We start from the raw sequence: 55217 nt of genomic DNA, 5'->3' as shown, positions 1-55217 counted from the left end.
CCGGGCCGTGCCGCCCTGCGGGCCGTCTTCTCGGGCTGTGCCCCTGCGGGGCGTCGCCCCCTCTGCGGTGCCCGCGCCGTGGGTCCCGCCCCGGGGCGTGCCGTCCAGCGGCGCTGCCTCCTGGGCTGTGCCCCGTCCGGGGGTTCCGCCCTGGGGGGCGGCGTCCTGCGGGGCTGCCCCGGCGGCTGCGCCCCGGGCGGGCGGTGCGTCGTCCTGGGCGGTTTCGCCTGTGGCTGTGCCGCCCGGGGGCGTGGACTCCTGACCTGTGCCCCGCCCGGGGGCTCCGTCCGGCGGGGTGCTGTGCCGGGCGGTCCCGCCCAGAGGGGTGCCACCCGGGTGCGTCGCTTCCTGGGCCGTGTCCCGTCCGGGGGTTCCGCCCTGGAGTGCGGGGTCCTGCCGGGCTCCGCCCCGGGTGGGCGGTGCGTCGTCCTGGGCCGTGCCCCGGGCGGGGGTTCCGGCCTGGGGGGTGGTGTTGGGAGTGGTCCCGCCCTGGGGTGCGTTGTCGTGGGCGGTGCCCCGGCCGGGGGTTCCGTCCAACGGGGTTCGTTCCTGGGCGGGTTCGCCCGGGGGTGCTGCTTCCGGGGCCGTGTCCCGGCCGGGGGTTCCGTTCGGCGGGGTGCCCTCCCGGTCGGTTCCGGCCCGGGGCGCGGCGTGCAGGGGCGCTGCCCCGGGGGCCGTGCCCCGGGTGGGCGTTGCGCCCTGCTGTGCGCTTCCGCCCGGGGGTGTCGTCTCCTGGGCGGTGCCCCGGGCGGGGGTTCCGGTCTGGGGGGTGGTGTTGGGGGTGGTCCCGCTCTGGGGTGCGTCGTCCTGGGCGGTGTCCTGCCCGGGGGTGTCCTGCCGGGGGGCCTCCCCGCGCAGGGGCGTGCCCTGTCCGGCCGTGTCCTGTTCGGGGGGCGCCTCCCGGGCCGGGTCCTCATGGGGTGGGGCCGTCTGTCGGGCCGGGGCGGCCGCGGGTGCGGCGGGTCGGTCCGTGGTCTCCCGGGGGGCTTCCTCGGGGGTGGGTGCGGTCGGAGGGCGGGTCGGGGAGGACCAGTTGAGGTAGGCGCCGCAGTTGTGGCAGAAGTCGTCCGTCGGGGCGTTGGAGGCTCCGCACGCGGGACACGAGCGCATGGCCGTCAGCTCCCTTCGCCCGAGGGCGGGCCGGGCAGGACCTCGACCCGGCAGACCACGTGCACGGGGCACAGGGCGTGGACGAGTGCGCGGACCCGGTCGGCGTCCACCCCGTCCGCGGCGTCCGCGCCGCCGCGCGGCCACACCCGTACCAGGACCTCCCCGGCCGCCACGGGGGTCGGCTCGGTGCCGGGTGTGCGGGACCAGACGGCCCCGCCGTCCCCGCTGACGTCGGCGGACACGCCCAGGACGAGGCGCAGGGCCTCGACCAGGCCGCGTCGGGTGCCGCGCCACCGGTGCAGTTCCACCGCGCGGGCCACGGCCTCGCGCCGCAGCGCGGCCGGCCAGTCGGGGTCGTCCGCGCCGCCGACCCAGGAGGCCAGCCAGGCCAGGAAGTCGGTGGGTGCCAGCCGGGGGTCGAAGTAGGCGGGCAGGTTGTCGAGGGTGGTGAACACCGGGGCCAGGACCGTGTCCAGGCCCGCCGTGAACCGCTGGGCGAAGTCGTCGTCGGCGTACAGCGCGGGCAGTTGCCCGCCGATGGGGTGCCGGCTGGGCAGGCCGGGCACGGCGGCCCGGCTCATCCGTGCACCTCCTGCTCGGTGACGACCACCTGGTGCTGGTAGGAGAAGACGAGCGTGCCCGCGCCGATGTCGATGCGGTCGAGGGGGGCGCCGCGCCGTCCCGTGATCGGGTCGGCGGCGAACAGCCGGATCTCCTCCACCAGTACGTCCCCGACGGCGCGTTGCAGTACGCCGAACACCTCGCCGTACTGCACGGGCCGGCCGAACGGCCAGCCGGTGCCGTCGGGTCCGCCGTTCAGCGGGTTGAGGTGCCGGAACAGGGCGGCGAGCGCCGCGTCGCGCACCCGGTCGGCGTCGGCGGCGGGCGCCGACAGCCGGGCGACGACGGTGACGCCCTGGTAGACGGGGGGTTCCACGACGAGGCCGGTGCCGATCAGGCGGCGTTCGTCGAGGGTGGTGGTGATCGCGGCGAGGACCTGGTCGGAGGGGATCAGCTGTTCGAAGCGGAGCCGGTCGCCCTCGTCGGCGACCGCGTCGGGCACCACGAGGACGCGTACGGAGCCCGCGCCGCCCGCGCCGCCCCCGCCGTCCGTGGCGGGCAGGCAGCGCACGCGGCGCACCGAGGGCGCCGCCCGGCGGGCGATGATCTCGTAGTCCTCGGCGGTGACCGCGCGTTCCTGCATGCGCAGGGCCTCGGGGGCGCGCAGTTTGGCGTTGTCGATGGTCTCTCCGGCGACGCCGCCGCGTGCCGCCTCCCGGTTGACGACCCGGGCTATGTAGGGGACGGAGCTGCGCAGTACGGAGATCGCGCCGCGCGAGACGTTGCCCGCCGGGCCGCCGCCCGTGCGGTAGCGGGCCACCCGGATCTGTGAGCCCTTGGGCGGTACGGCGCCGCAGGGGCGCAGGCTGCCGTCGGCCTCGCGCAGCACGGGCGGGAAGGAGAACTCGCCGGTGGTGGCGTCCACGCGGACGTGCCGGTCCTCGGGCCCGGAGCGGCCGAAGTGCTCGACGAGGTCCCAGCGCTGCCAGCCCTCGGGGGAGGACACCTCCACCACCGGGGGTTCTCCGTCGAGGAGTACGGGCGGGCGGCCGAGGCGGAAGCTCTGTCCGGCCACGCCCTCCGACGCGCCGAGGGGTACGTCGGCGACGCGTTCGGCGTGTTCCACGGTCATGGTGCCGCCGACGGTGAAGACGGCGGCCTCGCGCACGGTCGGGGACTCGGAGTAGAAGGGCTGGCCGGGCTCGGCCTCGGTGACCCGGCAGCGCAGCCAGCCCGCGCGGGTTCCGCTGATCACCGACGCGGTGTGGCCGGCGGGGACGTAGACGATGATCTCGCCGGGCCGGTTGAGGCCGCCGGTGCTGTCGGAGTCGGTGGCGCAGCGCTGCCAGCGGCTGCCGTCCCAGGCCTCCCACACCAGCGGGGGCTGGCGCGGGTCGACGCCGACGCCTTCGACGCGGCTGTCGAGGCGTACGGCGACGACGCAGCGCGGCACCGCCGTCGGCAGGCCGAAGAGCAGGGCGTCGCCGGGTTCGGGGGTGGCCTGGAAGCACGGGACGTCGCGGCCCTCGGCGAGCGCGCCGGTCCGGTCGGCGGGCTCGCCGGTGCGGGGCGCGGTGACCAGTTTCGTCAGTTCGCTGGGCAGGATCCGCAGGTCGTCGGTGGTGGCGAAGACCACGGCCTCCTCGGTGTCGCCGGCCGCGGTGGTCACCTCGGTCGTCACCTCGGTGCCCGCGGGCAGGGTGACGGTCTCGGCCTGGGGTGCCGACAGCCAGAAGTCGACGTCGGCGGTGGCGGCCGAGGGCGGGTACAGCTGGATGCCCAGCAGGTCCAGGAACGCCAGGTAGTTCTTGTCCGGGACCCGGTTGAGCCGGTACAGCAGCTGGTCCACGAGGTACGCGAACGTCTCGATGAGGGTGACGCCGGGGTCGGAGACGTTGTGGTCGGTCCACTCCGGGGCGCGCTGCTGCACGTACCGCTTCGCCTCGTCGACGAGCTGCTGGAACCGTCGGTCGTCCAGGTTGGGGGAGGGGAGGGCCATCAGTCCGCGACCATTTCCTCGGCCCCCTCCTCGGAGGGGATCGTGTAGAAGGGGAAGACCAGGTTGCGCCGGTCGTTGGTGGTGCGCACCGTGTAGTGCACATCGATGTAGAGGGTGCCCGCCTCGACGGAGTCGAAGGCGACGACGACGTCGTCGACGGTGATGCGGGGCTCCCAGCGTTCGAGGGCCTCGCGGACCTGCTGGGCGACGCGGCCGGCGGTGTCGCCGTCGCCGGGGGCGAAGACGTACTCGTGGATGCCGCAGCCGAATTCGGGCCGCATGGGCCGTTCGCCGGGTGCGGTGCCCAGGACGAGGCGGATGGCCTCCTCCAGTTCGCGTTCGCGTTCGACCATGGCGATCCCGCCGGTCGGTCCGACGCGCAGGGGGAACGCCCAGCCGCGTCCGATGAACCGTTCGCTCATCACATGCCTCCGATCAGGACGTCGAGGGCGCCGGTGAGGACCATCGCGCCGCACGACGTCTGGTCGCGGGCGCGGGCGGCGGGCAGGCCGCCGATGAGGACCGTGCCGGAGGCGAGGGCCGCCGGGTTCGGCATGACCACGTTGGCCGGGCCGAGGGCGGCGTGCGGCGGGACCACGCAGACGTGCAGGCTGCCCACGACGGCGGCGGGCCGGCCGCCGATCAGCACCGTGGCCACCTGCGCGGCGGCGCCGGGCGGTGGCGTGGCGAGCCGGCCACCGTGGTTGGTGGGGTCGCCGGTACGGGCTGCGGCTGGCATCGGAGGCTCCTCGGGGCGGTCGTCGTGGGGCACGGGGTGTGCAGGGTGTACGGGGCGTGCAGGGCGTTCAGGGATCGTCAGTTGATGCGGATGAGGCGGGCCTTGAGGACGGCGAGCAGGCCGCCGTTGACCGTGACGTCCGAGGTTCCGGACACCTTCACCGACCGGCCGCCGATGCTGACGCCGGCGGTGCCGTCGATGTCCACCTGGCGGCCGGACACCTTCACGGTGCCCTGCCGGGCGTCCAGGGTGATGCCGTTCTTGTCCATGAGGACAGAGGTCGCCGGGCGGCCCCGGCCGGCGTACACCGTGAGCTCGATCCGGTCCCGGCGGTCGTCCATGCGTACTTCGAGCCGCTCGTCCCCGGTCACCAGCCGCAGCCCGGAGGGGCCCGGCGCCGCCGCGTCGAGCAGTTCCACGCGGTGGCCCGAACGCGACACGATCGAGCGGCGGTTGACCTTGCCGCTGGTCTTGTCGATCAGCGGCACGTCGTGCGGCGAGGGCTGGTCGACGCCGTTGTAGAGGCCGCCGATGACGTACGGGCTGTCGAGGAGGCCCTGCTCGAAGCCGACGAGGACCTCGTCGTTGACCTCGGGGCTGACCACTCCGCCGCCGCCCTTGCCGCCCCACTGGACGGTGCGGACCCAGTCGGAGACGTAGGTGTCGTCCAGCCAGGGGAACTTCAGCCGGACCGCGCCGCGCTGGGAGCCGTTCGGCTCGCGCACGTCCGTCACCACGCCGATCGCCAGCCCGGGGATGCGCGGGCCCCGCCCCGGCGCGTTGGCGCCCGTCACCAGGCCGGTCAGGGAGCGGTCGGGGCTGGCGCTGACCCACACGGTCGTGCGGAAGCCGCCGTGCGGCTCCAGGACGTGCTGGACGGCCGTGGCCGTGTACCGGCCGGAGAACGCCTGCCCGACGTTGCCGAGCGCGACGGGCTTGCCGGCCCGCAGCAGCGGGTTGCCCTCGGCCACCGCCTCCAGCTCGCCGAAGCCGGAGCTGATCTGGGCCGCCGCCGCCTTCGCGACCGCCGCCGTCTCGGCCTGCGTGCGGTAGGGGGTGTCGGTGACGGACACCGACGCCGTCCCGAAGCGGGCGGCGGTCTGCGGGCCGAGGCCCGGCACCACCGTGTCGCTGACCACGGACGGCTGCTCGGCGACGAGCGGCCGCTTCGTGGTCACGTCCCAGCCGCGCACCTGCACCTTCGAGGCGCCGTCGGCGGCCGACAGGGCGGCCCGCAGGGCGAGCAGGTTGCGCCCGTACTCCAGGACCATCGGGTCGCGCACCGCCGACGTCGACGGGGCCGGCGCCCCGGACGCCTTCACGGGCTTGGTGAACTGCAGCAGCCCCTTGTCGTCGACGCGCACCTGCGCGCCGCTCTCCCCGGCGAGGAACTGCAGGAAGTCCCAGTCGGAGACGTTCGCCTGGGACAGCTGCTTGTACGTGACCGGTGCGGCCTCGACCTTCCCGACGGCCAGGCCGGCCCCGGCGGCCACCTTGTGGACGATCGCGGCGGCCGTCATGTTCCGGTAGGCGACGACCTTGCGGCCGCGCTGGAGGCGGTGCGCCCTGGAGTAGGCGCGGACGACGGTGAACGAGCCGGTGCGGTCCCGGTCGATCTCCAGGGCCGTGACCTCGCCGTTGAACAGCCGCTCCCGGGCCTGCCCCTTCACGGTCGCCACCGACACCCGCAGCGGGGTGCCGATGGTGATGCCGGTGGCGCGCAGGAACTCGTGGTCGGGGTCGCGGTAGGTGAGCACCGCGGTGTCGGGCAGGCCGACGTTCTCGTCGACGACGCAGGAGACCAGTTGCGCCGCCCAGATCTGCGGCAGCTCGCCGGGGGCCTCCACGATGGGGTCGGCCGCGAACGACCGGCCCCCGGACTCGGACCCGCTCACCGCTGTTCCTCCTCGCCGTGCTGGTCCCGCGTGCCCGGCACCACGATCTCGGTGCCGGGGACGAGCGCCATGGGGTCGTCTATGCCGTTGGCCTCCGCGATGACCCGCCAGGCCGTCGCGTCGCCGTATTCGCGCCAGGCGAGCATGGCCAGGCTGTCGCCCGCCACCACGGTGTGGGTGCTGCGGGCGGTGCGGGAGCCGGAGGTCGGGTTCTGGCCGGGCGGGTCGACGCTCGCTTCCTCGATGGACAGCGAGCAGGTGGCCCGCAGCGGCTTGCCGTCCACGTCGAAGAGCGTGTACGACACCGACAGGTTCGACAGGACCCCGTCGAACGACGTCGTCCGCGAGCTGCCCCACTCGAAGCGCACCCAGGGGCTCGCCGGCTTCTTGCGGCCGAGGCTGGCCGGGGTCGGCACGCACGCCTTCATCAGCTTCTCCACCGCCTGCTCGACCGAGTTGTCGTGCTTGGCGGTGGCGTCCAGGAACACGTCCAGGCTCAGGGTGCGCGGTCCGCTGCCGACGAACTCGGGCAGCGCCGACTGGCCCGCCATCCTGGACGGGGAGCGCCGCCACTCGGTGGTCTTGCCCAGTTGCAGGGTCGAGGGGTTGAACTGCAGGTCGAGCCGGGCGATCGTCCCGCCGGGCTTGGCCCCGACGGAGGCCGGCGGCTCCTTGAGGGTGAGCTGGGCCCGGGCGCGGCTGGCGCGTGCCGATGAGGCCATGCCGTGGACTTCCTTCCGGGGCGGGGTGGGGCGGTGCGGTGCGGGTCTATGCGGTGCGGGGCGTACGGGGACGAGTGGGCGGGGCGGGCGGTCAGGAGGGCAGCAGGCCCTGGTGGGCGATCTCCAACGTCTCCACGGCCGCCGCCGAGTTGGCCGGGTCGAAGGACGGCCCCTGCCAGCGCACCGGGACGATCCCGAACACCTGCCAGCTGATGATCCGGCTCAGGTCGGGCCGCAGCGCCACGATCTCGCCGTCCTTCGGCTCGACCCGGCGCAGCGTCTCGTCCAGCCAGCGGCCGATCTTCGCCGTGTCGGCGGTGACGGGCCGGGTGAGGGTGATGTTCGACCAGGTCACCCGGCCGGGCAGCTGCCAGGTGAAGCCGTTGTTGCCGCCCTCGGCGTAGCTCTCCATCTCGACCTCGGCGCCCATGCCCGAGCACGTGTGGAAGGCGCCCAGGTCGTTGCCGCCGATCGCCAGCCGGAAGAACACGCTGGTCGCGAAGATGTTGTCCGTCATCGGTCCGTCGTCGTCCGTTTCTCGTGCGTACGTGGTCTCAGCGGCGGCCGTCGAAGGGCCGGCCCGCGCGTTCCCGGCCGCGCCGCAACTCGGTGCGCAGGAGGCGCGCGACCGGGTCGAGCAGACGCCGTGCCAGGTCGTCCAGGTCGAGGTCGCCGCCGCCGTGGGGCGCGGTGTCGCGTGCGCCGTCGGGCCGGCGGGCCGCTGCGGCGGCGGGACCGGTCCCCCGGCCCGTGTCGCGCTGTACGGGGGCGGGCGGGCCGCCGGGCGTCGGCGGTGCGGGGACGGCGGGGGCGGGGCCGGGGGCGGTCGGGCCGGGGGTGGGGCCGGCCGTCCTGGGCCGTACGACGGGTACGGGTCCGGCGCCGGGCGCGGCGGGCGCCGGCTGGACCACGAGCGGTGGCGTGTACGGGCCGGTCACGGGCAGCGGAGCCGCCGCGGCGGCGGGGGCCGCGGCCGAAGCGGGCGCCGGGCGCACGGCGCGCGCGGGGCGCGGGGCGGGCGTACGGGGGGCCGGGGCCGCGGCACGCTGGACCGGCTGCGGGGCGGTGGCGGTGCCGGCGGCTGTGGCTGTGGCTGTGGTGGACGGGGCGGAGGGGGTGGCCCAGCGCGCCGGGACCACGGGCCGACCGGTCGGGCGGGGGGCGGCGGCGGGCGCGCTGCCCATGCCCGTCACGTCACGGGTGCCGAGGGTCAGGGGCCGTGCCGCCAGCAGCTGGAGGGACGGCGGCGCGTCCGGCGCGGCCGTCCCGCCGCCGGCGGTGACGGCGCGGGCGGCGACGAGCGGGACCGGGCCGGAGCGCGGCGGGGCGGTGGCGGTGGCAGTGGCCCGCTGGACCGGCGGGGTGCCGCCGCCCAGCAGGGGTGCGCGCAGGGACGGTGCCTGCGGCCGCGCGGCGGCGGCCCGGGGCACGTCGGCGCTCGCCGGCAGCGAGGGCAGCGGCGCCCCCAGCCCCGAACGCACCCGCGGCGCCGACCGCTGCGGCCCGGCAGGCTCCGCCTGTCGCTGGACGGTGGGCATGGCGGGGCCGGGGGTGGTGGCCTGCACGGGGCTCGACGGCGTGGCCGTCGCCGGGAGTTCGTTGAGGGGGGCGCCGAGGGGTGCGCGGGTGCGCAGGGGCTTCTCGGCCGCCGCGTCGTCGGCCCCGGGCTCTGGGCGGCGCTGCGGTGCCGGGCCGCTCGCCGCGGTTTCCGCCTGCCGTTGCAGGGTGGGCATGGCGGGGCCGGGGGTGGTGGCCGGTGCGGGGCTCGACGGCGTTGCCGTGGCCGGGAGTTCGGCGAGCGGGGCGCCGAGGGGCGCGCGGGTGCGCATCGGCTTGTCGGCCGTCGGGCGGGTGGCCGCGGGCTCTGCCTGGCGCTGCACGGTGGGCATGGCCGGGGTCGCCGGGGCGGGGACGGAGGGCTCCGCCTGCCGTTGGACGGTGGGCATGGCGGGGCCGGGGGTGGTGGCCTGTACGGGGCTCGACGGCGCCGCCGTGGGCGGGAGTTCGGTGAGCGGGGCGCCGAGGGATGCGCGGGTGCGCATCGGCTTCTCCGGAGCCGGGCCGGTGGCCTCGGGCTCCGCCTGGCGCTGCACGCTCGGCATGACCGGGGCGGTCGGCGCCGCGCCCGTGACCGGCGGTTGCGCTTGCCGCTGCACGGTCGGCATGGCCGGGGTCGCCGGCACCGCGCCGGTGACCGGCGGGTTCGTCTGCCGCTGGACCGTGGGCATGGCCGGGGCCGGGCCGGTGGCCGCGGGTTCCGCCTGGCGCTGCACGGACGGCGCGGCCGGGTCCGAGGCCGTGGGCCGGGAGCCGAGCGGGGCGCGGGTGGGCATCGGCTTCTCCGGAGCCGGGCCGCTCGCCGCGGGCACGGTCGGGGCAGCAGTCGGTGCCGGGCCGGTGACCGCAGGGTCCGCCTGCCGCTGCACGGTGGGCATGGCCGGGCCCGGGGAATCGGAAGCCGGTGCGGGGCTCGACGGCGTGGCCGTGGGCGGGAGTTCGGTGTGCGGGGCGCCGAGAGGCGCACGGGCGGGGATCGGCTTCTCGGCCTTGCGCTGCACGGTGGGTGCGGAAGGGGTTGCCGGGGCGCCCGCCTCGGGCTCCGCCTGCCGCTGGACGGTGGGCATCGCCGGGGTTGCCGGGGCCGCAGGCTCGGCCTGGCGCTGGACGGTGGGCATGGCCGGGCCCGGAGCGGTGGCCGGTGTGGGGCTCGACAGTGTGGCCGGGGACGGCAGCTCCGTGACCGGGGTGCCGAGCGGGGCACGGGTCTGCGCCCGCTGCACCGGCGTGTCCGGGCCGGCCGCGGGAACGGCGGGGGGACGGACGGCGGCCACGCGGCGCCGGGGTGCGGCAGGGACCCGGGCGGCGGTCAGCGTGCGCCCGACCGGGCTCGGCCGGACCGCGACAGGAGCCCCATCGGCCTTACGGGCGGGCCGGGCGGGCACACCGTTACCGGCGGACGTTCCGGGGACCACCGCGATGCGGCGGACCACCGGGAACTGCGCGGGCGCCGCCGTACGGCCGGGCTCTGCAGCCCGCTGCACGGCGGGCGTGGACGTCGGGCCCCGCGTACCGGCCGCAGTCGAGGTTCCGCCCGACGTCGCCGGCGCCGGAGACCGGCCCGCGTCGCCGCGGGGCACGGCGCGCTGGACGAGCGGGCCCGGGGTGGCGGTGCCCGTGCCGGGCTTCGCGGCCGACGTGGACCCGGAAGCGGACCCGGACCGGCTCGGCGCGGTGGTGCCGGGGCGGGTGCGGCGCTGGACCTGCGGGGTTCCGCCTGCGGGCCCCGCCTGCTCGGGCCCGGCGGGCCCGTCGGGTTCGGCGGGCAGGGCCCGCAGCAGCAGCGGGCCGCCCCCGCTGTGGGTGGTGGGACGGGCGGTGGCGGGGCGGGCGACCCCGCGGACGAGTCCGGCCGGGGCGGACGGCAGCAGGCCGTGGGCGAGTCCCGTGTCGAACGACGGGTTGCGCCACGCGGCCAGGCCGGAACGGAAGGCGAGGCCGTCGCTGACGCCCGTGACCGACCGCGAGACGGTCAGCAGGGGCGGCGCGGTCATGCGCCAGCCGCCGTCCCAGTCGCCCGGCACGGCGGTCCCGGCGGTCCCGGGCGTACCGGCCTGCCCGGTCGGCGCGGCCTGTGCGGCGTCCCGCGCGGCGCCGCCGCCCCGGGCCTCGGCCGCCCCGGCGGCAGCGGCATCCGGCACGGCGGTGCGCCGACGCAGCCTGTCCCGCCATGCCATCTGCTCAACCGCCTTCGTTCACACGGGTGTTGATACGAGCTATCTCGGTGACCCAGTCCTGGCGCTCGCCGTGGGTCAGGTCGAGGATCTCGTCGCGCCGCCAGTGGAAGTGGTAGGCGATGTACGCGATCTCCTCCCGGAGCCGGGGGAGCGCGTACGTCACGATTCCCCCAGGCGCCCACCGGAGAGGTCGACCTCGAAGCCGCCGTCGCAGTGCGGGCAGGTGACCGCCGCGCGGGTGTGGCCCTCGCTGTTGACGCGCCGGTAGAAGTCCTGGAGGAACGCGACGTCGGTCGCGTACATCCGCTCGACGACCCCGGCGTGCACGTCGGTGATGGTGCCGAGCCGGGTGATCACCTGGCTCAGCAGCACCACGCTCAGGTACGCCGGGTTCTCCTTGACCCGCAGGTCGATCTGCGGGCGGAGCTCGTCGCGCGCGGTGGCCAGGCGCATCGAGCCGTGCCGGTGCACCGTGCCCGCCTCGTCCACGTAGCCGCGCGGGAGCTCGAACTCGAACTCCGTGCGCAGCCCGTGGTCCTCACGGGGGGCCGGAGCGGCGGCGGCCGGGGGCGCCGCCGCCTGCTCCGGGGCCTGGGCGGGCGCCGTGACCTGGAGGATCTCCTCCAGGCTGCCCGCAGTCACCGTGCGACGCCTCATTCGACGATGATCTCCTCGAACACGATGGTGACGGACTCGGTGGCCGCGGCCGACTCGCCGGCCTTGAGGGAGGGGCCCTCCCACTTGGAGGCCCAGCCCTGCATCAGCTGGATGCGGCGGATGGTCGCGCCCGTGGAGTCCTTGATCTCGATCGTGAGGTTCTGCCGAGCGGTGTCGACGGCGCCGTTGTTCAGCGTCTCCTTGATCCACTTGGTGAACTCGCTGCTCTTGTCGAGTCCCCGGGTGATCGTGACCTCGCCCGCCTGGCGCGCGCCGGGCTGCTTGCGGATGATCTGCTTGCCCTCCGCGCTGACCTGGCGGACCTCGACGACCTCTTCCTCGACGGTCAGGCCGCTGATCTCCTGGATCGATTCGACCAGGTATCCGCCGAGCTGCACGCCGAAGATATGGGTGGAAAGAGCATCGCCCTCTGCCATGACTGTCCTTCACCTTTCCTTGCTGCCGGTGCTGCCGGTACCGCTGCTGGTACTGCTCGTGCCGCTGACCGGCAGGGTCACTCGTCGACGAGGCTGGTGCTGTCGGAGAACTGGGCCAGCCGGAACACGACGAACTCGGCGGGCTTGACGGGCGACACGCCGATCTCGCAGACCACGCGGCCCTGGTCGATCGACTCCTGCGGGTTGTTGTCCCGGTCGCACTTGACGTAGAACGCCTCCGCCGCCGTGCGGCCGAACAGCGCGCCGCGGCGCCACTCCTCGGTCAGGAACGCGGTGACGTTGCGCCGGATGCTGGACCAGAGCCGGTCGTCGTTCGGCTCGAAGACCACCCACTGGGTGCCCAGGAGGATGGACTCCTCCAGGTAGTTGAAGAGGCGGCGCACGTTCAGGTAGCGCCAGGCCGGGTCGGAGGAGAGGGTGCGCGCGCCCCAGATCCGGATGCCGCGGCCGGGGAAGGCCCGTACGCAGTTCACGCCGATCGGGTTGAGCAGGTCCTGCTCGCCCTTGCTCAGGCGCAGCTCCAGGTCCACCGCGCCGCGGATGACCTCGTTGGCGGGGGCCTTGTGCACGCCGCGCTCGGCGTCGCTGCGCGCCCACACGCCGGCGACGTGGCCGCTCGGCGGGACGGTCGTGTTGCGGCCCGAGGCGGGGTCGAAGACCTTGACCCACGGGTAGTAGAGGGTGGCGTAGCGGGAGTCGTAGCCCGCCTCGTCGTTGCGCCAGGTGCGGACCTGCTGCGCGGACAGCGCGGGCGGGGTGTCGAGTACGGCCACCCGGTCGCCCATCTGCTCGCAGTGGGAGATCACCGCGAGCTGTACGGTGCGTACGCCCTCGGCGTCGATGTCGCCGCGCTGGTAGGCGCTCATCAGGTCCGGGACCGCGACCATGGTGATCTCGTCGATGGTCTCCAGGCCGGCGAAGCCGGTACGGGCGCCCGCGTCGCCGACGTACTCGGCCGGGTCGAGCCGGGACACGGTGCCCTGCCCGGTCGCGGAGGCCGTGGCGGCCGCGGCGCCCGGGGCGTCGGGCAGGGCCACGGTCTGGCCGGCGGGCCGGGTCTGGGTGGCGGAGCGCTGCTCGGTGACCTCGATCAGCTTCGAAGCGCGCGCCTGGGTGACGAGGTAGCCCTTGACGTTCTTGCGGGCGGAGACCTCGTAGGACTCGGCGATCTGCTCGCCCTGGCGGACCAGGAGCTTGAAGCGGTCCTCCGGCGGGTTGTCCCCGTCGGCGTCGGCGATCTCCACGGACACGCCGGTGATGCCGGGGCGGGCTGTGATCAGGAAGCCGCCGAGCTCGACGGGCTCCGCGGCGCGGGGCCGGGAGTCCGCTCCCGCGGCGGCCGGCGCGGAGGCGTCCGGGGCCGGGCCGCCGATGCGGACGACGTACGCGGCGCCGCCGCCGTTGGCGAAGTAGCCGTAGACGGCGTGGGCCAGGTAGGTGCCCTCGGTGAAGCCGCCGAAGTGCTGGGAGTACTGGTCCCAGTTGGTGACCAGCGTCGGTTCGTGGAAGGGCCCGCTCTGGGCGAACCCGACGAACGCGGCGACGGCGGTGCCGACCCCTTCGATCGGGCGAGCACCGGACTGCACCTCCTCCACGTACACGCCCGGGGTGAGGTACGTCGGCATGCTCGCTCCTTCGTCACGTCTTGCAATCAGGTCTGGTCACAGCCTCCCGCGCGAGCGCCGCCGCGGGCAGGGGCGTTCGGTCCTGGTCAGGGGCAAGTGCGCTGCCCTCCCGGTCGCCCCCGCCGGGCCGTGCAGGCAGCCCGGCCGCCCGTCCGGCCCGCCGGTCCGCCCGTCCGGCCCGTCCGTCCGGTCCGCCCTGCCGGTCACACGTCCGTGACCTGGCCCAGGTACGGTCCGAACTCGCCTTCCAGGACCAGGCGTCCGAGCTTGCGGTACTCCTGGGCGACGGCGGTCATCACCTGGCGCATGGTCAGCGGCTCGCCGGACGCCGCCGCGAAGTAGGCGGCCGTCACCGCGCAGGCCCGGATGGAGCCCCCGGCCAGGTCGAACCGGTCGGCGCAGAAGCCGAGGTCGACGTCGTCGGCCCGGGGCAGCCGGTCGCCCAGGCAGCGCTCCCACAGGGCGCGGCGCTGGGTGGCGTCGGGCACGGGGAAGTCCGCGATCACGTCGAGGCGGCGGGTGAACGCCTCGTCGAGGTTGGCCCGCAGATTGGTCGTCAGGATCGCGATGCCGTCGAAGGACTCCATCCGCTGGAGCAGGTAGGCCGACTCCATGTTGGCGTGCTTGTCGTGGGAGTCCTTCACGTCCGAGCGCTTCCCGAAGATCGCGTCGGCCTCGTCGAAGAGCAGTACGGCGTTGACGGCCGAGGCCTCGGTGAAGATCCGTTCCAGGTTCTTCTCGGTCTCGCCGACGTACTTGTCCACGACCGTGGACAGGTCCACCACGTACAGGTCCATGCCCAGGTCGGCGGCGACCACTTCGGCGGACATGGTCTTGCCGGTGCCGGAGGAGCCGGCGAACAGGGCGATCACCCCGCGTCCGCGCCCGCCGCCGGGCCGCATGCCCCACTGCCCGAGCACCTGGTCGCGGTGGCGGGCGCGCACCGCGAGGTCGCGCAGCCGCCGGTGGGTGGGGGCGGGCAGCACCAGGTCGTCCCAGCCGACGGCCGGCTCCACCCGGCGGGCGAGGCGGGCCAGGCCCGCGCCGTTCTGTGCCCGTACGGCGGCCCGCAGGTCGTCGGGGGAGACGGGTCGGTCGTCGAGGGCGGCGGTGCGCGACGCGGTGTCGGCGGCGCGCCGCAGCTGTCCGGCGTCGAGGCGGTGCGCGGACACGGACCGGGCGAGCGCTTCCGCCCCGCCCGCAGCCCCGGCCGTCGCGCCCTCGCCGCCGGCTTCGTTCGTACGGCCGTGTGCGGCGGCGGCCCGTTCCAGGGCGTGCCGCCAGCGGACGGCCTGCCGTTCGGGGGAGGGCGCAGCCACCGTCAGGGAGACGGGGGTGGCGGCCGCCCAGGCGGGCTCCCAGCCGCCGGTGCCGTGCGTGAACAGGGGGATGCCGCGCAGCACCGTGCACAGGGTGCGCAGTACGTGGGCCCGCTCGTCGGGCTTGTCGGGCAGTGCCTCCAGCGGTCCGATCAGTACTCCGGCGCCCAGCAGCCGGGCTTCGCGGGCGGCGGCGCGGGCGAGTGCGGGCAGTGCGGCGGCGCGGTGGGTCAGCGCCGTCGGGTCCAGGACCAGGGGGCGCAGACCGCGGGCGCGCAGTGCGGCGGCCGCCAGGCCCTCGGGGTCGCCGCCGCGGGTGCGCAGGTGGACGTGGCCGGTGCCGCTGCCGGCCGCGGCGGTGGCCCGGTGCAGCTCGCCCGGGTCGACGGCCGGGTCGTCGGCGGCCTCGCCGAGCACCTCGGCCAGCTGCGGATCGGGCGCGGTGGCGCCGAGCAGGTGGGCGGTGACCCGGTCGGGTACGGCCAGGACCCGGGACAGCGGCGGCCGTTCGGGCTCGGTGACCTGCAGCAGGCCGCCCGCGACGAGCGGCGCGCCGGGGGAGAGCCGGGAGCGGGCGGCGGCGGACCCGCGGCGGCCGCACAGTTCGAGGGCGAGTCCCACCGTGGGCCGGCGGCGCGTCAGGTCGTCGTTGAGGTAGCCGTAGAGCCGCTCGAACCGGGCGTCCAGGTCCGGGGCCAGAGCGATCAGCAGCAGGTCCAGGTCGAGGGGGTCGAGCCCGAAGCGGGTGGCGAGGACGCCGAGGGGCGAGCCGGGCGGCGGCGCTCCGTCCGGGGTGAGGACGGGCAGGCGGGGGCCGTGCTCCTCGCCCGCGGCCAGGATCCGGTCGACCGCCTCGGGCGTGAGGTACTGGCCCCGGTAGGGGTCGTCCGGGTCGGGGTCGACGGCGCGCCGCAGCTGCACGGCCAGCCGGACCCGCTCCTCGACGAGCCGGAGCCGGCTCCACAGGTACGGGACCTCGTTCCCACGGCCCGTCTCCCGGTCCGAAGCCTGCTCCGAAGCCTGCTCCGGGGCCTGCTCCGGGGCCGGGGCCGGGGACGGGGGCTGGAGGGTGTGCGTCACGGCTGGCGTTCTCCTCGTCGGCGGCGGGCGGGAGCCTTGGGCCGTTCCCGGGAGCCGCCGAAGCCCTCCGGTCCCGGCGTGCCCAGTTCGACGTAGCGCAGCCGGCGCGGGCTGCCGTCGCCGTCCGGTCCGGCCTGCGGTACGGAGTTCACGACGAGGCCCTGGGTGACCGGCGGCGCCGCGACCTTGCTGATGCCGGCCAGCGGTGCCTTCACGCGCAGCCCGAGGGACGGTTTCAGTTCGCCGCCCAGCGCCGACCACACGTCGGAGGCGGCCGGCGCGTCCATGCCGGTGCCGCCCGCGTCCACGTCCACGAGCAGGCCGAGGTCGGCGAGCGTGCCGGTGAGCAGGCGCGGGGGGAGCGTGTCGGTGGCCACGAGGCAGGACAGCACCTGGGACAGCAGCCGGTGCTCGTCCTGCGGCCGGCTCGCCCAGGCGGTGACCAGGTACGTCAGCTCGAACCAGCGCGGCGGGGTGCGGCGCGCGACGACGAACCCGTCCTCGTCGTACACCTCGCCCCCGCCGCTGCCGCGCCGGGTCGGGTCCTCCCGGATGTCGTACAGGAACACGCAGACGGTGGGCGCGCTGCGGCGGGCGGCCCAGTCGCGGGTCGGCGCGTCGAAGACGACCTCGACGCCCGACGCCTCCAGACCGGATTCCGCGAGCAGCCGCCGCAGCCCTTCGTCGACCTCGTGGATCACCGGCGGCTCACCTCGTCGGGCGGCTGCACCGTGCCGTTGACCACGAGGAAGTCGGTCTGCACGGGGGAGAAGCCGGGGCCGCTCGCGGTGATGATGCGCGGACCGGTCTGGTCCTTGGCGAGGATCAGCAGCTGGCCGATGAAGGTGCCGTCGGCCTGGGGGACGGTCGGTGCCGCAGCGGCCGTGATCCCGGGCTTCCACGCGAACCGCACCGGAGCGCCGGGCGGGAAGTCCTCGCCGCGGACCGAGGTGACGAAGCCGGGCCGGCCGATCGGCGGGACGGCCACGATGCGCGGCTGGAGGATGCGCAGCTGCTGCTGGGCGGTGTTGTCGCCGGGGTCGGCGTCGGTGCCGGTGGTGGTGAGGGTCGCGGTGACCTGCCCGGTGAGCGCCTTGTCGGGGCTGAGGACGACCCGCAGGACGGTGCGGGCGCCCGGTGCCAGGTCGGGCAGGGCGCACGTCCCGCCGCGGTCGCAGCCCGGCGGGGGCCCGTCGTGGGGGACTCCCTCGGGCAGGGCGATGCGCAGCCGCAGGCCGGTGGCCAGGGCGTCGCGGCCGTTGGCGACGGTGAAGGTGACGACGACGCGGCCGCCGACGTAGCCGGGGTTCGGCTGCGCGGTGATGCTCACGCCGGGGCCGGCCTTGGGCGCCGGCGGCTGCGGTGCGGGCGCGGGCGTCGTGGGCGGGGTCGTCGGCGGGGTCGTGGGCGGGGCCGGCGTCGGGGTGGGCGGTGTCGGCGTCGGCTTCGGCGGTACGGGGGCCTCGCGCACCGGCACCACGGTCCGGCCGGCGTTGTCGCTGGGGCGGGGGTCGAGGACGGTGCCGGTGACCGACCACTCCACGGGCTGGTCGCCGGGGGTGACACCGGTGAGGGTGACCGTCACCGGGACCGTGGTGCCCGGCGGCACGATGCCCAGGGTGCAGGTCAGCGCGGCGGCGTCGCAGGCGGCGCCGGGCGTGCCGGGGGCGGTGAGCCCGGTGACGCTCACGCCGAGCGGGGGAGCGACGGTCAGCCGGGTGCCGGGGGAGGCCGCCGGACCCTGGTTGACGACGTCCACCCGGACGGTGGACGAGCCGCCGACGGTGAGCGGCGCGCTCTTGTCGGGCGCCCGCACCGCGAGGTCCACCGACTGCTGCACGCCCGGTTCCTTCTGACGGCCCGGCAGGCCGGTGACGAGCAGGTTGTGGGCGCCGGTGGCGACGTCCACCAGCTTCAGCTTCTCCGGGCTGTTGGCGGCCCGGGAGCCGCGGCCGGTGAGGACCAGGGACTTGCCGTCGGCGGTCCAGGCGGCGTCGCGGGGCTGGTAGGGGCCGTTGCCGGTGGTCTCGGGCAGTTCGCGGCCGCAGGCGCCCGGCTTGTCGCGGGCGGCGTCGGGCAGCAGGACCCGACAGGTGCCGCCCGTCGCGGAGGCGAGCAGGATGCCGCTGCGCTCGTCGACGCGGCCGCCGCCGTTCTTGCGGTTGAAGGCGATGGTGGTGCCGTCCGGGGAGAACGCCGGGCTGTCGTCGATGACTTCGCAGGCGCCGAAGCAGATGGTGGCGCTCAGGTCGCGCTGCCGGTCGAGGTGGTCCACGGGCACGGTCCAGACGTGCTTGTTGCCGCCGTGGCCGTTGATCACCAGGTTGCGGGTGAAGGCGAGCGTCGTGCCGTCGGAGGACCACGTGGGCTGGGCGTCGCCGCCCTTGGGCTGGTCCGCGGGCGGGACGACCTCGCCGCGGATCGCTCCGGTCGCGGCGTCCGCGATCAGGATCCGCCCGGGGCCGGCCGCCTGGCCGATGCCGCCGGGGGAGGTACGGGTGAAGGCGAGGTACTTGCCGTCGGGGGAGAACGTCGGGTCGGTGTCCCAGTCCTTGGGGCCGCGGCCGGCCAGCGGCAGGGCCGCTGCGTTCGTGCCGTCGGCGTCCGCCATCCAGATCCGCTGGATCCGGGCGTCGGCCTTGCCCTCGAAGCGGGTCACCACGATCCTGCGCCCGTCGGGCGTGTAGTTCTGCCGCTCCGTCCACGGGTCGAAGCCGGGGCCGGGCTGGAACAGCGGGTCCTTGGCCGGGTCGGTGTTGGTGTCGGCCGCCGGGTCCTCGTTCAGGATCGTCAGATTGAGGTCGCGGGGGTCGGAGCCGTCCGCCCGCGCGTCCTGCAGGGTCACGACGTGCGGGCCGCCCGCCGAGATCCGCTCGACGACGGCGCCGCCGCCCTGGAGGGGGCCGAGCCAGGTGGGCGAACCGACCTCGCGGTCCTCGCTGTAGACGAGCTTGGGCGTGTCCGCCGAGTGCGCGGGCACCTGGAAGACGTGGTCCCAGTCGCCCTTGCAGTCACAGGTGCGGTCGGGGCTGAGGAAGAGCAGGCCGTTCCCGTCGGGCAGCCACGCTGCCCCCCGGGTCCGCCAGCCCGCCTGGGCGCCGGCCAGCAGCTGCCCGTCCGCGCGCCCGTTCGTCCACCGCAGGCGCGGCCCGGAGGCCCCGGTGGCGGTGTAGGCGAGCACGTCGCGGTTGGTCGCGTCGTCGACCGGGTTCCACACCGGTTCGGTGGCCGTGCCGTTCGCCGGGTCGGTGAGCCGGGTGGCGGCGCCGCCGCGCAGGGGGCGTACGTGGACCTGCGCGCCGGCGGCCCGGTCGGCGTCGGAGGAGTACGCCAGGCGTCCGCCCTCCGCGGAGACCGTCGGGTGCTCCTCGTTCGCGGGGGTGTCGGTCAGCCGGGTCAGGCCGGTGCCGTCGGTGCGCACGAGCCACAGGTCGCGCTGGACGCCGCCGGCCGCGGCGCGCTGGGCCGAGTCGAAGACGACCGACCGCCCGTCGGGGGTCAGCCGGGGGTTGGCCGCGTCCATGCCGCTGGTCAGCCGGCGTACGGAGCCGTCCGCGGACCGCAGGTAGACCTGCGGGCTCTTCTCGTCGCGGCGGCTCGCGAAGACGAGCCGGTCGCCGAGCGCCGACGGCTGGACGTCCAGGTGGGCCGGTCCGTCGCCGAACAGCGGGGTGCTGGCGTCGTTCTTGTCGGCCGCCACCTTCCCCAGGCTGCGGTGGCGCGTGCCGGCGTACGCGATCCGGCTGCTCCCGGCGTCGGCCGCGAGGGGCTGCGCCCCGGCGTCGCCCGGTCCGGCTGCCGCCGTCACCGCGAGCAAGGGCGCCAGCAGCAGCATCGACGCGCAGGCCCTCCCCCAGCGGTGTCGGCGACGGCCGGACCCCTCCGTGCCCCTCACGGCCCACCTCACAGTCCGGTCCCGCATCCTGCCTGTCACCCCGCCACCCTGCCGGTCCGGCCGCGCGGACCGGGAGGGCCGCGGGGCCGGACCCGGGGGAAGCGTCGCTTGCGCTTTCGGGCAGTGGCGGGCGGTCGCACCGCCCGCGGACGCCCGGCCGGGCCGGGGCGCGCGGCGCCCCGCGCGCGGTCAGATCAGCCCGTTGCGCAGGGCGTAGCCGACCGCGTGCGTCCGGTTGCGCAGCTGCAGGCGCGTGATGACCTCGTGCAGAACGTTCTTGACGGTCCGTTCGGAGTACGAGGTCTTGCGCGCGATCTCCGCGGTGTCCAGGCCCTCCGACACCAGGCGCAGCATGTCCGCCTCGCGCGAGGTCAGGGTGGACAGGGACACCGAGCGGGGGTCGAGCGTGGAGCGCTGCAGGCTGCCCACGTGGTCGAGGAGTTTCGCGAGCAGGTCGCCGGGCAGCACGCCCTCGCCGTTCGCGATCGCCAGGACCAGCCGCAGGAGCCGGTCCTGGTCGGCCTCGGCGCGCCGCAGCACCGCGCTGACCCCGCACTCGATGGCCCGTTGCAGCGCGTCGCCCGACTCGAAGGTGCCGACCACGAGCCCGGTGCGGGTGTCGGGGTTGTGCCGCAGCCGGTACAGCAGGGCGGCCGTCTCGTCGTCGACGCTGTCCACGGTCACCAGCGACACCTGCGCGGCGTCGGCGTCCGTGTCGGGGACGAGTTCGATCTCGGGGCGTTGGCGCAGCTGGTGGACGACTCCGACGCGCAGGATCGGGTCGGAGGCGTAGACGGCCACGGTCACTCGGCGGCCGGTTCTGCGGGGAGGGGTCGGTGCGGGGGGCCGGGGTATGCCGGTGCCGGCCGTGAGGACGGGGCTGTTGTTGTCAGCGCAGCGCATGTGTCGTACCTGTTCCGTGATGCGTATGTGGGGTGACGGAATCGGCCGGCCGGGTCGGATCTCGACGCTGAGACACAACCGGCGGGCCTGCATGAGGAGTTGGGAAAGTCTGTGAGGGCATCCGGACTGCCCGGGGCCTTGCCCCCGCGTCCGTGGTGGCGGCCGGGGCGTCGCCGTAGCGTCGTGGCGTGACATCCCCAGCTGCATCTCCCAGCCCTGGCGCGCCCGTCCTCGACATCGAGCCGGTGTCGGTGATGCCGGGCGGTATCGCCACCACGAGCCTGACCGTTCGCAACGACAGCGACATCGTCGAGGCGTACCGCCTGGAAGTCGTCGGCGACTGCGCTGCCTGGACCACGGTGGAACCCGAGCGCGTCTCGCTGTATCCGGGAACCTCGGAGACGGTGACGATCCGTCTGGCGCCGCCCCGTTCGCCCCAGGTGCGGGCCGGGGACGTACCGCTCGCCGTGCGCGTGCTGCCCACCGAGCAGCCCGAGGCGGTCCGGGTTCCCGAGACGACCGTGCACGTGGAGCGCTTCCGGGAACTGCGGGCAGAGAGCGCTCCCAAACGCCGCCGCGGATGGCTGCGGGGTCGCTACCGCATCGCCGTGCGCAACGAGGGGAACGCCCCGGTCACGGTGGGCTTCACCCCCGCGCAGCCCGGCGAGGAGCTGAAGTTCGACTTCGCGCCGCCCACGCTGAAGCTGGAGCCGGGCGAGTCCGCCGAGGTGGTGCTGAAGGTCCGCACCGGCAGCCCGGTGTGGTTCGGATCCCCTGTGACCTGGCCGTTCACCGTGGAGGTGGCCGAGGTCGCGGAGGGCGGGGACGGTGAGGACGCCGCGGGGCGTTCCGAGCAGGAGGGCGTACGGGCTCCGCTGGAAGTGGAGTTCGTCCAGATCCCGATCTTCCCGACGTGGCTGCTCGCGGTGCTGGCCGCACTGCTGGCCCTGCTGCTCGCCTGGTTCATGCTGGTGCGTCCGGCCGTGCGCAGCACGGCCAAGGAGGCCGCGGCCGAGGCGGCCAGGAACCCGGCGCCCGCCGCGGACGGTGCGGGTCAGAACCCGGTGGCCGGCGGCGGCAAGCAGCCGGGCGGCGCGGGTGCGGGCCCGGGCGCCGCCAAGGGCAACCAGCCGGGGGCGGGCGGCGGTTCGGGCACCGGAGCCGGTGGCGGCGGCGGGGGCGGGCTGCAGAGCTCGGCCACCATCGACCTGCAGACCGGTGGCGGTCAGAGCAAGACCGGTTCCTACACGGTGCCCGCGGGCAAGGTGTTCGGGATCACGGACCTGGTGGTCGCCAACTTCCAGGGCGACGAGGGCGTGGTGACGATCAACTTCGGCGATCGGAAGATCACGACGATCGCGCTGGAGACGTTCCGAAACCAGGACTACCACTGGGTCACCCCCATCAGCATCACCGAGAGCCAGACTGTGACCGTTCAGGTGACCTGTGCGAAGCCGGGCACGCCGGCCACCGGCCGTCAGGCGCAGGAGTGCCACGAAGTCCTCAACGTCAGTGGTGTGCTGAGCGACCTCAGGTGATCCGAGCCTGACGGACATCGTCCGTCAGGCTCGCCCAGGAACAAAGCGGACCCGTACCGGTCCGTCCGGAAAGTGCTCACCGGACGGACTGGTGACGGGTCGTCTGCATTCCCGCCTTCCGGTGCGGTTGAGCCGTTCCACGGCTATTGCCTGCCTACTGGGCGGTAGCAAGACGGTCGAAAAAATATGGCTGTATTTCGACTCCCGTGTCCCGCCCTCCCCTCCCGGCTCCTTGCCCCGTCCGGGTCGTGGGGGCGGGCGGCGGCGTGTTCCGGCCAGGGCGGTGCGGCCCGGGTGCGGCGGAGCCGCCCGGGCTCGGGGGAGGAGAGGGAGAGCTCAGGGAGAGGTCAGGGCCAGACCAGGCAGTACGGCTGGTGGCCGGCCTCGTGGAGGCGGTGGCTGAAATCCTGCCACTCGTGGAGCAGCTGGTAGACGTTGAAGGCGTCGCTCGGGCCGCCGCGGTCCGGGACCGTGGACCAGATGAAGGCGGCGGCGCCCACGGACTCCTCGCCGATCCCGCGGAGCGGGTCGACCACCGTCATCGGGAGCTTGACCACCGCGTAGTCGGGGTGGAGGACGACCAGCTCCAGCGGGGGCACCTTGTGCAGGGGTATGCCCTCGATGCCGGTCAGGACCATCGCGGCCACCGTCTCCGGCTTGATCTTGGTGAAGAGGCCGCCCATGCCGAGCTCGTCGCCGCCGAGCTCCTCCGGCCGCATCGTCACCGGGACCCGGGCCGCCGTCGCGCCGTCGGGGGCGCCGAAGTACTTGTACGTCACTCCCATGCCGCGACCCCTGGGCACGTCCTCCGGATCCGTCGCGGGCTCCGGTACGGCGTCGGCCGCCTCGGTGGCGCGCCGTCGGTGCTTGCCCCGGCGGCGGGCCTCGCGGGCTTCGCGGGCGCGCTGCGGATCGAGGCCGTCCGTACCCTCGCCCGGTCCACCACCGCGTTGCATATCTCCACCCGACTGGTCTTGCTTGCCACGGCCCCGCGTCCCCCGCCACGCAGCCTGATCATCATGGCAGTGACCTCCCCCGCGGCGACGCGGTGAAACGCCCGCCCGCAAGTCTGTCGCAGCCTCTGAGACCATGGCTGGTGTGAGCTACCCGTACCCGTATGAAGCCCCAGTTTCGCAGACGCTCTTCGAGCGCGCCTCCCTCGTGACCCCCGGCGGCGTGAACTCTCCCGTGCGCGCCTTCCGCGCCGTGGGCGGTACGCCCCGGTTCATGGTGTCCGGCACCGGTCCGTACCTCACGGACGCCGACGGCCGCGAGTACGTGGACCTCGTCTGCTCGTGGGGGCCGATGATCCTCGGCCACTCCCACCCCGAGGTGATCGGGGCCGTCCAGGCGGCCGTCGCCCGCGGCACCTCCTTCGGTACGCCCGGTGAGGGCGAGGTGGCGCTCGCGGAGGAGATCGTGGCGCGCATCGAGCCCGTGGAGCAGGTGCGCCTGGTGTCCTCCGGGACGGAGGCGACCATGTCGGCGATCCGGCTGGCGCGCGGCTTCACCGGTCGCGCCAAGGTCGTGAAGTTCGCCGGCTGCTACCACGGTCACGTGGACGCGCTGCTGGCCGCGGCCGGTTCCGGGCTCGCCACCTTCGCGCTGCCGGACACCCCCGGCGTCACGGGTGCGCAGGCCGGCGACACGATCGTGCTCCCCTACAACGACCTCGAAGCGGTCCGGGCGGCCTTCGCCGCGCACCCCGGCGAGATCGCCTGCGTGATCACGGAGGCGGCGCCCGGCAACATGGGCGTGGTCACCCCCGCCGAGGGCTTCAACCAGGGCCTCGCGGACCTCTGCCGCGAGAACGGCGCGCTCTACATCTCCGACGAGGTCATGACGGGCTTCCGCACCTCCCGCGCCGGCTGGTACGGCGTCGACGGGGTCAAGCCCGACCTGATGACCTTCGGCAAGGTCATGGGCGGCGGCTTCCCCGCCGCGGCGTTCGGCGGCCGCGCCGACGTGATGGGCCACCTCGCCCCCGCGGGCCCCGTCTACCAGGCCGGCACGCTCTCCGGGAACCCGATCGCCACCGCCGCCGGCCTCGCGCAGCTGCGGCTGCTCGACGCGGCCGCGTACGACAAGGTCGACGCGGTCTCGGCGCAGATCCAGGGCCTGGTCACCGGGGCGCTCGCGAAGGAGGGCGTGGCGCACCGCCTGCAGACCGCGTCCAACATGTTCTCCGTCTTCTTCACCGAGGACGCGGTGCGCAACTACGACGACGCGAAGAAGCAGGAGAGCTTCCGCTTCAACGCGTTCTTCCACTCGATGCTGGCGCAGGGCGTCTACCTGCCGCCGTCCGCCTTCGAGTCCTGGTTCGTGTCCACCTCCCACGACGAGAAGGCGATCGAGCGCGTCGCGGCGGCCTTGCCGGCCGCCGCCCGGGCCGCCGCGGAGGCCACCGCATGAGCGCCGACGGCCGCGACGTGACGTCCGACCTCACCGTCGTGCACCTGGTGCGCCACGGCGAGGTGCACAACCCGGACGGGGTCCTGTACGGGCGCCGCGAGGGCTACCACCTCTCGGAGCTGGGCCGCCGGATGGCGGACCGGGTCGCCGAGCACCTGCGGGGCCGGGACATCGCCTACGTGGTGTCCTCCCCGCTGGAGCGGGCGCAGGAGACGGCGGAGCCGATCGCCAAGGCCCACGGCCTGGACCTGGCGACGGACCCGCGGCTGCTGGAGGCGGAGAACGTCTTCGAGGGCAAGACCTTCGGGGTCGGCGACGGCGCGCTGCGCAAGCCCGGCAACTGGAAGCACCTGACGAACCCGTTCAAGCCCTCCTGGGGCGAGCCGTACGTCGAGCAGGTGGTCCGGATGATGAGCGCGGTGGAGGCGGCGCGCGACGCGGCCCGCGGCCACGAGGCGGTGGCGGTCAGCCACCAGCTGCCGATCTGGATCGTGCGCAGCTTCGCGGAGAAGCGCCGGCTGTGGCACGACCCGCGCCGCCGCCAGTGCACCCTCGCCTCCCTGACGTCCTTCACGTTCCAGGGCGACAAGCTGGTGTCGGTGGGCTACAGCGAGCCGGCCCGGGACCTGGTCCCGGCCCACCTGCTCGCCGGGGCGAAGCCGGTGAAGGGCGCCTCCAAGGCGTTCGGCGCCTGATCCGCGCCCGGCCGGGCGCGATCCGACGGTCTGTTACGGGCCGTTACAGGCCTGTCTAATTAAATACAAGATGCGCGGGAATCACCGTGTCAGCACACATGTCCGGCCAACTTGTCCGTTTATATGGACTTTGGGTCGGGTGTGGTGACGACGATGGGGACGGTGACATGCGCGACATCAGGGGAGTCAGTCGGAGGGGGTTGCTGGGACTGGGACTTGGCGCCGCGGCCGCGATGGGAGTCGCCGGCTGCGGATTGCCCGATGTGTCCGGTCCCGGCGCTCCCGGACCCGTGAAGAACCCGAAGCCCGGCGAGGTGCCGGCCAGGCCCATCGGTGACGGCTCCACCGCCGACACCGGCCCGCAGCCCAATCAGCCCGACCGGCCCGTGCCCCTCCAGCCGGGCGAGACGCCGCCGCAGTTCGTCGTCTTCAGCTGGGACGGCGCGGGGGAGATCGGCAACGGCCTCTTCCCGCGCTTCCTCAAGCTCGCCAAGGACCACGGCGCGGCCATGACCTTCTTCCTCTCCGGCATCTACCTGCTGCCGGAGTCGAAGCGGCACCTCTACCGGCCGCCGAACAATCCCGTCGGCGCCTCCGACATCGGCTACCTCAAGGACGAGAACGTCCGTGCCACCCTCCGCCACGTCCGTGAGGCGTGGCTCGACGGGCACGAGATAGGCACCCACTTCAACGGCCACTTCTGCGGGGGCTCCGGCTCCGTCGCCCGCTGGACCCCGGACGACTGGCAGAGCGAGATCGACCAGGCCGTGTCCTTCGTCACAAACTGGCGCACGAACACCGGCTTCACCGATGTGGAACCGCTGCCCTTCGACTACCGCAAGGAGCTGGCCGGCGCCCGCACCCCCTGCCTCCTGGGCCGGGACAACCTCCTGCCGACCGCCCAGAGGCTGGGCTGGCGCTACGACTCCAGCTCGCCCGGCGGCCTCCAGGTCTGGCCCGTGCGCAGGTCGGGTCTCTGGGACCTGCCGCTGCAGTCCCTGCCCTTCCCGGGGCACTCCTTCGAGGTGCTCTCGATGGACTACAACATCCTCGCCAACCAGTCGAAGAACACCACGAAGGGCGTCCCCGCCAACTACCCGGCCTGGCGCAGCCAGGCCACGGCCACCTACCTCGGCGGTTTCCGCCGGGCCTACGAGACCAACCGCGCGCCGCTCTTCATCGGCAACCACTTCGAGGAGTGGAACGGCGGCATCTACATGGATGCCGTCGAGGAAGCCCTCAAGGGCATGGCGGACAAAAGGGATGTAAGGCTCGTATCCTTCCGGCAGTTCACCGACTGGCTGGAGGTCCAGGACCCCAAGGTGCTCGCCCGGCTGCGCACCCTCGGCCCCGGACAGTCGCCCGCCGGTGGCTGGAACACGTACCTCACCACCCCCTGATCATCGTCTGACCAGGGCATTGACTCCCGGCCGGGGGGTGCGGAAAATCCGCGAATTGCTCATGCGAAACTTTTCACATGAGCCTTAGCCGCGCCCCCCGACGCCGCTCACCCAGCGGCCGCGCCCTCCTGCTGACCGCGGTGACCGTCGCCGGCGCCCTCACGCTCACGGCGTGCAGCGGTTCGGACAGCGGCAAGCCGACCGGCAGCGGCGGCAACTACGTCACGGGCGAGGGCGGCATCTCCACCTCCCCCAAGGGCCAGCGCACCGATGCCCCGGGGCTCGACGGCGAGACCGTCGACGGCAAGAGCCTCGACACCAAGGCCCTCAAGGGCAAGGTCGTCGTCCTCAACGTGTGGGGCTCCTGGTGCCCGCCGTGCCGGGCCGAGGCCCCCTCCTTCGCGAAGGTCTCCAAGGAGCTCGCCGACGCCGGCAAGGACGTCGTCTTCGTGGGCGTCAACGTCCGCGACAACAGCAAGCAGAACGCCGCCGCCTTCGAAGAGACCTTCGGGATCACCTACCCGAGCCTCTACGACCCCGACGGCAAGCAGCTGCTCCGCTTCCCCAAGGGCAGCCTCAACCCGAACGCCATCCCCTCCACGCTCGTCCTGGACCGGGAGGGCAGGATCGCCGCACGCACCCTGGCCCCCCTCAGCGAGGAGCAGCTGCGCTCGATGATCGACCCCGTTCTCGCGGAGCAGTGACCTCGTGGTCGAGTACGTCCTCGCCGCCGAGGCCACGGGTGTGAACGAGACGGTCCTGAGCGGCGCCCTGCTGCTGGCGGTGCCGATCGCGCTCCTCGCGGGGCTCGTCTCCTTCTTCTCGCCCTGCGTCCTGCCGCTCGTCCCCGGCTACCTCTCCTACGTGACCGGCGTCAGCGGCGCCGACCTCGCCGAGGCCCGCCGCGGGCGGATGCTGGCGGGCGCCGGCCTGTTCGTCGCCGGGTTCACCGCGGTCTTCGTCTCCACCGGAGCGCTCTTCGGCTACTTCGGCTCCGAGCTCCAGGAGAACAAGGCGATCATCTCCCGCGTCCTGGGCGGCGTGGTGATCCTCATGGGCCTCTTCTTCATGGGGGCGATCCCGGGCCTGACCATGCGGGAGTTCCGCTTCCACAAGAAGCCCGCGGCGGGCCTGCTCGGCGCGCCGCTGCTCGGCGTCCTCTTCGGCGTCGGCTGGACCCCCTGCATGGGCCCGACCCTCGCGGCCGTCAACACCCTCTCCATCGACCAGGCGAGCGCCGGCCGCGGCGCCCTGCTCACCGTCGTCTACTGCCTGGGCCTCGGCGTGCCCTTCATCCTCGCCGCGATCGCCTTCCGCAAGGCGCTCGGTGCATTCGGCTGGGTGAAGCAGCACTATGCATGGGTGATGCGCATCGGCGGCGGCATGCTGATCCTCACCGGCCTGCTGCTCGTCACAGGTTTGTGGGACAGCATCGTCACCGACATGCAGAGCTGGACCCAAAGCTTCACGGTGGGGATCTGAGGAACCGACGGACATGAGTACGACAGACAAGGCGTCCACCGAGACGTCGCCCGAGCCCACCCCGGCGGACGCCGCCGAGGCCGCGGCAGGCTCCCAGCTCTCCACCGCACCCGTCGAGGACAGCGGTCCCGTCGGCATCGGCGTGACCGGCTGGGCCCGCTGGTTCTGGCGGCAGCTCACCTCCATGCGGGTGGCGCTGATCCTGCTCTTCCTGCTGTCCCTGGGCGCCATCCCCGGCTCCCTCGTCCCGCAGACCAACGTGGACGCGCTCAAGGTCGCCCAGTGGAAGAAGGACCACCCCTCCTTCGTCGGCGTCGCCGATGCGCTCCAGCTCTTCGACGTCTACAGCTCGGTGTGGTTCTCCGCGATCTACCTGCTGCTGTTCGTCTCGCTGATCGGCTGCATCGTCCCGCGCTCCTGGCAGTTCGTCGGCCAGCTCCGCGGCCGCCCGCCGGGCGCCCCCAAGCGGCTCGACCGGCTGCCCGCCCACACCACGTGGCGCACCGACAAGACCCCCGACGAGGTCCTCTCGTCCGCGCGGACCCTGCTCGCGGGCAAGCGCTTCCGCACCGAGGCGGGCAGCGGCACCGTCGCGGCGGAGAAGGGCTACCTCCGCGAGGCCGGGAACCTGATCTTCCACGTCGCGCTGATCGTGATGCTCGTCGCCTTCGCCTGGGGCCAGTACTTCAAGTCCGAGGGCGGCAAGCTGGTCCTGCGCGGCAGCGGCTTCTCGAACACGCTCACCCAGTACGACGACTTCAAGCCCGGCACGCTCTTCCACCCGGACGACCTGCCGCCGTTCAGCTTCACGCTGGACCGCTTCGACGCCACCTACGAGATGTCCGGCCCGCAGCGGGGCACCCCGCGCGACTTCAAGGCGTACGTCACCCTCAGCGAGGGCGCCCACGGAAAGCCCGAGAAGCGCGAGATCCAGGTCAACAAGCCCCTGGAGATCGACGGCTCCAAGGTCTACCTGCTCGGCCACGGCTACGCGCCCATCATCTCGGTGACCGACTCCACCGGAAAGGTCGTCTACAAGGACGCCGTCCCGGTGCTCCCGCAGGACGGCAACCTGACCTCCACCGGAGCCGTCAAGGTCACCGACGGATACAAGGACAAGGACGGCAAGCCGGAGCAGCTCGGCTTCACCGCCGTGTTCGTGCCGACCTTCGCCGGCGAGGGCCATGGGACGATGTTCTCCCAGTTCCCCGCCCTGCTGAACCCGCAGCTCATGCTCAACGCCTGGCACGGCAGCCTCGGCGTCGACTCGGGCCTGCCGCAGAACGTCTACCGGCTCGAAACCTCCAAGATGGAGATGTTCAAGGACGAGTCGGGCCAGCAGCTCATCAAGAAGCTCGCACCCGGCGGGACGATGGAGCTGCCGAACGGCGCGGGCACCGTGAAGTTCGAGGGCATCGAGCGCTGGGCCACCTTCTCCGTCACCCAGCAGCCCGGCAGCGGCCTCGCCCTCACGGGCGCGATCGCCGCCATCGCGGGCCTGGCCGGATCGCTGTTCATCCAGCGCCGCCGGATCTGGGTGCGCGCGGTGGCGGGCAAGGACGGCGTGACCGTCGTGGAGATGGCGGGCCTCGGCCGCAGCGAGTCCGCCAAGCTCCCGGAGGAGCTGGCGGACCTCGCCGCCACGCTGCACCAGCAGGCGCCCAGCGTGTCTGATCCTGTTGAAGAGACCCCTGAAGGAGAGCGCGGATGACGCCGCTCGCAGCCGCAGCCAACGAGAACCTGGCTGAGATCAGCAACTACCTGGTCTATTCGTCGATGGCGGTCTACACGCTCGCCTTCTTCGCGCACATCGCCGAGTGGACCTTCGGCAGCCGCAGCAAGGTGGCCCGCACGGCCGCCGCGCTGACCGGCACCGCCGAGGCCGGGGCCGCAGCCCCGGCCGTGCAGGTGCGCGGCAAGGGCGGCGCCACCGCCGTACTGGACCGGCCCAAGGTCACCACCCGCTCCGGCGCCGGCACCCGCGACGTCCCGGACGGCCCCGGCGCCGCCGGCGGCACCGTGCAGGGCGACCTGTACGGGCGGATCGCGGTCTCGCTGACCGCGCTCGCCTTCCTCGTCGAGGCGGCCGGCGTGGTCACCCGCGCGATGTCGGTCGAGCGGGCCCCCTGGGGCAACATGTACGAGTTCTCGATCACCTTCTCCACGGTGGCCGTCGGCACGTACCTGGTGCTCCTCGCCCTGAAGAAGAACGTCCGCTGGCTCGGCCTGATCCTGGTCACCACCGTCCTGCTCGACCTCGGCATCGCGGTGACCTGGCTCTACACCGACAGCGACCAGCTGGTTCCGGCCCTGCACTCGTACTGGCTGTGGATCCACGTCTCCACCGCCATCTTCTGCGGCGCCGTCTTCTACCTCGGTGCGGCCGGCGCGGTCCTCTACCTCTTCCGCGACTCCTACGAGGCCAAGCTCGCCGGCGGCGGCAAGCCCGGCAGGATCGCCTCCTCGGTCCTGGAGCGCCTGCCCTCGGCGGCCTCGCTCGACAAGTTCTCGTACCGCATCAACGCGGCCGTCTTCCCGCTGTGGACCTTCACGATCATCGCGGGCGCCATCTGGGCGGGCGACGCCTGGGGCCGCTACTGGGGCTGGGACCCCAAGGAGGTCTGGTCCTTCGTGACCTGGGTGGCGTACGCCTGCTACCTGCACGCCCGCGCCACCGCCGGCTGGAAGGGCCGCAAGGCCGCCTACCTGGCGCTCTTCGCCTTCGCCTGCTGGATCTGGAACTACTACGGCGTGAACATCCTGCTCAGCGGCAAGCACTCGTACGCGGGCGTCTGACCGGCGGGAGTGGGACGCTGGTGGCATGTCCCTCGTGAGCCATGCCACCAGCGAACGACGCGGCGAGAACCACTGGCTGCTCCGCTTCGAGCTGCACCTGCCGTACTCCTACGAGGCCCTCTGGCACGCCGTGACCACACCCGACGGGCTGCGCGGCTGGCTGGCCGCGGCCGACGTCCTGGAGCGGCACCTCGGCGGGGCCGTCACCCTGCGCTGGCTGAACACCGGGACCGCGGTGACCGGCCACGTCACGGCCTGGGACGTGGAGCGCGTCGCCGAGTACACGGTGAGCGAGCACGGGAGGATCCGCTTCCACCTGGAGGCGGTCGGCACCGATTCGACGGTCGTCCGCTTCGTCAACGAGCGCGGCGGCTCCGACGACGACCGCCTCGACTGCCTGGCCGGCTGGCACGAGCACTTCGAACTGCTGGACGCCGCCCTGGCCGGACGGCCGACGGACTGGTCCGCCTGGACGGACCGGCGCTGGGCGCGGCTGCGCGCGTCCTACGACTCCTTCGGCGGGGCCCGCAAGGCGTCCTGAGGCCGCGCCGCCACGGCCGCACGGCCTCCCCGCTCACCACACCGGGCGCAGGGGCGGCAGCCCCTCCTCCCCGTGGAGCGTGCGTACGACGCGGGCCAGTTCCCGGCGCAGGGCGCCGATGTCCGCGCTGCCGGCGAGTTCGGCCTCCAGCTCGTGCAGGACCCGGCCCGCGACGGCGAGGTGGTCGCGGGCCGCGGCGGTCAGGACCACGAGCTTGCGGCGGCCGCCCTCGGGGTGCGGCTCGCGCCGGACGTAGCCGCGCCGCTCCAGGTCGTCGACGATCTGTCCGGCGGCCTGTTTGGTCACTCCGAGCCGCTCGGCGAGCTCCGTGGCGGTGGCGCCCCGTCCCTTCAGGGCCTGGAAGGCCATGCCGTGCACCGGCCGCAGGTCCGCGTACCCGACCTCGGCGAGGCGCCGGGTGAACTCGGCCAGCACCAGCTGGAAGCCCAGGCCGAGCAGGAACGTCAGCTCGACGCCGTCGCCCGCCCCGCCGCTGTCCATCGTGTCTTCTCTCGTCACGCAAATATGGTGACACGTTCGGGTCAAGCTGCTTTACTCGGCGAGTAAAGCAGCTTGACTCATTCGACAGAAGGACCCGCCTTGTACGTGATCACCCCGTCCCCCGAGCACGTCACCACCACCCCGAACGCCACCATGACCGGCCTCGCCGCCCCCAGCCGCGGCAGCTCCGAGCTCAGCACCTGGCGCGTCGACATGCCCGCCGGTGGCACCGGCCCCGAGCACTCCGTCAGCCGCGAGCAGGTCTGGACCCTCACCGCCGGCTCCCTGGAGGTCACCTTCGAAGGCCGCACCGAGACGGTCGCCGTGGGCCGGACCCTGGTCCTCCCGGCGGACGCGCCGCGCAGGATCCACGCCCCCGAGACCTTCTCGGCCCACGTGGCGATGCGCGCCGACGGCGTGGTGTCGGTGCCGGGCGAGGACGAGCCCCGCGTCCTCCCGTGGGCCCGGTAGGCCCGGTCGCCTAGTCGGCGTCCTTTCCGTTGTCCTTGTCCTTGTCCCGGTCCTTGTTCTCCTGCTCGTCGCGCAGGGACTTCAGGAACTCCGGGTTGTCGTCGGGAGCCACCCACTGGCCTCGGCTCCGGGACCCGCGCCCGCCACCGCCGGAGGCCACCCGCTTCTTGCCCGCGAACAGCCACACCACCGGCCCCACGATGGAGAACAGCAGGATGATGATCACCCACATCGCCTTCGGGAGGTGCTTGACCTCTTCCTCCGGCGTGTTCAGGCAGTCGATGAAGGCGTAGATGGTCAGCGCGAGGATCAGCAGGAACGGCAGATAGCGCAGCACGGTGTGGGACCGACTCCCGGGCAGTGGCGGCGGACCCGCAAGGGGCCCCGGTGACGCTCCCAGCGTAGTTGGTGACGGATACTGGCCCCTATGGCTTACGACGATCTCCGCTCGCTGCTCCGGGCTCTGGAGCGAGAGGGCGACCTCAAGCGCATCAAGGCCGAAGTCGACCCGTACCTGGAGGTCGGGGAGATCGTCGACAGAGTGAACAAAGCCGGCGGTCCGGCGCTGCTCTTCGAGAACGTCAAGGGCTCGGCGATGCCGCTGGCCATGAACGTCTTCGGCACCGACCGCCGCCTCCTGAAGGCCCTCGGCCTCAAGTCCTACGCCGAGATCAGCGAGAAGATCGGCGGCCTGCTCAAGCCCGAGCTGCCGCAGGGCTTCATCGGCGTCCGCGAGGCCTTCGGCAAGCTCGGCTCGATGGTCCACGTCCCGCCGAAGAAGGTGAAGGGCGACTCCGCGCCCGTCCAGGAGGTCGTCCTCACCGGCGACGACGTCGACCTGGACCTGCTGCCGGCCCTCTTCACCTGGCCCAAGGACGGCGGCTCCTTCTTCAACCTGGGCCTCACCCACACCAAGCACCCCGAGACCGGCGTGCGCAACCTCGGCCTCTACCGGCTGCAGCGCCACGACAAGCGCACCATCGGCATGCACTGGCAGATCCACAAGGACAGCCGCAACCACTACGCCGTCGCCGCCGCCAAGGGCGAGCGGCTGCCGGTCGCGATCGCCTTCGGCTGCCCGCCCGCCGTCACGTACGCGTCCACGGCGCCGCTGCCCGGCGACATCGACGAGTACCTCTTCGCCGGCTTCGTCGCGGGCAAGCGGATCGAGATGGTCGACTGCAAGACCGTCCCGCTCCAGGTCCCGGCCAACGCCGAGGTCGTCGTGGAGGGCTGGCTGGAGCCCGGGGAGATGCTCCCGGAGGGCCCCTTCGGCGACCACACCGGCTTCTACACGCCGCAGGAGCCCTTCCCGGCCCTGAAGATCGACTGCATCACGATGCGCAAGCGGCCGCTGCTGCAGTCGATCGTGGTGGGCCGCCCGCCGACCGAGGACGGCCCGCTGGGCCGCGCGACGGAGCGGTTCTTCCTGCCCCTGCTGAAGATCATCGTCCCGGACATCGTGGACTACCACCTGCCGGAGTCGGGCGGCTTCCACAACTGCGCGATCGTCTCGATCGACAAGAAGTACCCCAAGCACGCGCAGAAGGTCATGCACGCCATCTGGGGCGCCCACATGATGTCGCTGACCAAGCTGATCATCGTGGTGGACAAGGACTGCGACGTCCACGACCTGCACGAGGTGTCCTGGCGGGCCCTCGGCAACACGGACTACTCCCGCGACCTCACCGTCGTCGAGGGGCCGGTGGACCACCTCGACCATGCCTCCTACCAGCAGTTCTGGGGCGGCAAAGCGGGCATCGACGCCACGAAGAAGCTGCCCGAGGAGGGCTACACCCGCGACGGCGGCTGGCCCGACATGGTGGAGTCCGACCCCGCCACCGCCGCCCTCGTGGACCGCCGCTGGAAGGAGTACGGCCTGTGAGCCCGATCGCCGTCGAGGGCCCGGAGCTGAACCTCGGCACCGCCGAGGCGTACGTGGCCCTGGCCCGCCCGAAGATCGACCCGACCCAGCCCGGCGTGATCGCCGCGGCCCGGGACGCGGGCGTCAGCCCGGAGGAGTTCGCCGGCCCCGGCGACGTCTGGACGCTGATGTACGACGCGGACGGCGACGGCGACGGCTTCGAGCTGCCCGGCGCCCGGGACACCGAGGCCGACGCCTTCGCGGAGCAGCTGCAGCTGGCCCTGGCCGCGGCCGAGCCGTTCACCGTCGACGCCGGCAACTTCCTGCGCCTGGACGCCCGGCCCGCCGGCGCCGACTGGGCGGTCACCGCGCACGTCACCCCGCCCGAGGGCGAGGAGGACGGCCCCGGCGCCCGGACCCTGGAACTCGGTGCGCTGCCCGCGACGCAGCTGCTGGCCGAACTCGAACAGTTCCGGAGGGAACTCGCATGATGACCACCGCCGATGGAGTGGTCGGACAGGGGCCCGCGCCGGAGGCGGCCAACAAGGTCAAGGCCTTCCTGCGGCTGGTGATGATCGAGCACTCGGTCTTCGCGCTGCCCTTCGCCTACATCGCGGCGCTGACCGCGATGTTCCAGCTCGACCGGACCGTGCACTGGGGCAAGCTGCTGCTCGTCACCGTCTGCATGGTGGGGCTGCGGACCTTCGCCATGGCCGCGAACCGGATCATCGACCGCGAGATCGACGCCCGCAACCCGCGCACCGCGGGCCGCGAGCTGGTCACCGGCGCGGTGTCGGTCCGCTCGGCCTGGACCGGAGCGGGGATCGCGCTCGTGGTCTTCCTCGGCTCGGCGGCCCTGCTGAACCCGCTCTGCCTGGCGCTGGCTCCGGTCGCCGTCGTCCCGATGGTGGTCTACCCGTACGGCAAGCGGTTCACGAACTTCCCGCACGCCATCCTCGGGCTCGCCCAGGCGATGGGCCCCGTCGGGGCGTGGCTGGCGATCACCGGCGAGTGGTCCTGGGACGCGGTCATCCTCGGCCTGGCGGTCGGCGTGTGGATCGGCGGCTTCGACCTGATCTTCGCCTGCCAGGACGTGGCCGCCGACCGCGCGGAGGGCGTCAAGTCCGTCCCGGCCCGCTTCGGCGTCCCGGCCGCCCTCTGGGGCGCCCGCGGCTCGCACGTCGTGACCACGCTCCTGCTGGCCTGGTACGCGCTCGCCACGGACGCGGGCCCGCTGTTCTGGGCCGGCCTCGCGATCGTCGTCGTCGCCTTCGTCTACGAGCACACCATCGTCACCCCGCACGACCTGTCCCGCCTGAACCGCGCCTTCTTCACGGTCAACGGCTTCATCGGCATCGCCCTCTTCGTGTGCGCCCTGGCCGATCTGGTGGCCCGAGGTCTGACCTTCTGAGTAGCGTGCGGCCTACCATCGAGTGCATGGACAGGGAGGCCGACGTGACCGTCTCGGAGATCGACCGCCTGCACTCACAGCTCAGCCGGTTCGAGGGCATGTTCCCCGGATACCGGGCGGAGATTGTCGAGGGCGCCATCGTGATGAGTCCGCTCAAGCCGCACCACGGCCGGACCATTCGTCTGCTGTGGAACGACCTGGAGGCCCAGCTGGGTCCGGAGTGGGGGTTCCTCACGGACGTCGCGATCCCTTTCGACGGCGACAACGAGTTCTGTCCCGACCTGGCTGTCGTGCCCGCCGTGGAGGCGGACAGGAACCTCAGCGCATATCCGCCCGATCTGGTCGAGCTGGCCGTCGAGGTCGTTTCCCGCGGCAGCGTCCGCAACGACTACGAGGTCAAGGACCGGGCCTACGCCCGGCGCGGGATCCCGCACTACCTGATCTTCGACCCGTACAAGGCGCACTGCGTGACCCTGTGGAACCCCGGCCCGGAGGGCTACCGGGGCCGGGACACCATCCCGTACGGCGGCGAGGTGACCGTCGAGACCGGCATCGGCAAGCTCGTGATCGACACCTCGGGCCTGCCCGTGGACCCCTCCGTCGTCAGTCCGTGAGGGCGGCCGGGCGGCGGCGGGGCGGGCGCTGGAAGTAGAGGGCCGTCACGATGCCCGCCACCAGGCCGCACAGGTGGCCCTGCCAGCTGACGCCCGAGTCCGTCGGGAGGATGCCGGAGACGATCGTGGTCCCCCAGACGGCGGCGACGCCCACCGCCACCGCGATGCCCAGCGCCTTGCGCTCGACGAAGCCCCGGACGAGCAGGTAGCCGAAGAGGCCGAAGACGATGCCGGATGCACCCAGCGTCATCGTGCCGGACGGGGATATCAGCCAGGTGCCGAGGCCGTCGGCCAGCAGGATCAGGCCGCACACCGCGAGGAACCGGCGGATCCCGGACAGGGCGGCTATGAAGCCGAGGACCAGCAGCGGGACGCTGTTGGAGGCGACGTGGTCGAAGCCGAAGTGGAGGAAGGCCGCGGAGAAGATGCCGGTGAGGCTGTCGGGGTCGCGGGCGAGGATCCCGTACTGGTCCAGGGCGTGGCCCGTGGCGTAGTCGACGGCCTCCAGCACCCACAGCAGGGCCACCCAGCCCAGCATCAGCTTGGCCGCCGTCTTCGCCCGGTCGGTCTGCGTCCGGCCGGTATCCACCGTCGTGCTCATCTTCGCCCCCTTCGCGGCTCCCCTCACGGGAACGTGCGGTCACCTTACTGAGTGCCCGCCGGGCGTGGCCGGATAGTCTCGGAGGTATGACAGAGCGCAATCGCACCCCGTGGGTGGTCGGGGTTTCCGGGGCGTCCGGGACGCCGTACGCGGCGGCGGTGCTCCGCGGCCTGCTCGCCGCGGGGGAGAGCGTCGACCTGGTCGTGAGCCGGGCCTCGCGCCTCACCCTGCTGGACGAGACCGGCATCGCCTTCCGTGACGCGCACTGGCGCGAGGACCTCGCGGAGTGGCTGGCCCGCGGGGCCGACGGCAAGCCGGGGACCTTCGAGGGCCTGACGGCCGGCGCGGACGTGCGGTACTGGGGTGCCGGGGACCTGGCAGCAGGCCCGAGTTCGGGCTCGTACCCGGTCAAGGGGATGCTCATCGTCCCGGCGTCCACGGCCTGCGTGGCGGGGGTGGCGCTCGGGCTGTCGAAGGACCTGCTCCAGCGCGTGGCGAGCGTGACGCTCAAGGAGCGGCGCCGGCTGGTGGTCGCGGTGCGGGAGACCCCGCTGAACGGTCAGACGCTGAAGCACCTGGTGGCGCTGGACGAGGCGGGCGCCGTCGTGCTGCCCGCCTCTCCGGCGTTCTACGCGGGTGCGACGCACATCCAGGATCTGGTGGATTTCGTCGCGGGGCGGGTGCTGGACGCGGCAGGGGTGCCGCACCGGCTGTACCGCCGTTGGGAGGGGGAGCTGGGCGGCGCCCGCTCCCCCGAGGGGTCGAACGGTGGTGAGCAGGCCGGTGACTAGGCCTTCTTGCGGCCCAGCGGCTTGCGGGCCTTGTCGACGCGGGCGGCCGCGGCGGGCTGGTGGGCTCGGGATCGGTTGGCCAGCTCCTGGAGCTGTCGCATGTGTGCGTGCGCCATCTCGATCGTGAACACGGTGTACCACTCCTGAAGATCGTTATTGATCTGCTGAAAGAAATCGCAGGGTGTTGACCCTGTGTGCCTTAGATTCTATACCTAGACTTGCAGGATCGCCGAATAATGGAAGGCTCCACGTAATGGACACGGTGGACAGGCAGCTCATCCAGGCACTCCGGGAGAACGGTCGCGCCTCATACGCCGAGCTGGGCCGTCTCGTGGGCCTCTCCGGCCCCAGCGTCACCGACCGCATCAACCGTCTGGAGACGGCCGGCGTCATCACCGGCTACCGCGCGACGGTCGACTCCGCCTCGCTCGGCCTCGGCGTCACCGCGCTGATCGGCATCTCCCTCTCCGACGCCGCCGACCACGAGGACGTGGCCCGGCGGCTGCGCGACCTCGCGGAGATCGAGGACTGCTGGTTCATCGCCGGCGACGACTCGTACATGCTCAAGGTGCGCGCCAGCGACGTCGACGGCCTGGAGAAGATCATCCGCAAGCTCTCCGGAACCAAGGGCGTCTCGCGCACCCGCACCACCATCGTGCTCTCCACGAAGTGGGAGAACCGGGTCGGGGAGCTGCCCGAGGAAGCCTGAGAGTACGGTTGGTCAGGGTTGCAGGACAGGCAAGAGGCATCTAGAGGAGGCGACCGGTACATGGACGCTGGGCTCAAGCGTGAGCTGGAGGAGAAGGTCCGCTCCGGCGAGCGGCTGACCCGTGAGGACGGCATCGCCCTCTACGAGTCGGACGACCTGGCCTGGCTCGGTGGCCTCGCCCACGAGGTGCGCACGCGCAAGAACGGTGACGTCGTCCACTTCAACGTCAACCGCCACCTCAACATGACGAACGTGTGCACCGCGTCGTGCGCGTACTGCTCGTTCCAGCGCAAGCCGGGCGAGAAGGACGCGTACACGATGCGCATCGAGGAGGCCGTGCGCCTGGCCAAGGCCATGGAGACGGAGAACCTCACCGAGCTGCACATCGTCAACGGCCTGCACCCGAACCTGCCGTGGCGCTACTACCCGCGCTCGCTCTCCGAGCTGAAGAAGGCGCTGCCGAACGTCTCGCTGAAGGCGTTCACGGCGACCGAGATCCACCACTTCGAGACGATCTCCGGCATGTCGGCCTCCGACATCCTGGACGAGCTGATCGAGGCCGGTCTGGAGTCCCTCACCGGCGGCGGTGCGGAGATCTTCGACTGGGAGGTGCGCCAGCACATCGTCGACCACCGCACCCACTGGGAGGACTGGTCGCGCATCCACCGTCTCGCGCACTCGAAGGGCCTCAAGACCCCCTCGACGATGCTGTACGGGCACATCGAGGAGCCGCGCCACCGCGTGGACCACGTGCTGCGGCTGCGCGAGCTCCAGGACGAGACCGGCGGTTTCCAGGTCTTCATCCCGCTGCGCTACCAGCACGACTTCGTGGACATGCAGGACGGCAAGGTGCGCAACAAGCTCCAGGCGCGCACGACCATGGCCACCGGCGCCGAGGCGCTGAAGACCTTCGCCGTCTCGCGGCTGCTCTTCGACAACGTGCCGCACGTCAAGGTCTTCTGGGTGATGCACGGCGTGCAGACCGCGCAGCTCGCGCTCCAGCACGGTGCGGACGACATGGACGGCTCGGTCGTCGAGTACAAGATCACGCACGACGCGGACAACTACGGCACCCCGAACAAGCTGGGCCGTGAGGACCTCCTGGAGCTGATCCGGGAGGCCGGCTTCCGTCCGGTCGAGCGCAACACGCGCTACGAGATCATCCGCGAGTACCCCGGCCCGGACGCGGACCTGCGCGAGACCCCGCAGGCGATGCGCGTCTGACCCGGTTCCGACCCGCACCGCAGCCGCTCCCGGCGAGTTAACCCCGGCCCATGGGCCGGGGTTTAGCTTTGTCTGGACGGGCCGATGAGGTAATGGTTAAACTCGAAAAATGACCCTTACTTTCACCCTGGATCCGGTCGTCGGACCCTCCCTGCGTGATGGAATCCTCGAACTCTGGACGGACGTCTCCAACGCGGGCGGCGCCGTGGGCTTCGTGCCGCCGGTCACCCACGACGACGTCCGCCCCTCGCTCGACAAGCACCTCGCCGGCGTCGCCGACGGGACCTGCCGGCTGCTCGTCGGGCACGACGAGGGCGGCGCCGTCGCCGCGACCGCCTTCCTCACCCACAACACGCACCGGCTCCAGCGGCACTGGCTGTGGGCCTACACGGTGATGGTCCACCCGCGCCACCAGGGCAAGGGCCTCGGGCGCGACCTGATGGCCGCCACCGAAGCCGCGGCCCGCTCGATCGAGGGCATCGACGCCGTCCGCCTCACCTGCCGCGGCGGCCTCGGCCTGGAGCACTTCTACTCCTCCTGCGGCTACAAGGAGGTCGGCCGCGTCCCCGGCGCCGTACGGGTGGCCCCGGGCGACGACCGCGACGACATCACGATGCTGCTGCCGCTCTACTGACCGGGTCCGCGGCGCCGGCGTACGCACCCCGGCGGGCCGCGGCCGGGCCCCGGCGTGCTTCACTGGACGGGCACCGTGCGACGCACGACCTGACGACCACGACGAGAGAGAAGGGGTCACCGTGTCCCTCAAGCCGAGCGCAACGATCCGATACACCGCGATGCGCCTGGGCGTCTTCGTCGGCTGCCTCGCCGTCGTCGCCGTCCTCGTCCACTTCGGCCTGGTCCCCGCCGGTCTCGGCGACGCCAACGGCGCCTGGGTCGTGCTGCTCGCCCTCGTGCTCTCCGCCCCGCTCTCCTTCGTCCTCCTGCGCAAGCAGCGCGACGAGATGTCCACGCAGATCTCCGGTCGCGTCGCGGGTGCGAAGCAGAAGCTCGCCGACAACCGCAGCCAGGAGGACCAGGCGGACGACGCGGCGCGCGTCGGGTCGTAACACCGCAGTTGGCTTCATCACACACCGAACCGCCCCAGCACCGGGTATACCGCCCGTAACGCTGGGGCGGTGGCGTTTTCCGGGCCCGCGCAAGAGGCACCCGTGCGCCTCTGTCTCAAAGGGCCCCTTTGAGATTCTCAAAGGAGAAGTGTTAGCGTGTTCAACATGTTGACCACAGCTGCGCACCCGATGATCGCGAGCGTCCCGCTCGTGACGCGCCTGCACGTCGACCTCTGCCGCCGCGCGTCCGCGGCCTGTTGCTGTTGAGCTGAATCGATACAGCAGCGGTCCCGGCCGGCCCTTCCTGGCTGCTGCCGCACCGCAACACCACGCAGAACCACCCCCTCACTTCGTGCGCCACCTCCGGAGAGTGTCCGTGTCCGCGACCCCACAGGCCCCTGCCAAGGCCTCGTTCAAGTTCCCCTTCTGGGCCCAGATCGTCGCCGGTCTGGCCCTCGGCGTCCTCTTCGGCTGGATAGCCCGCAGCCAGGACGTCAGCTGGCTCGCCACCACCCTGGAGAAGACCGGCGACATCTTCGTCCAGCTGCTCAAGCTGGCCATCGCCCCGCTCGTCTTCTTCGCGATCCTGGTGTCGATCACCAACCTGCGGAAGGTGAACAACGCGGCGCGCCTCGCCTCCCGCACCCTCCTCTGGTTCATGATCACCTCGCTGATCGCGGTCGGCATCGGCATCGCGATCGGCCTGCTGACCGACCCCGGTTCGGGCACCGGCCTCACCGCCGCCGACGGCAAGGAGCCCAAGAAGACCGGCTCCTGGATCGACTTCCTGACCGGCATCGTCCCCACGGACATCGTCACGCCGTTCACCGAGCTGAAGGTCCTTCAGATCGTCTTCCTGGCCGTCGTCGCCGGCATCGCCGCGCTCCAGCTCGGCGCCAAGGCCAAGCCGGTCCTCGACCTCGCCGAGTCCGCCCTGGAACTCCTCCAGAAGGCCCTGTGGTGGGTCATCCGCCTCGCCCCGATCGGCACCATCGGCCTGATCGGCACCGCGATCGCCACCTACGGCTGGGACCTGATCGGCAAGTACGCCACCTTCACCGCCGACATCTACATCGGCTGCGCCCTGGTGATGTTCGGCGTCTACCCGCTGCTGCTCGCCACGGTCGCCAAGGTCAGCCCGATCCAGTTCTTCAAGGGCGCCTGGCCCGCCATCCAGCTGGCCTTCGTCTCCCGCTCCTCCGTCGGCACCATGCCGGTCACCCAGAAGGTCACCGAACGCCTCGGCGTCCCGAAGGAGTACGCCTCCTTCGCCGTCCCGTTCGGCGCCACCACCAAGATGGACGGCTGCGCCGCGATCTACCCGGCGCTCGCCGCGATCTTCATCGCGCAGATCTTCGACGTGCAGCTGGGCATCAAGGAGTACCTGCTCATCGTCTTCGTCTCGGTCATCGGCTCCGCCGCCACGGCCGGCCTGACCGGCGCCACCGTCATGCTGACGCTGACCCTGTCCACCCTGGGCCTCCCGCTCGCCGGCGTCGGCCTGCTGCTGGCGATCGACCCGATCCTCGACATGATCCGCACGGCCACCAACGTCGCCGGCCAGGCCCTGGTCCCGGTCATCGTCTCGGCCCGCGAGGGGATCCTGGACAAGGAGGCGTACGCCAACGCCTCGGCCTCCCCGCTGGACGAGCCCGACGCCCCGGCCGTCACCCCGGCCGCCCCGCAGCCGGCCGCCGCGACCGCCTGAGGCCCCGGCCCGCGCTTCCCGCTCGCCGCAGCCCCCGCCCCCGTCCGGGCGGGGGCTGCGGCGTTTCCACCGCTCAGTCGACTCCTCTGAGGTAGACCCGGCTGGTGCTGTCGTCGACCCGCGCCACCGCGACCTTCAGCCAGTTGAGGTCCTCCTCGCACGGCGCACACACCTGACCCTCGCGGACCTGGGGCAGCAGTTCGGGCTCCGGCAGCCCGAGGTGCGAGAACGGCGTCGTCGGATTCGTGCTCAGGGTGAGCGGCTGCTCCCGCAGCCGGAGCGGCCGCTCCGGCTTCAGCCGGCCGACGAACGCGTCCACCTCGGCCGTCGGAAGGACGAAGGCCAGGATCAGGCCGTCGTCCTGCAACCCCTGCAGGTGCGCTGCCTTCGCCTCGGTCGCCGCCTCCGGCAGCTGCACCCCGAGCGTCTTGGAGACCGACTCCACGGTGGCCCCGTCCACCCACTGCGTCAGCTGCCCCGACGAGCGCTCCGCGCCCGGGGCACCGCCCTGCACGGTCCCCGAGCACCCGCTCACGAGTCCGCCGGCCAACACCAGCCCGCAGACCAGCACCGGACGCCACCTGCCGCGCCGCTCTTCGCCCATCGGGCGTCGAGTCTCCTTCGGGGTCGATGCCACGGACGTCGCCACGGGCGTCAGACCGTGCGGGCGCGGGCGTAGGCGGTCGCCGCTATCAGGACCGGGGCGGCGAACCACCAGCGGCCCATCGTGCGGCGGTAGAGCGGGGTGATGGTGATCAGCAGGCCCAGCAGGCACAGGAACACCGAGAAGCCGCCCATGAAGCGGGCGTCGTCGCGCAGCTGGTCGTACGGCGAGGCCGGGCGCACGGCCAGGGCGACGTAGCAGGAGTACACCGCCGGGACGTAGAGCACGACGAGCGGGACACCGAGGACCGCGCGCAGGCAGCCGCCGTCCTCGGGCAGGTCGACGTCCTCGCGCGGCAGCCTCAGCCGAGCGTCTCGATACGGACCCACGCGATCACCCCCAGAACGAGCGGCGGCGCGAACCACCACGGGCCCAGCGCCCTGCGGACCGGCGGCACGAGCGTGACCAGCACCCCGAGCAGGCTCAGGCAGAGCGCGAGGAACACGGCCGCCGCCGTGCCCTCGTACCCCTGGTGGTCCCACGCCGCCTGCGGGCCGCGGAACACGGCGACGTACACGAACACGGCGTTCAGGGCGTGCACGAGGGCGAGGGGGAGCCCGACCGCCCAGCGCACCCATCGACGGCCCCCGGACGGGACGGTGGTCCCGCTGCCGACTGTCATCGCATCGCGTCCTTCACCTTGCCGAGAGCGTCGCCGAAGTCGTCGCCGTAGTCCTGGGCCTTGCCCGACTGCCAGTACGGGCCGCCGTTGTAGCGGGCGGCGATCTCCCGCATCTGCGCGTCGGTCAGCTCCCCGGCGGGCACGTCGCCGTACCCCGCCTCGGCCTTGAGCTGGGCCAGGTACCCCGCGGCGATGAACGCATTCTGCCGGGGGTCCTGCAGCGACTCCTCCACCAGGTCCCGCTGGGCGTCCGTGAGGTGCGCCGGATCGTAGCCGAGCACCTCGGCGCCCCGGCGCAGCTGGATCGCGATCGGCCCGAAGGAGGTCTCGTCGGGCGTGCCGCCCAGCCGCCAGGGCAGGTCCCGCGCCGCGACGGGGCTCAGCGGCGAGTCGGCCGCGCCGCGCAGGGTGTCGGTGAGGTCGTCGGTGACCCCGTACTGGCCGCCGATCTCCTTCCAGGCGATGCCCGCGACGAGCTCCTCGGGCAGCCCGCAGTGCCGGGCGGCGGCCCGCAGCACCTCCCTGTTGTGGGCTATCCAGGCGGCCCGCTCCTCGTCGTCGCCGGGCGGGTCCCAATAGCTGTCGTCCGCCTGCGGCAGGGAAGAGATCCGCATCCGGATGTCCCGCAGCGCGGGCGACATCCCGGCGTCACCGGGCGGCGGCGCCGTCTCCCGCTTGGGGCCGCTGCCGGGCAGGTGGGTCAGCGGGGAGCCGGCCGCCTCCGCCGCCTCCCGGCGGATGTCCGCCATCGCCGCGTACAGGTCGGGCCGCGCACCGGCGCCGCCCGGCACCTTGAACTCGGGGAGCAGATCGTACGCCTGCTTCAGCGCGTGGACGCAGGTGGCGCGGGCCTCCTCCTCGACGGTCCTCGCGAGGTGGAAACTGCCGCCGGCCCCGTCGTGGAGCCGGTCCGCCTCCTCCCGGATGTCGTCGACGTCGAGGGTGGCCTCGGCCAGGAGGTCGAGGAAGCCGGTCGTGGCGCGCATGTCCTCCCACTGGCGCATGGGCTCCGCCGCCCGCGCGACCTCGGTGACCGCCACGCCCTTGGTGGCGATGAGCGCGGCGAGCGCCCGCTCGGTGTGCCGGCCGTTGCGGTAGTGGGACTTGGCGGTGGTGACGGCTGCGGCGTAGGCGTTCAGGGCGCTGGCGGCCCTGTCGTACCCTTCGGCCATCTGCGCCACGAGCAGCCGGGCCTCGGTGAGGCGCGCGGTGTACGTCCGGCTGCCCTCGCTCTCCCACTCGGTACGGGTCTCCGCGCGCCGGGCCGGCTCCCCGACCTGCACGAGGAGGTCGCGCAGGCGGCGGAACTCGGCGGCGTTCCGCTCGATCAGCGGCGGATTGCACTCCTCCAGGAACGCGACGTCCTCGCGGTGGCTGAGCCCGCTGCTCACTTGCACTCCGGCGGTACGTACTGCCCCGCGGCGAGCAGGCCGGCCAGAAAGGACCGGGCGGTGTCGTCGTCGACCTCGGCGAAGCTCGTGCCGGCGGTCTTGAGGCGGGTCGCGAGGCCGGCGAAGAGGGCGACGGTGTCCTTGAACTGGTCGTCGGCGAACGCGGCGAAGCGGAGGGTCTGTGCGGCCACGTCGGCATGGGCGCGCGGGGCGCGCGCCATGGTGCTCGCGTCCCCGTCGGGGCGGCCCTCGTGGAGCAGCGCGGCGATCTCGATCAGGAGGTTCGCGTTGCCGTTGATGGAGGAGGCCGTGGCCACGAGTGTCCCGGCGGGGCCGCCACCGGGCGCGGCGGGCGCGGGTACCGGGTCCGGCGCCGGTGCCGAGCGGGCGAGGGCTTTGTGCTCCGCCCATTCCGCGTCGAACGACATCCATCCCCCGCATAGTTGGCGACCGTTCATCGAGAGACGCGGGAGAGGAACCCCCGGTTCCGTCACCGGCCGGACGCGTGTGCGACGAACCCTTCCCAGGCGGGGCGGCCGAAGGCCAGGTGGGCACGCGCGGTGTCCTTGGAGTCGCGGACCAGGACCGCGCCGGGGGTGGCGGCCACCTCGACGCAGTCGTCGCCTTCGCTGCTGTCGCTGTAGCTGCTCTTGAACCAGCCGAGCTCACGGTTGTCGGTCATGTCTCTCCCAGCAGTTCCTCGATGAAGGCCCGCGATTCCCGGGGCGTGAGCGCCTGAGCTCGGATGATGCCATAGCGCAGTTCGAGGATTCGGAGGTGCTTCGGGTCGGAGACCGTTCGGCCGTGGAACGCGCCGTCCGATCGTCCGACCGCCGAGCCGTCGGCGAACTTCAGGACTTGGATCCGCCCGCCCATGCCTGCGTGCTCCTCGCGGTTGGTGGGCATCACCTGGAACTCGACGTTCGGCAACTGGATGACCTCCAGGAGGTGTTCGAGCTGGTGGCGCAGCACCATTGTGCCTCCGATCGGACGGGTGAGCGTGACCTGTTCCTGGACGAAACTGAGCGCGGGTCCGGGGGTGCGTTCGAAGATGGATTGACGAGCCAGGCGGGCAGCTAGGTTGTGATCCATTTCGTCCTGGGAGTAAGCGGGCCTCCGCATCCTGAACAGCGCCGATGCGTACTCCGGTGTCTGGAGCAGACCGTGGATGTTGTGGTTGCCGTACGAGCCGATCTCGACGGCCCTCGCCTCCAGCTTCGCGAGGTCCCGCACCTTCTTCGGGTAGCGGACCTGCTCCAGGTCGGCCTTCATCGCGGAGATCCGGCCCCCGGCGTTCAGGACCTCGTCCGCCCTGTCCAGGTACTCGGGGCGGGGGATCCGCTTGCCCGACTCGACCTTGCGGACCTGGTCCTCCCCGTACTGGATGGCCGCCCCGAAGTCCGCGGGCCGCAGGCCGGCCGCCTCGCGCCAGGCCCTGAGCTGGCGGCCCAGCGCGGCCACCACCGCCGCGCCCTGTTCGTCCTCCGGATCGACGTCCCAGCCGGGCTCTTCCGTACCGTCACTGTCCACGCCCACGCGCGCCCACCTCCGACGAGCCGATGTACGCAACGCCTCGTACCCGTCGGGTCGGTCCGGACAGTCGGGACGGGGCCGGACAAGCCCCGGACAAAGCCGGGACGCACGGGCGGTGCCGCTTCTCACGGTACGCACGCACGGACACGCTCAGTGACGTGATTCCTCAACTCGTCGACTTCCAGGTCCAGCTGTCCGCGACCCCGCGCGCCGCACGTCTCGCCCGTCTCCTGACCGTCGAGCAACTGCGCGGCTGGGGCCTGCCCCTGATCGAACCCGCGCACGTCGTGGCGGAGCTCGCCGCCAACGCCGTGACCCACGGGCGCGTGTCCGGCCGGGACTTCCGGCTCGCCCTCACCGCGACCCCGGAGACGCTGCTGATCGAGGTGACGGACGCGCGCGGCGACCGGATCCCGCGCATCCGCGACGCGGGTCACGGGCTGGTCATCGTGGAAGCGATGGCGGCCCGTTGGGGCGTCAGGGAAGGGCCGTCGCCCTGCAAGGTGGTGTGGGCGGAGGTGCCCCTGACGGCCGGGTCACGGGGGTCCGCGACCCGGCGTGCTTAGACGCATAAAGACCCAAAGAACCGGGGGAAAGAACCAACCCACCAACCAAACCCGGCCCCCGTCGCTCGGTCGGGTGAAAGGTGTCAACTGAGCTGGATTTCCGGTGGGTTGGTGGGCATATGCTCGCCGCGACAACTCCAGACATGAGACGGCCCCCGGTGGGACTGGCATCCCGGCCGAGGGCCTGACCAACAAGGAAGTAGCACCACTTCCCAATGGCTCGACAGCACCCTAGCGCGCCCTCGCGCGCCACGTCCCTCGTTCCCTCCGGCGCCGCCCGATCCGGTGTCATCCACGTCAACACGTGGCACGCGAGTCACTACACCGTGGTCGGTAACCACCTCCTCCAGCACCGCGAGCTGTCCGCGACGGCGATCGGCGTCGCCGCCTACATCCAGTCGCTGCCGGACGGCGCCCCCGTCGGCATCAAGGCCCTCGCCGGCCGCTTCCCGGAGGGCGAGGTGCGGATCGCCTCCGCCCTGCGGGAGCTGGAGCGGCACGGCTACCTGGAGCGGCGGCGCGAGCGGCTGGAGGGCGGGCGGGTGGTGACCCGCACGTACTCGTACAACAAGCCGGGCTCCGCCTCGGGCGGCCCGCCCCCGCCTCAGCCGCCGGATCGGGAACCCGTACCGGACCCGGACGTGGACCCGGACCCGACGCCGGAACCGGAGGTGGCGGCGGCTCCCGAAGCGCAGCTGCCGCCGCACCCCGGGGCGGCCGACCTGCTCGCGGGGCTGCGGCGGCACGACCCGCGGCTGCTGCTGGCCGAACGCGACGTACGACGCCTCGTGCCCTCCGTATCGGCCTGGCTGGAGCGCGGCGTGGACCCCGAGTCCGTTGCGCGGGTCCTGTCGTCGGGCCTGCCCGAGGACATGCGGCGCCCCGCGTCCGTCCTCGCGTACCGGCTCACCGCCCTGCTCCCGCCGCACCTGCCGGCCGCCCCACCGGCCCCGGCGGCCCGGCCGCCCGCGCGTCCGGACCCGCTCCAGAACTGCGACGGCTGCGACCGCGCCTTCCGCGCCCCGACCCCGGGCCGCTGCCGAAGCTGCCCACCGGTCGCGGCGTAGGGGCCGCCGTGCATGTCCTCCTCGGTGACCCGTACGCGGCGGCCTAGGCTGCGCCGATGGAACGCTTATCCGATCGACCCGAGCCCGAGAACACGGCGAACACCGCGAACACGGCGAACACCGCGAACGACTACGACGGCTTCGCCGAGGCGTACGCGGCGGAGAACGACCACAGCCTCGTCAACGCCCACTACGAGCGGCCCGCGATGCTGGCCCTCGCCGGGGACGTGAGCGGCCGCCGGATCCTGGACGCCGGCTGCGGCTCGGGCCCCCTGGCCGCGGCACTGCGCGACCGTGGTGCCGTCGTCACCGGCGTGGACGTCAGCGCCGCGATGCTGGCCCTGGCCGGGCGGCGGCTCGGCGACGGCGTGCCGCTGCACCGCGTCGACCTGCGGGACCGACTGCCCTTCGCGGACGGCGAGTTCGACGACGTGATCGCATCACTCGTCCTGCACTACCTGGAGGACTGGGGGCCGACGTTGGCCGAGCTGCGGCGCGTGCTGCGGCCCGGCGGGCGGCTGCTCGCCTCGGTGGACCACCCCTTCGTCGCCTACGCCTTCCAGGAGCCCCGGCCCGACTACTTCGCCACCACCGACTACGCCTTCGAGTGGGTGATCGGCGGGCATTCGGCCCCGATGAGGTTCTGGCGCAAGCCGCTGCACGCGATGACCGACGCCTTCACCGCCGCCGGCTTCCGCCTCTCCACGATCGCCGAACCCCAGCCGGACCCGGCCGCCCGCGCCCTCTTCCCCGACGCCTTCCAGGACCTCTCCCGCAAGCCGACGTTCCTCTTCTTCGTGGTCGAGCGCCTGGCGGGCGTCTAGGGGGGCGTGGGGAGGTCCGCCGGCAGCGCGGCGACGAGCAGGGAGACGGCCTCGGCCGTGCTCGCTGCCTCCTGCAGTCGGCCGTCTGCCGTTCGCACCTCGTAGCGACCGTCTCCCCGTGCTCGCGCCAGTGGCAGGCCGTCGAAGACCGGAGGGGCGGCGCGACGGCTGAAGCGGAGCCAGTAGACGCCGGTCCCCGGCGACAGCGCGCGCAGCCTGGGCTCGACGAAGGCGGCTTCGGCCAGTGCCCGGAGGTGGGACCGGTCCCGGACGCCGAGTCGCTCCCGCAGCCTCAACCACCGTTCCTCGATGGTGTCGCCGAGACCGTCGACCGGGTACCACGTACGGGGCTCCGGGGTGGGTCGGCTCTCCTCATGCATGCGTTCGATTCTGCCGGACGAGGCCGGTCGACGAGGTCCGACAGCGACGTCCCCTAGTCCTCCAGGAGGTCCAGCTCGGCGTCGGTGAAGCGGGCGGCGCACGCGTCCTCGGTGGCGGTCATCGAGGCCATGCCCAGCATTCCCGATGTGAAGTGGCGGGCGTGGAGGGTCCATTCCTGCTTCTTGTACTGGGCCATGACCATCGAGCCCTTGTCGAGTGCCACCTCCTCGACGGGGCGGGACTCCTTCCAGCCCCGCTCCACCAGACCGGCGAGGGCGGAGTGGAACTGCTTGCGCGCCTCGGCGGGGTCCTGCGCGGAGCCCGGGTCCGTCGGCGACGACCAGCCGACACTGCACTCCGCCATCCGCGCCACCACCTCGTCCCGGGCACGCTCCCTGTCGGTGGTCGGTAGGTCGGCAGGGTCGGGCGAGACAGGGCGCGTCGGGGTCAGGGGCGTCGTCTTCCCGGGGAGGCCGGCGGCGGCGGTGGCCGCGGCCAGGTCGGCCCGTACGGCCTCCTTGCCGAAGGCCGTCGGGGCGGCGGCAGGGGTGGGGGCGGCAGGGGCGGCGGGTGTTGCGGCCCCCGCCCGTACGGCGTCGCCGCCACCGCATCCGGCGACGAGTATCGCGCCGACGACGGCGGCCGCGGCCCGGGCGGCCCGCCCCGGTCCGGTCATGGTGGTGCGCATGCGGTGTCTCTTTCTCCGTGGTCGGTCGCAGGAGTTTCGCACGGCATCGCCGCAGCTCGCGGCGCAATATCGCCCCGGCCCCACCCGGCCCGAGGCGAAGACCGTTGAACAGATGAGAGCGATGGTGCTAGCTTCAATGGCACCATGTTGCTGAGGCTGAACATCGCGGACCACCGCCCCCTGCACGAGCAGGTCGCCGCGGCCGTGCGGCGGGCCATCGCCGAGGGCGAGTGCGCGCCCGGGGACCGGCTGCCGCCCGCGCGGGACCTCTCGCAGGCGCTGGGCGTCAACACCAACACCGTCCTGCGCGGCCTGCGGGCCCTGCGCGACGAGGGGTTGCTGGAATTCCGGCGCGGGCGCGGGGTCACCGTGGCCGGCGGCGCGGACCGCCGCTCCGAGCTGCTGGAGCGCGTACGCGAACTGGTGGCGGACGGAGCCCGCCTGGGCTACGGGAAGACCGATCTCATCGAGATGATCAGGGAGGCGCCGTGAACGGCGGCAGGGCTTGGGGATTAGCCGGCTGGGCGGCCGGGATACCGGTGGTGCTGGTCGCCCTGCCGCTGGCGGCGCGCGGGCGGCTGCCCGAGCGGATGGCCACGCACTGGGGCGGCCCGTCCGGCGCGCCCGACGGAGCCTCGTCGTTCGCGGGCGCGGTGGCCTTCCCGGTGGCGGTGTGGACCGTACTGGTCCTCGGGGTCGCGGCGTTCGCCGCCGCCCGGGCCTGGGCGGCGACCGCGCTGCTGCCCGGCGGTGCGGCCCTGGTCGGGGCGCAGGCGGTGGTCGTACGGGCCAACCTGGACCGGGCGGACTGGCGCCGGGCCGACCTGCCCGACCTGCGGGTGGCGGCGGCGGTGTGCGCCGCGGTCGCGGCCGCCGCCGCGGCCGGATGGTTCGTCGACCGGCGGGAGGGGAGGCCGGGCGACGCCCGCCCGCCGGCCCGCGGGCCCGTCATGGACGTTCCCGAGGGGGAGCGGGTCGTATGGCTCGCGCGGACGTCGAACCCGTGGCTCCGCCTGACCGCCGCCGTACTGGGGGCCGCTGCCGCCGTCGGTGCGGTCGCCGGGGCGGGCGGGCTGCTGACCGGCCCGACGACCGGGTCGGCGACTGGTCCGGTGGCCGGTCCGGTGGCCGGGCCCGTGTGGTTCGTGGTGCCGCTCGCCTTCGCCGCCCTCGCGGTCCTCGCGTGCTCCTCCGTACGGGCGCGCGTCACCGGGGAGGGCCTGGAGGTCGCCTTCGGCCCGCTCGGATGGCCCGTACGGCGCTGGCCGGCCGCCGTGGTGGAGTCGGCCCGGGTGGAGGAGCGCCGGCCGGCGCAGGTCGGCGGCTGGGGCTACCGGCTGAGCGGACTCGGCACGACGGTGATGCTGCGCGCAGGCGAGTGCCTGGTCGTCCGGGCCCGCGGCAAGGACTTCGCGGTGAGCGTCGACGACGCGGCCCGCGGAGCTGCCCTCCTCAATTCCCTCGCGGGGTGCGGTGGCGGCGGTGGCGGAGTGGAGCGTCGGTGAAGAAGGCGTCCGAGGGCTGGTCGGACGGGTTTCCCCTCCGTAAATTACCGGCGGTAACACTCGTGTGAGCCGAGGAGGGGCGCCGTGGAAGCGGAGCCGAAGCTGGTGGAGCCCGTCCGGACGGTCGTCGACGGAGTGGTGCGCGAGGTGCGGGTACCCGCGCTCGCCGCGGCCCCCGCGCACGGATCCCTCGGGGACATCCCCTTCGACAACGCCGCCCAGGCCCCGAACGAGGCCGTGCTCGCCCGCAAGGAACCCGACGGGACCTGGCGCGACGTCACGGCCGCCGAGTTCGCGGCCGAGGTGCTCGCCGTCGCCAAGGGGCTGATCGCCGAGGGGCTGCGCGAGGGCGACCGGCTCGCCATCATTGCCCGCACCACCTACGAGTGGACCCTGCTCGACTTCGCCGGCTGGGCCGCGGGGCTGGTCACCGTACCGATCTACCCCACCTCCTCCGCCCTCCAGGCCCGCTGGATCATCCAGGACTCCGGCGCCGTGGCCTGCGCCGTCGAGGACACCGTGCAGGCCCGCATCATCAGTTCCGAGCGGGTCAACCTGCCCTGGCTGGCCCACCTCTGGGAGTTCGACACCGGCGCGATCGGACGGCTGGTGAAGGCGGGGGAGCGCATCCCCGAAGCCCTCGTGCACGCGCGGCGCGGCAACCGCACCCCGGACTCCGTCGCCACCCTCATCTACACCTCCGGCACCACCGGGCAGCCCAAGGGCTGCGTCATCACCCACGCCAACTTCTTCGCCGAGGTGGACAACTCCATCGAGCTGCTGCACCCCGTCTTCAAGTCGGCCAGCAAGGACCCCGCCTCGACCCTGCTGTTCCTGCCGCTCAGCCACGTCTTCGGGCGCATGGTCGCGGTCGGCTGCCTGCGGGCCCGCGTCAAGCTCGGGCACGCGCCCAGCATCCGTACCGAGGACCTCCTCGCCGACCTCGCCGGCTTCCGCCCGACCTTCCTCCTCGCCATCCCCTACGTCCTGGAGAAGGTCTACAACACCGCCCGCGCCACCGCCGAGAAGATGGGCCGCGCCTCCTCCTTCGACCGGGCCGCCCGCATCGCCCGCCGCTTCGGCGAGAGCATCGAGGGCAAGGCGCCCGGACCGGTGCTGCGCGCCGCGCGGGCGCTGTACGACCCGCTCGTCTACCGGCGGATCCGCACCGCGCTCGGCGGCCGCGTCCGCTACGTCCTGAGCGGCGGATCACCGCTGGGCCGCAGACTCGCCGCCTTCTACACCGGCGCCGGCATCGAGGTCTTCGAGGGCTACGGGCTCACGGAGACGACCGGCGCCAGCACCGTGACCCCGCCGCAGCGGCCCCGGCTCGGCACGGTGGGCTGGCCGCTGCCCGGGACTGCCGTGCGGATCGCACCCGACGGGGAGGTGCTGCTGGGCGGCCGGCACGTCTTCGCGGGCTACTGGAACAGCGGACAGGCGCTCCCGTCCGGCAGCTGGCTGGCCACCGGGGACATCGGGGAGCTCGACGCGGACGGTTACCTGACCATCACCGGCCGCAAGAAGGACCTGATCATCACCTCCGGCGGCAAGAACGTGGCCCCGGCGCCGCTGGAGGACTGGCTGCGCGCCCACCCGCTGGTCGGGCAGTGCATGGTGGTCGGCGACAACGGCCGTACATCGCCGCGCTGATCACCCTGGAGCCGGACGGTCTGTGGCACTGGCGCCAGATGCGGAAGAAGCAGAACGTGCCGATGCGGGAACTGGTGCGGGACGAGGAACTGCTCGCCGATCTCCAGCGGGCCGTCGACGACGCGAACCAGCTGGTGTCGCGGGCCGAGTCGATCCGCCGGTTCGCCGTCCTGCCGGGCGACTTCACCGAGGCGCGCGGTCACCTGACCCCGTCGCTGAAGCTCAGGCGGGGCGCCATCGCGCGCGACTACGCCGACCGCATCGACGAGCTGTACCGGGGGCCGCGGGAGGCGTGAGCCGGCCTTCCCCGCCCGCCTCCGAGGCCCTGACCTGCGCTGCCTGTCCCGGCAGGCCGGCGAGCCGCCCCGGGAGCACCGAGGGCGGTGCTCCCGGGGCGGCCCGCCGCCTCAGGCGGCGTCGGACCGGCGCCTGCGCAGCGACGCCCGCGCGGGGCGGCCGGGAGCGCCCCGGGAATCGGGCCGCATGGGGATGAGCGTGCCGGTGGCGGCGCGCTCCATGGAGTATCCGACGATCGCGCCGGGGGCCACGCGCAGGGCTCCCACGGCGATGGCGGCTTTGAGCAGGGCGAGACGGTGGATGCTGGTCATGGCGTACTCCTTGGCGCTGCGGGGGCGGAGGCGGCCGGCCTGCGGAGCCGAACCTCGTACGACCATTGCGCCCCGCCACCCCCCACCCGTCACGCCACGGCATCTCGGGGCTTGACACGGGGGCTCCGGCGGGGGCGGGGGCATGGCGGGGCGGAAGGCGGGGCGGGGGCGGCAGGCGGGGCGGTGGTGTGGGGGAGGGGGTTTCGCCGGGTCGGGGGTCGGGAGGCGCGGCGGGGCGCGGCGGAAGCCGGTGGAGCGGGGGCGCCGAAGCGCGGCGGTGGCTTCGGGTGAGCGGGATGCACTCGGGCGGGAGTCAGTGACGTTCTGGGGGTTTTTCCGTCTGTCCGATGGTTTTCCGGGTCGTGCCGGTCCCTCAAGGGCGCTCCTGCGTCGCGTCGCGTTGCGATGGCCTTCGGCCACCCTTGACCGCCCGTCCCGCCCCGGAACTACGAAGGACCGGCGGAAAACCCCAAAAGAACGAGCCGGGCGACGAGAGACCATCGGGGCGGTGTCCAGCACGAGCAAAGCCAGGCACGCCCCAAATCGCTACGCGCTCCTGCCTGACGGCGTCAGCGAGCCCCTGTGGCTGGACATAGGCCGCCTTTGCTCACAGCGGGCTCCTCGATCACGCGCCCGCAGCCCGTCCGGGGCCGGTCACAAGCCGCAGAGGCCCGATGACCTGCTCATGGGCGGCGTCTGCGGGCGGTTCGGGGGAGGAAAAGCGCCGGATGACGGCTGAGGCGAACCCCATCCGTGTCTGCGCGAGTGCGAGCCTCGGAGGGTCGTCAGTTTGCCCCAATTACCCCTCTTTGGATGGGCGGTTGAGAAGTCACCTGGTGTTGTCGGGGGTTGGGATCGGCTGGGCCGATGGATCGCCCTCCTGCCCCTCGAATCCGCCCCTCCCAGCCCCGAACGACCGCCGGACGCGGTCAGGGCGAAGCGCGTAGCGATCTGGGGCGGCCTATGTCCAGCCACAGGGGCTCGCAGTCGCGTGATCGCGAAGCGCGTAGCGATCGATGGCGGCTTATGTCCAGCCCACGAGGCCTGCAGACGCCGTCCGGCAGGAGCGCGTAGCGATCTGGTGCGCTCCGGGCTCCCGCCCGCGCATCGCTGATGTGGCCGTCCCTGAAACGAAGGTCCCGGCTCGTTCTTTTGGGGTTTTCCGCCGGTCCTTGCAGTTCCGGGGCGGGACG

The 55217-nt window shown here is 73.1% G+C and carries 57 protein-coding genes and 1 pseudogene (1 of these 58 running past the window's edge); 26 read left to right on the top strand and 32 right to left on the bottom strand.

The window, feature by feature from the left end:
• The 17 genes from AB0O53_RS34210 to AB0O53_RS34130 all read right to left on the bottom strand — a co-directional run.
• Nucleotides 1–1110: the 5' portion of an NADase-type glycan-binding domain-containing protein gene (locus tag AB0O53_RS34210; protein WP_365200883.1), read on the bottom strand. It extends 1101 nt beyond the left edge of the window; the window shows 1110 of its 2211 coding nt (coding positions 1–1110); it begins with the start codon at nucleotides 1108–1110; its stop codon lies off the left edge, out of view.
• A gap of 5 nt (nucleotides 1111–1115) precedes the next feature.
• On the bottom strand, nucleotides 1116–1691 hold the full coding sequence (locus tag AB0O53_RS34205; RefSeq protein ID WP_350993088.1) for a phage tail protein: 576 nt from the start codon (nucleotides 1689–1691) through the stop codon (nucleotides 1116–1118).
• Nucleotides 1688–3670, bottom strand: a complete 1983-nt coding sequence (locus AB0O53_RS34200; RefSeq protein ID WP_350993086.1) for a putative baseplate assembly protein — start codon at nucleotides 3668–3670, stop codon at nucleotides 1688–1690. Before AB0O53_RS34200 ends, AB0O53_RS34205 begins: the two co-directional genes overlap by 4 nt.
• Nucleotides 3670–4092, bottom strand: coding sequence for a GPW/gp25 family protein (locus tag AB0O53_RS34195; protein ID WP_030772609.1), 423 nt, complete (start codon nucleotides 4090–4092; stop codon nucleotides 3670–3672). Before AB0O53_RS34195 ends, AB0O53_RS34200 begins: the two co-directional genes overlap by 1 nt.
• Nucleotides 4092–4409, bottom strand: a complete 318-nt coding sequence (locus AB0O53_RS34190) for a PAAR domain-containing protein (protein ID WP_350993084.1) — start codon at nucleotides 4407–4409, stop codon at nucleotides 4092–4094. Before AB0O53_RS34190 ends, AB0O53_RS34195 begins: the two co-directional genes overlap by 1 nt.
• Before the next feature lie 77 nt (nucleotides 4410–4486).
• Entirely contained in the window at nucleotides 4487–6304 is a 1818-nt protein-coding gene (locus tag AB0O53_RS34185) for a VgrG-related protein (protein WP_365200878.1), read from the bottom strand.
• Nucleotides 6301–7026, bottom strand: a complete 726-nt coding sequence (locus tag AB0O53_RS34180) for a CIS tube protein (RefSeq protein ID WP_350993081.1) — start codon at nucleotides 7024–7026, stop codon at nucleotides 6301–6303. Before AB0O53_RS34180 ends, AB0O53_RS34185 begins: the two co-directional genes overlap by 4 nt.
• 91 nt (nucleotides 7027–7117) lie before the next feature.
• Complete coding sequence (locus tag AB0O53_RS34175) at nucleotides 7118–7543, bottom strand: phage tail protein (protein WP_030710062.1); 426 nt, start codon at nucleotides 7541–7543, stop codon at nucleotides 7118–7120.
• A 37-nt stretch (nucleotides 7544–7580) separates the two neighbouring features.
• Entirely contained in the window at nucleotides 7581–10760 is a 3180-nt protein-coding gene (locus AB0O53_RS34170; RefSeq protein WP_365200875.1) for a hypothetical protein, read from the bottom strand.
• A 4-nt stretch (nucleotides 10761–10764) separates the two neighbouring features.
• The gene (locus AB0O53_RS34165; RefSeq protein WP_167344733.1) at nucleotides 10765–10923 is read right to left on the bottom strand and encodes a DUF6760 family protein; all 159 of its coding nucleotides are present in this window, start codon (nucleotides 10921–10923) and stop codon (nucleotides 10765–10767) included.
• Nucleotides 10920–11417, bottom strand: coding sequence for a zinc-ribbon domain-containing protein (locus tag AB0O53_RS34160; protein ID WP_031153515.1), 498 nt, complete (start codon nucleotides 11415–11417; stop codon nucleotides 10920–10922). The genes AB0O53_RS34165 and AB0O53_RS34160 overlap by 4 nt, the downstream gene beginning before the upstream one ends.
• Entirely contained in the window at nucleotides 11414–11854 is a 441-nt protein-coding gene (locus AB0O53_RS34155) for a phage tail protein (protein ID WP_030031999.1), read from the bottom strand. The genes AB0O53_RS34160 and AB0O53_RS34155 overlap by 4 nt, the downstream gene beginning before the upstream one ends.
• A 77-nt stretch (nucleotides 11855–11931) precedes the next feature.
• Nucleotides 11932–13500, bottom strand: a complete 1569-nt coding sequence (locus AB0O53_RS34150; RefSeq protein ID WP_350993077.1) for a phage tail sheath family protein — start codon at nucleotides 13498–13500, stop codon at nucleotides 11932–11934.
• A gap of 203 nt (nucleotides 13501–13703) precedes the next feature.
• Nucleotides 13704–15785: an ATP-binding protein gene (locus tag AB0O53_RS34145; RefSeq protein WP_350993212.1), complete on the bottom strand. Its 2082-nt coding sequence runs from the start codon at nucleotides 15783–15785 to the stop codon at nucleotides 13704–13706.
• A 110-nt stretch (nucleotides 15786–15895) separates the two neighbouring features.
• Complete coding sequence (locus AB0O53_RS34140; protein WP_350993075.1) at nucleotides 15896–16600, bottom strand: Pvc16 family protein; 705 nt, start codon at nucleotides 16598–16600, stop codon at nucleotides 15896–15898.
• Nucleotides 16597–19734 (bottom strand): hypothetical protein, encoded by a 3138-nt coding sequence (locus tag AB0O53_RS34135; RefSeq protein ID WP_365200872.1) that lies wholly within the window; start codon nucleotides 19732–19734, stop codon nucleotides 16597–16599. Before AB0O53_RS34135 ends, AB0O53_RS34140 begins: the two co-directional genes overlap by 4 nt.
• 249 nt (nucleotides 19735–19983) lie before the next feature.
• Nucleotides 19984–20697: a helix-turn-helix transcriptional regulator gene (locus AB0O53_RS34130; protein ID WP_350993071.1), complete on the bottom strand. Its 714-nt coding sequence runs from the start codon at nucleotides 20695–20697 to the stop codon at nucleotides 19984–19986.
• A gap of 188 nt (nucleotides 20698–20885) precedes the next feature.
• On the opposite strand from AB0O53_RS34130, the gene AB0O53_RS34125 reads away from it, so the two are divergent.
• Nucleotides 20886–22235, top strand: a complete 1350-nt coding sequence (locus AB0O53_RS34125; protein ID WP_435886712.1) for a COG1470 family protein — start codon at nucleotides 20886–20888, stop codon at nucleotides 22233–22235.
• Between the two features lie 347 nt (nucleotides 22236–22582).
• On the opposite strand, the gene AB0O53_RS34120 is transcribed toward AB0O53_RS34125, so the two are convergent.
• Entirely contained in the window at nucleotides 22583–23191 is a 609-nt protein-coding gene (locus tag AB0O53_RS34120; RefSeq protein ID WP_350993070.1) for a hypothetical protein, read from the bottom strand.
• Between the two features lie 133 nt (nucleotides 23192–23324).
• Here AB0O53_RS34120 and hemL point away from each other — a divergent pair, with 133 nt between their 5' ends.
• From hemL to AB0O53_RS34080, 8 genes are all read left to right on the top strand, one after another.
• Nucleotides 23325–24647 (top strand): glutamate-1-semialdehyde 2,1-aminomutase, encoded by a 1323-nt coding sequence (gene hemL, locus AB0O53_RS34115; RefSeq protein ID WP_350993068.1) that lies wholly within the window; start codon nucleotides 23325–23327, stop codon nucleotides 24645–24647.
• Nucleotides 24644–25342 (top strand): histidine phosphatase family protein, encoded by a 699-nt coding sequence (locus AB0O53_RS34110; protein WP_350993066.1) that lies wholly within the window; start codon nucleotides 24644–24646, stop codon nucleotides 25340–25342. Before hemL ends, AB0O53_RS34110 begins: the two co-directional genes overlap by 4 nt.
• Before the next feature lie 167 nt (nucleotides 25343–25509).
• Complete coding sequence (locus AB0O53_RS34105) at nucleotides 25510–26742, top strand: polysaccharide deacetylase family protein (RefSeq protein ID WP_403139277.1); 1233 nt, start codon at nucleotides 25510–25512, stop codon at nucleotides 26740–26742.
• 77 nt (nucleotides 26743–26819) lie between these two features.
• Nucleotides 26820–27446 carry a TlpA family protein disulfide reductase gene (locus AB0O53_RS34100; RefSeq protein ID WP_350993064.1) on the top strand — a complete coding sequence of 209 codons (627 nt, stop codon included), beginning with the start codon at nucleotides 26820–26822 and terminating at the stop codon, nucleotides 27444–27446.
• A 4-nt stretch (nucleotides 27447–27450) separates the two neighbouring features.
• Nucleotides 27451–28224 carry a cytochrome c biogenesis CcdA family protein gene (locus tag AB0O53_RS34095; protein WP_350993062.1) on the top strand — a complete coding sequence of 258 codons (774 nt, stop codon included), beginning with the start codon at nucleotides 27451–27453 and terminating at the stop codon, nucleotides 28222–28224.
• A gap of 13 nt (nucleotides 28225–28237) precedes the next feature.
• A complete protein-coding gene (gene resB / locus AB0O53_RS34090; protein ID WP_350993060.1) occupies nucleotides 28238–29935 on the top strand; it encodes a cytochrome c biogenesis protein ResB in 1698 nt (565 codons plus the stop codon).
• Nucleotides 29932–31020: a c-type cytochrome biogenesis protein CcsB gene (gene ccsB / locus AB0O53_RS34085; RefSeq protein ID WP_350993058.1), complete on the top strand. Its 1089-nt coding sequence runs from the start codon at nucleotides 29932–29934 to the stop codon at nucleotides 31018–31020. The genes resB and ccsB overlap by 4 nt, the downstream gene beginning before the upstream one ends.
• Nucleotides 31021–31045: 25 nt before the next feature.
• Nucleotides 31046–31561, top strand: coding sequence for an SRPBCC domain-containing protein (locus AB0O53_RS34080; protein ID WP_350993056.1), 516 nt, complete (start codon nucleotides 31046–31048; stop codon nucleotides 31559–31561).
• Nucleotides 31562–31594: 33 nt separating this feature from the next.
• On the opposite strand, the gene AB0O53_RS34075 is transcribed toward AB0O53_RS34080, so the two are convergent.
• Nucleotides 31595–32062 (bottom strand): MarR family winged helix-turn-helix transcriptional regulator, encoded by a 468-nt coding sequence (locus tag AB0O53_RS34075; RefSeq protein WP_350993208.1) that lies wholly within the window; start codon nucleotides 32060–32062, stop codon nucleotides 31595–31597.
• A 105-nt stretch (nucleotides 32063–32167) separates the two neighbouring features.
• Between AB0O53_RS34075 and AB0O53_RS34070 the strand changes: the two genes are divergently transcribed.
• A complete protein-coding gene (locus AB0O53_RS34070) occupies nucleotides 32168–32533 on the top strand; it encodes a cupin domain-containing protein (protein ID WP_350993054.1) in 366 nt (121 codons plus the stop codon).
• A 10-nt stretch (nucleotides 32534–32543) separates the two neighbouring features.
• Here AB0O53_RS34070 and AB0O53_RS34065 read toward each other — a convergent pair whose 3' ends face one another.
• Nucleotides 32544–32870, bottom strand: coding sequence for a PLD nuclease N-terminal domain-containing protein (locus AB0O53_RS34065; protein ID WP_350993052.1), 327 nt, complete (start codon nucleotides 32868–32870; stop codon nucleotides 32544–32546).
• 90 nt (nucleotides 32871–32960) lie between these two features.
• Between AB0O53_RS34065 and AB0O53_RS34060 the strand changes: the two genes are divergently transcribed.
• The 4 genes from AB0O53_RS34060 to AB0O53_RS34045 are packed head-to-tail and all read left to right on the top strand — an operon-like array spanning nucleotide 32961 to nucleotide 36422.
• Complete coding sequence (locus tag AB0O53_RS34060) at nucleotides 32961–34418, top strand: menaquinone biosynthesis decarboxylase (protein WP_030026270.1); 1458 nt, start codon at nucleotides 32961–32963, stop codon at nucleotides 34416–34418.
• Nucleotides 34415–34888 carry a hypothetical protein gene (locus tag AB0O53_RS34055; protein WP_365200866.1) on the top strand — a complete coding sequence of 158 codons (474 nt, stop codon included), beginning with the start codon at nucleotides 34415–34417 and terminating at the stop codon, nucleotides 34886–34888. The genes AB0O53_RS34060 and AB0O53_RS34055 overlap by 4 nt, the downstream gene beginning before the upstream one ends.
• Nucleotides 34885–35808 carry a menaquinone biosynthesis prenyltransferase MqnP gene (mqnP, locus tag AB0O53_RS34050; RefSeq protein ID WP_350993049.1) on the top strand — a complete coding sequence of 308 codons (924 nt, stop codon included), beginning with the start codon at nucleotides 34885–34887 and terminating at the stop codon, nucleotides 35806–35808. Before AB0O53_RS34055 ends, mqnP begins: the two co-directional genes overlap by 4 nt.
• 26 nt (nucleotides 35809–35834) lie before the next feature.
• Complete coding sequence (locus AB0O53_RS34045; RefSeq protein ID WP_350993048.1) at nucleotides 35835–36422, top strand: Uma2 family endonuclease; 588 nt, start codon at nucleotides 35835–35837, stop codon at nucleotides 36420–36422.
• Here the strand turns inward: AB0O53_RS34045 and AB0O53_RS34040 are convergent.
• Entirely contained in the window at nucleotides 36412–37023 is a 612-nt protein-coding gene (locus tag AB0O53_RS34040) for a rhomboid family intramembrane serine protease (protein ID WP_350993046.1), read from the bottom strand. The two genes, AB0O53_RS34045 and AB0O53_RS34040, sit on opposite strands and share 11 nt — an antisense overlap.
• Before the next feature lie 86 nt (nucleotides 37024–37109).
• Here AB0O53_RS34040 and AB0O53_RS34035 point away from each other — a divergent pair, with 86 nt between their 5' ends.
• Nucleotides 37110–37814, top strand: coding sequence for a UbiX family flavin prenyltransferase (locus tag AB0O53_RS34035; protein WP_350993044.1), 705 nt, complete (start codon nucleotides 37110–37112; stop codon nucleotides 37812–37814).
• On the opposite strand, the gene AB0O53_RS34030 is transcribed toward AB0O53_RS34035, so the two are convergent.
• Nucleotides 37811–37945 (bottom strand): hypothetical protein, encoded by a 135-nt coding sequence (locus AB0O53_RS34030; protein WP_258054175.1) that lies wholly within the window; start codon nucleotides 37943–37945, stop codon nucleotides 37811–37813. The two genes, AB0O53_RS34035 and AB0O53_RS34030, sit on opposite strands and share 4 nt — an antisense overlap.
• A gap of 122 nt (nucleotides 37946–38067) precedes the next feature.
• On the opposite strand from AB0O53_RS34030, the gene AB0O53_RS34025 reads away from it, so the two are divergent.
• The 5 genes from AB0O53_RS34025 (at nucleotide 38068) to AB0O53_RS34005 (ending at nucleotide 42522) form a co-directional block, all read left to right on the top strand.
• On the top strand, nucleotides 38068–38523 hold the full coding sequence (locus AB0O53_RS34025; protein WP_030026281.1) for an Lrp/AsnC family transcriptional regulator: 456 nt from the start codon (nucleotides 38068–38070) through the stop codon (nucleotides 38521–38523).
• Nucleotides 38524–38583: 60 nt separating this feature from the next.
• Nucleotides 38584–39747 carry an aminofutalosine synthase MqnE gene (gene mqnE, locus AB0O53_RS34020; protein ID WP_030026283.1) on the top strand — a complete coding sequence of 388 codons (1164 nt, stop codon included), beginning with the start codon at nucleotides 38584–38586 and terminating at the stop codon, nucleotides 39745–39747.
• A gap of 109 nt (nucleotides 39748–39856) precedes the next feature.
• The gene (locus tag AB0O53_RS34015; RefSeq protein ID WP_350993041.1) at nucleotides 39857–40381 is read left to right on the top strand and encodes a GNAT family N-acetyltransferase; all 525 of its coding nucleotides are present in this window, start codon (nucleotides 39857–39859) and stop codon (nucleotides 40379–40381) included.
• A 160-nt stretch (nucleotides 40382–40541) separates the two neighbouring features.
• Nucleotides 40542–40814, top strand: a complete 273-nt coding sequence (locus AB0O53_RS34010) for a DUF4229 domain-containing protein (protein ID WP_403139407.1) — start codon at nucleotides 40542–40544, stop codon at nucleotides 40812–40814.
• A gap of 376 nt (nucleotides 40815–41190) precedes the next feature.
• A complete protein-coding gene (locus AB0O53_RS34005; RefSeq protein ID WP_434094388.1) occupies nucleotides 41191–42522 on the top strand; it encodes a dicarboxylate/amino acid:cation symporter in 1332 nt (443 codons plus the stop codon).
• A gap of 73 nt (nucleotides 42523–42595) precedes the next feature.
• Here AB0O53_RS34005 and AB0O53_RS34000 read toward each other — a convergent pair whose 3' ends face one another.
• From AB0O53_RS34000 to AB0O53_RS33970, 7 genes are all read right to left on the bottom strand, one after another.
• The gene (locus tag AB0O53_RS34000) at nucleotides 42596–43126 is read right to left on the bottom strand and encodes a hypothetical protein (RefSeq protein ID WP_365200857.1); all 531 of its coding nucleotides are present in this window, start codon (nucleotides 43124–43126) and stop codon (nucleotides 42596–42598) included.
• A 50-nt stretch (nucleotides 43127–43176) separates the two neighbouring features.
• Entirely contained in the window at nucleotides 43177–43515 is a 339-nt protein-coding gene (locus AB0O53_RS33995; RefSeq protein WP_350993033.1) for a hypothetical protein, read from the bottom strand.
• Nucleotides 43488–43808, bottom strand: a complete 321-nt coding sequence (locus tag AB0O53_RS33990) for a hypothetical protein (protein WP_350993031.1) — start codon at nucleotides 43806–43808, stop codon at nucleotides 43488–43490. Before AB0O53_RS33990 ends, AB0O53_RS33995 begins: the two co-directional genes overlap by 28 nt.
• Nucleotides 43805–45199, bottom strand: a complete 1395-nt coding sequence (locus tag AB0O53_RS33985; RefSeq protein WP_350993029.1) for a hypothetical protein — start codon at nucleotides 45197–45199, stop codon at nucleotides 43805–43807. Before AB0O53_RS33985 ends, AB0O53_RS33990 begins: the two co-directional genes overlap by 4 nt.
• Entirely contained in the window at nucleotides 45196–45627 is a 432-nt protein-coding gene (locus AB0O53_RS33980) for a hypothetical protein (RefSeq protein ID WP_365200853.1), read from the bottom strand. The genes AB0O53_RS33985 and AB0O53_RS33980 overlap by 4 nt, the downstream gene beginning before the upstream one ends.
• A 62-nt stretch (nucleotides 45628–45689) precedes the next feature.
• Nucleotides 45690–45881: a DUF397 domain-containing protein gene (locus tag AB0O53_RS33975; protein WP_365200851.1), complete on the bottom strand. Its 192-nt coding sequence runs from the start codon at nucleotides 45879–45881 to the stop codon at nucleotides 45690–45692.
• Entirely contained in the window at nucleotides 45878–46735 is an 858-nt protein-coding gene (locus tag AB0O53_RS33970) for a helix-turn-helix domain-containing protein (protein ID WP_365200849.1), read from the bottom strand. The genes AB0O53_RS33975 and AB0O53_RS33970 overlap by 4 nt, the downstream gene beginning before the upstream one ends.
• 155 nt (nucleotides 46736–46890) lie before the next feature.
• Between AB0O53_RS33970 and AB0O53_RS33965 the strand changes: the two genes are divergently transcribed.
• From AB0O53_RS33965 to AB0O53_RS33955, 3 genes are all read left to right on the top strand, one after another.
• Nucleotides 46891–47298: an ATP-binding protein gene (locus AB0O53_RS33965; RefSeq protein WP_365200847.1), complete on the top strand. Its 408-nt coding sequence runs from the start codon at nucleotides 46891–46893 to the stop codon at nucleotides 47296–47298.
• A gap of 326 nt (nucleotides 47299–47624) precedes the next feature.
• Nucleotides 47625–48365: a helix-turn-helix domain-containing protein gene (locus tag AB0O53_RS33960; protein ID WP_350993020.1), complete on the top strand. Its 741-nt coding sequence runs from the start codon at nucleotides 47625–47627 to the stop codon at nucleotides 48363–48365.
• 56 nt (nucleotides 48366–48421) lie between these two features.
• On the top strand, nucleotides 48422–49189 hold the full coding sequence (locus AB0O53_RS33955) for a class I SAM-dependent methyltransferase (RefSeq protein WP_365200844.1): 768 nt from the start codon (nucleotides 48422–48424) through the stop codon (nucleotides 49187–49189).
• Here AB0O53_RS33955 and AB0O53_RS33950 read toward each other — a convergent pair.
• On the bottom strand, nucleotides 49186–49569 hold the full coding sequence (locus tag AB0O53_RS33950) for a DUF6193 family natural product biosynthesis protein (protein WP_350993016.1): 384 nt from the start codon (nucleotides 49567–49569) through the stop codon (nucleotides 49186–49188). The genes AB0O53_RS33955 and AB0O53_RS33950 overlap by 4 nt on opposite strands.
• A gap of 53 nt (nucleotides 49570–49622) precedes the next feature.
• Complete coding sequence (locus tag AB0O53_RS33945) at nucleotides 49623–50258, bottom strand: hypothetical protein (RefSeq protein WP_365200841.1); 636 nt, start codon at nucleotides 50256–50258, stop codon at nucleotides 49623–49625.
• A gap of 144 nt (nucleotides 50259–50402) precedes the next feature.
• Between AB0O53_RS33945 and AB0O53_RS33940 the strand changes: the two genes are divergently transcribed.
• From AB0O53_RS33940 to AB0O53_RS33930, 3 genes and pseudogenes are all read left to right on the top strand, one after another.
• Nucleotides 50403–50750 carry a GntR family transcriptional regulator gene (locus tag AB0O53_RS33940; RefSeq protein ID WP_365200838.1) on the top strand — a complete coding sequence of 116 codons (348 nt, stop codon included), beginning with the start codon at nucleotides 50403–50405 and terminating at the stop codon, nucleotides 50748–50750.
• A 47-nt stretch (nucleotides 50751–50797) separates the two neighbouring features.
• Nucleotides 50798–51763: a DUF1648 domain-containing protein gene (locus AB0O53_RS33935; protein WP_365200835.1), complete on the top strand. Its 966-nt coding sequence runs from the start codon at nucleotides 50798–50800 to the stop codon at nucleotides 51761–51763.
• 84 nt (nucleotides 51764–51847) lie between these two features.
• Nucleotides 51848–53712 (top strand): annotated as a pseudogene (locus AB0O53_RS33930) (AMP-dependent synthetase/ligase).
• Nucleotides 53713–53823: 111 nt separating this feature from the next.
• Here the strand turns inward: AB0O53_RS33930 and AB0O53_RS33925 are convergent.
• A complete protein-coding gene (locus tag AB0O53_RS33925; protein WP_365200832.1) occupies nucleotides 53824–54024 on the bottom strand; it encodes a hypothetical protein in 201 nt (66 codons plus the stop codon).
• Nucleotides 54025–55217: the final 1193 nt, after the last annotated feature.

Source organism: Streptomyces erythrochromogenes (genome assembly GCF_040684695.1).
GTDB lineage: Bacteria > Actinomycetota > Actinomycetes > Streptomycetales > Streptomycetaceae > Streptomyces > Streptomyces erythrochromogenes_C.
The sequence above is the reverse complement of the archived record's forward strand: the minus strand, read 5'-3'. Positions and strand labels throughout refer to the sequence as shown.

Coding starts and splice junctions, on each gene's coding strand:
- AB0O53_RS34205 (WP_350993088.1), bottom strand. CDS start 1,691: ATGAGCCGGGCCGCCGTGCCCGGCCTGCCCAGCCGGCACCCCATCGGC.
- AB0O53_RS34200 (WP_350993086.1), bottom strand. CDS start 3,670: ATGGCCCTCCCCTCCCCCAACCTGGACGACCGACGGTTCCAGCAGCTC.
- AB0O53_RS34195 (WP_030772609.1), bottom strand. CDS start 4,092: ATGAGCGAACGGTTCATCGGACGCGGCTGGGCGTTCCCCCTGCGCGTC.
- AB0O53_RS34190 (WP_350993084.1), bottom strand. CDS start 4,409: ATGCCAGCCGCAGCCCGTACCGGCGACCCCACCAACCACGGTGGCCGG.
- AB0O53_RS34180 (WP_350993081.1), bottom strand. CDS start 7,026: ATGGCCTCATCGGCACGCGCCAGCCGCGCCCGGGCCCAGCTCACCCTC.
- AB0O53_RS34175 (WP_030710062.1), bottom strand. CDS start 7,543: ATGACGGACAACATCTTCGCGACCAGCGTGTTCTTCCGGCTGGCGATC.
- AB0O53_RS34170 (WP_365200875.1), bottom strand. CDS start 10,760: ATGGCATGGCGGGACAGGCTGCGTCGGCGCACCGCCGTGCCGGATGCC.
- AB0O53_RS34160 (WP_031153515.1), bottom strand. CDS start 11,417: ATGAGGCGTCGCACGGTGACTGCGGGCAGCCTGGAGGAGATCCTCCAG.
- AB0O53_RS34155 (WP_030031999.1), bottom strand. CDS start 11,854: ATGGCAGAGGGCGATGCTCTTTCCACCCATATCTTCGGCGTGCAGCTC.
- AB0O53_RS34150 (WP_350993077.1), bottom strand. CDS start 13,500: ATGCCGACGTACCTCACCCCGGGCGTGTACGTGGAGGAGGTGCAGTCC.
- AB0O53_RS34135 (WP_365200872.1), bottom strand. CDS start 19,734: ATGCTGCTGCTGGCGCCCTTGCTCGCGGTGACGGCGGCAGCCGGACCG.
- AB0O53_RS34130 (WP_350993071.1), bottom strand. CDS start 20,697: ATGCGCTGCGCTGACAACAACAGCCCCGTCCTCACGGCCGGCACCGGC.
- AB0O53_RS34120 (WP_350993070.1), bottom strand. CDS start 23,191: ATGCAACGCGGTGGTGGACCGGGCGAGGGTACGGACGGCCTCGATCCG.
- hemL (WP_350993068.1), top strand. CDS start 23,325: ATGGCTGGTGTGAGCTACCCGTACCCGTATGAAGCCCCAGTTTCGCAG.
- AB0O53_RS34110 (WP_350993066.1), top strand. CDS start 24,644: ATGAGCGCCGACGGCCGCGACGTGACGTCCGACCTCACCGTCGTGCAC.
- AB0O53_RS34105 (WP_403139277.1), top strand. CDS start 25,510: ATGCGCGACATCAGGGGAGTCAGTCGGAGGGGGTTGCTGGGACTGGGA.
- AB0O53_RS34100 (WP_350993064.1), top strand. CDS start 26,820: ATGAGCCTTAGCCGCGCCCCCCGACGCCGCTCACCCAGCGGCCGCGCC.
- resB (WP_350993060.1), top strand. CDS start 28,238: ATGAGTACGACAGACAAGGCGTCCACCGAGACGTCGCCCGAGCCCACC.
- ccsB (WP_350993058.1), top strand. CDS start 29,932: ATGACGCCGCTCGCAGCCGCAGCCAACGAGAACCTGGCTGAGATCAGC.
- AB0O53_RS34080 (WP_350993056.1), top strand. CDS start 31,046: ATGTCCCTCGTGAGCCATGCCACCAGCGAACGACGCGGCGAGAACCAC.
- AB0O53_RS34075 (WP_350993208.1), bottom strand. CDS start 32,062: ATGGACAGCGGCGGGGCGGGCGACGGCGTCGAGCTGACGTTCCTGCTC.
- AB0O53_RS34060 (WP_030026270.1), top strand. CDS start 32,961: ATGGCTTACGACGATCTCCGCTCGCTGCTCCGGGCTCTGGAGCGAGAG.
- mqnP (WP_350993049.1), top strand. CDS start 34,885: ATGATGACCACCGCCGATGGAGTGGTCGGACAGGGGCCCGCGCCGGAG.
- AB0O53_RS34045 (WP_350993048.1), top strand. CDS start 35,835: ATGGACAGGGAGGCCGACGTGACCGTCTCGGAGATCGACCGCCTGCAC.
- AB0O53_RS34040 (WP_350993046.1), bottom strand. CDS start 37,023: ATGAGCACGACGGTGGATACCGGCCGGACGCAGACCGACCGGGCGAAG.
- AB0O53_RS34035 (WP_350993044.1), top strand. CDS start 37,110: ATGACAGAGCGCAATCGCACCCCGTGGGTGGTCGGGGTTTCCGGGGCG.
- AB0O53_RS34025 (WP_030026281.1), top strand. CDS start 38,068: ATGGACACGGTGGACAGGCAGCTCATCCAGGCACTCCGGGAGAACGGT.
- mqnE (WP_030026283.1), top strand. CDS start 38,584: ATGGACGCTGGGCTCAAGCGTGAGCTGGAGGAGAAGGTCCGCTCCGGC.
- AB0O53_RS34015 (WP_350993041.1), top strand. CDS start 39,857: ATGACCCTTACTTTCACCCTGGATCCGGTCGTCGGACCCTCCCTGCGT.
- AB0O53_RS34010 (WP_403139407.1), top strand. CDS start 40,542: ATGCGCCTGGGCGTCTTCGTCGGCTGCCTCGCCGTCGTCGCCGTCCTC.
- AB0O53_RS34000 (WP_365200857.1), bottom strand. CDS start 43,126: ATGGGCGAAGAGCGGCGCGGCAGGTGGCGTCCGGTGCTGGTCTGCGGG.
- AB0O53_RS33990 (WP_350993031.1), bottom strand. CDS start 43,808: ATGACAGTCGGCAGCGGGACCACCGTCCCGTCCGGGGGCCGTCGATGG.
- AB0O53_RS33980 (WP_365200853.1), bottom strand. CDS start 45,627: ATGTCGTTCGACGCGGAATGGGCGGAGCACAAAGCCCTCGCCCGCTCG.
- AB0O53_RS33975 (WP_365200851.1), bottom strand. CDS start 45,881: ATGACCGACAACCGTGAGCTCGGCTGGTTCAAGAGCAGCTACAGCGAC.
- AB0O53_RS33955 (WP_365200844.1), top strand. CDS start 48,422: ATGGAACGCTTATCCGATCGACCCGAGCCCGAGAACACGGCGAACACC.
- AB0O53_RS33950 (WP_350993016.1), bottom strand. CDS start 49,569: ATGCATGAGGAGAGCCGACCCACCCCGGAGCCCCGTACGTGGTACCCG.
- AB0O53_RS33945 (WP_365200841.1), bottom strand. CDS start 50,258: ATGCGCACCACCATGACCGGACCGGGGCGGGCCGCCCGGGCCGCGGCC.
- AB0O53_RS33940 (WP_365200838.1), top strand. CDS start 50,403: ATGTTGCTGAGGCTGAACATCGCGGACCACCGCCCCCTGCACGAGCAG.
- AB0O53_RS33925 (WP_365200832.1), bottom strand. CDS start 54,024: ATGACCAGCATCCACCGTCTCGCCCTGCTCAAAGCCGCCATCGCCGTG.